This is a genomic window from Armatimonadota bacterium (genome assembly GCA_039679645.1).
GTDB lineage: Bacteria > Armatimonadota > UBA5829 > UBA5829 > UBA5829 > UBA5829.
On record JBDKUO010000039.1, the window covers coordinates 1 to 57,671 of the forward strand.

Annotated in this window: 52 protein-coding genes and 3 tRNA genes (1 of these 55 running past the window's edge); 30 read left to right on the plus strand and 25 right to left on the minus strand. The window is 51.3% G+C overall.

The annotated features are described in order from the left end of the window. Nucleotides 1–315: 315 nt before the first annotated feature. The 3 genes from ABFD83_07895 to hemW are packed head-to-tail and all read left to right on the plus strand — an operon-like array spanning nucleotide 316 to nucleotide 2,657. Nucleotides 316–549, plus strand: coding sequence for a glutaredoxin domain-containing protein (locus ABFD83_07895; protein MEN6356989.1), 234 nt, complete (start codon nucleotides 316–318; stop codon nucleotides 547–549). Nucleotides 550–558: 9 nt separating this feature from the next. Beyond that, a complete protein-coding gene (locus ABFD83_07900; GenBank protein ID MEN6356990.1) occupies nucleotides 559–1,500 on the plus strand; it encodes an FAD-dependent oxidoreductase in 942 nt (313 codons plus the stop codon). Beyond that, a complete protein-coding gene (gene hemW, locus ABFD83_07905; protein MEN6356991.1) occupies nucleotides 1,500–2,657 on the plus strand; it encodes a radical SAM family heme chaperone HemW in 1,158 nt (385 codons plus the stop codon). Before ABFD83_07900 ends, hemW begins: the two co-directional genes overlap by 1 nt. 88 nt (nucleotides 2,658–2,745) lie before the next feature. Here the strand turns inward: hemW and ABFD83_07910 are convergent, their stop codons facing one another. Next, the gene (locus ABFD83_07910; GenBank protein MEN6356992.1) at nucleotides 2,746–3,291 is read right to left on the minus strand and encodes a TlpA disulfide reductase family protein; all 546 of its coding nucleotides are present in this window, start codon (nucleotides 3,289–3,291) and stop codon (nucleotides 2,746–2,748) included. Between the two features lie 97 nt (nucleotides 3,292–3,388). Here ABFD83_07910 and ABFD83_07915 point away from each other — a divergent pair, with 97 nt between their 5' ends. After that, a complete protein-coding gene (locus ABFD83_07915) occupies nucleotides 3,389–4,582 on the plus strand; it encodes a WD40 repeat domain-containing protein (GenBank protein ID MEN6356993.1) in 1,194 nt (397 codons plus the stop codon). Between the two features lie 64 nt (nucleotides 4,583–4,646). Here ABFD83_07915 and ABFD83_07920 read toward each other — a convergent pair whose 3' ends face one another. The 4 genes from ABFD83_07920 to ABFD83_07935 all read right to left on the minus strand — a co-directional run bounded on the left by ABFD83_07920 (nucleotide 4,647) and on the right by ABFD83_07935 (nucleotide 8,268). Then, nucleotides 4,647–4,937: a response regulator transcription factor gene (locus ABFD83_07920; GenBank protein ID MEN6356994.1), complete on the minus strand. Its 291-nt coding sequence runs from the start codon at nucleotides 4,935–4,937 to the stop codon at nucleotides 4,647–4,649. Nucleotides 4,938–5,144: 207 nt separating this feature from the next. Next, nucleotides 5,145–5,435: a hypothetical protein gene (locus tag ABFD83_07925; GenBank protein ID MEN6356995.1), complete on the minus strand. Its 291-nt coding sequence runs from the start codon at nucleotides 5,433–5,435 to the stop codon at nucleotides 5,145–5,147. Between the two features lie 70 nt (nucleotides 5,436–5,505). Next, nucleotides 5,506–7,242 (minus strand): hypothetical protein, encoded by a 1,737-nt coding sequence (locus ABFD83_07930; GenBank protein MEN6356996.1) that lies wholly within the window; start codon nucleotides 7,240–7,242, stop codon nucleotides 5,506–5,508. A gap of 27 nt (nucleotides 7,243–7,269) precedes the next feature. Beyond that, nucleotides 7,270–8,268, minus strand: a complete 999-nt coding sequence (locus ABFD83_07935; protein MEN6356997.1) for an NEW3 domain-containing protein — start codon at nucleotides 8,266–8,268, stop codon at nucleotides 7,270–7,272. A 226-nt stretch (nucleotides 8,269–8,494) separates the two neighbouring features. Between ABFD83_07935 and ABFD83_07940 the strand changes: the two genes are divergently transcribed. The 11 genes from ABFD83_07940 (at nucleotide 8,495) to lon (ending at nucleotide 18,749) form a co-directional block, all read left to right on the plus strand. Then, complete coding sequence (locus ABFD83_07940) at nucleotides 8,495–8,767, plus strand: hypothetical protein (GenBank protein MEN6356998.1); 273 nt, start codon at nucleotides 8,495–8,497, stop codon at nucleotides 8,765–8,767. Further along, a complete protein-coding gene (sigH, locus tag ABFD83_07945; protein MEN6356999.1) occupies nucleotides 8,754–9,452 on the plus strand; it encodes an RNA polymerase sporulation sigma factor SigH in 699 nt (232 codons plus the stop codon). The genes ABFD83_07940 and sigH overlap by 14 nt, the downstream gene beginning before the upstream one ends. A 260-nt stretch (nucleotides 9,453–9,712) precedes the next feature. After that, the gene (locus tag ABFD83_07950; GenBank protein ID MEN6357000.1) at nucleotides 9,713–10,870 is read left to right on the plus strand and encodes an MFS transporter; all 1,158 of its coding nucleotides are present in this window, start codon (nucleotides 9,713–9,715) and stop codon (nucleotides 10,868–10,870) included. After that, nucleotides 10,867–12,126 carry an NAD(P)/FAD-dependent oxidoreductase gene (locus ABFD83_07955; GenBank protein ID MEN6357001.1) on the plus strand — a complete coding sequence of 420 codons (1,260 nt, stop codon included), beginning with the start codon at nucleotides 10,867–10,869 and terminating at the stop codon, nucleotides 12,124–12,126. The genes ABFD83_07950 and ABFD83_07955 overlap by 4 nt, the downstream gene beginning before the upstream one ends. Nucleotides 12,127–12,520: 394 nt before the next feature. After that, nucleotides 12,521–12,596 (plus strand) — tRNA-Lys (locus ABFD83_07960). Nucleotides 12,597–12,601: 5 nt separating this feature from the next. Next, nucleotides 12,602–12,685: transfer RNA gene (locus tag ABFD83_07965), tRNA-Leu, on the plus strand. Between the two features lie 30 nt (nucleotides 12,686–12,715). Further along, nucleotides 12,716–12,790: transfer RNA gene (locus ABFD83_07970), tRNA-Gly, on the plus strand. A gap of 110 nt (nucleotides 12,791–12,900) precedes the next feature. Further along, nucleotides 12,901–14,220 (plus strand): trigger factor, encoded by a 1,320-nt coding sequence (gene tig / locus ABFD83_07975; GenBank protein ID MEN6357002.1) that lies wholly within the window; start codon nucleotides 12,901–12,903, stop codon nucleotides 14,218–14,220. Between the two features lie 18 nt (nucleotides 14,221–14,238). Continuing rightward, complete coding sequence (locus ABFD83_07980; protein MEN6357003.1) at nucleotides 14,239–14,823, plus strand: ATP-dependent Clp protease proteolytic subunit; 585 nt, start codon at nucleotides 14,239–14,241, stop codon at nucleotides 14,821–14,823. Nucleotides 14,824–15,073: 250 nt separating this feature from the next. Continuing rightward, nucleotides 15,074–16,339: an ATP-dependent Clp protease ATP-binding subunit ClpX gene (gene clpX / locus ABFD83_07985; GenBank protein ID MEN6357004.1), complete on the plus strand. Its 1,266-nt coding sequence runs from the start codon at nucleotides 15,074–15,076 to the stop codon at nucleotides 16,337–16,339. Between the two features lies 1 nt (nucleotide 16,340). Next, on the plus strand, nucleotides 16,341–18,749 hold the full coding sequence (gene lon, locus ABFD83_07990) for an endopeptidase La (GenBank protein ID MEN6357005.1): 2,409 nt from the start codon (nucleotides 16,341–16,343) through the stop codon (nucleotides 18,747–18,749). Nucleotides 18,750–18,881: 132 nt separating this feature from the next. Here the strand turns inward: lon and ABFD83_07995 are convergent, their stop codons facing one another. From ABFD83_07995 to ABFD83_08015, 5 genes are all read right to left on the minus strand, one after another. Further along, nucleotides 18,882–19,646, minus strand: coding sequence for a DUF305 domain-containing protein (locus ABFD83_07995; GenBank protein MEN6357006.1), 765 nt, complete (start codon nucleotides 19,644–19,646; stop codon nucleotides 18,882–18,884). 192 nt (nucleotides 19,647–19,838) lie between these two features. After that, entirely contained in the window at nucleotides 19,839–20,510 is a 672-nt protein-coding gene (locus tag ABFD83_08000; protein ID MEN6357007.1) for a hypothetical protein, read from the minus strand. A 13-nt stretch (nucleotides 20,511–20,523) separates the two neighbouring features. Next, complete coding sequence (locus ABFD83_08005) at nucleotides 20,524–23,709, minus strand: FecR domain-containing protein (protein MEN6357008.1); 3,186 nt, start codon at nucleotides 23,707–23,709, stop codon at nucleotides 20,524–20,526. Beyond that, nucleotides 23,696–24,292, minus strand: coding sequence for an RNA polymerase sigma factor (locus tag ABFD83_08010; GenBank protein ID MEN6357009.1), 597 nt, complete (start codon nucleotides 24,290–24,292; stop codon nucleotides 23,696–23,698). Before ABFD83_08010 ends, ABFD83_08005 begins: the two co-directional genes overlap by 14 nt. Nucleotides 24,293–24,434: 142 nt before the next feature. Next, nucleotides 24,435–25,136 carry a hypothetical protein gene (locus tag ABFD83_08015; GenBank protein ID MEN6357010.1) on the minus strand — a complete coding sequence of 234 codons (702 nt, stop codon included), beginning with the start codon at nucleotides 25,134–25,136 and terminating at the stop codon, nucleotides 24,435–24,437. A 163-nt stretch (nucleotides 25,137–25,299) separates the two neighbouring features. Here ABFD83_08015 and ABFD83_08020 point away from each other — a divergent pair, with 163 nt between their 5' ends. The 4 genes from ABFD83_08020 to ABFD83_08035 all read left to right on the plus strand — a co-directional run bounded on the left by ABFD83_08020 (nucleotide 25,300) and on the right by ABFD83_08035 (nucleotide 29,111). Next, nucleotides 25,300–25,539 (plus strand): hypothetical protein, encoded by a 240-nt coding sequence (locus tag ABFD83_08020; GenBank protein MEN6357011.1) that lies wholly within the window; start codon nucleotides 25,300–25,302, stop codon nucleotides 25,537–25,539. Continuing rightward, nucleotides 25,529–26,284 (plus strand): hypothetical protein, encoded by a 756-nt coding sequence (locus ABFD83_08025; GenBank protein MEN6357012.1) that lies wholly within the window; start codon nucleotides 25,529–25,531, stop codon nucleotides 26,282–26,284. The genes ABFD83_08020 and ABFD83_08025 overlap by 11 nt, the downstream gene beginning before the upstream one ends. 159 nt (nucleotides 26,285–26,443) lie before the next feature. Continuing rightward, complete coding sequence (locus ABFD83_08030; protein MEN6357013.1) at nucleotides 26,444–26,677, plus strand: BON domain-containing protein; 234 nt, start codon at nucleotides 26,444–26,446, stop codon at nucleotides 26,675–26,677. Beyond that, nucleotides 26,670–29,111 (plus strand): glycosyl transferase family 36, encoded by a 2,442-nt coding sequence (locus tag ABFD83_08035; GenBank protein MEN6357014.1) that lies wholly within the window; start codon nucleotides 26,670–26,672, stop codon nucleotides 29,109–29,111. Before ABFD83_08030 ends, ABFD83_08035 begins: the two co-directional genes overlap by 8 nt. Here ABFD83_08035 and ABFD83_08040 read toward each other — a convergent pair whose 3' ends face one another. From ABFD83_08040 to rpsB, 12 genes are all read right to left on the minus strand, one after another. Then, the gene (locus ABFD83_08040) at nucleotides 29,112–29,777 is read right to left on the minus strand and encodes an MgtC/SapB family protein (protein ID MEN6357015.1); all 666 of its coding nucleotides are present in this window, start codon (nucleotides 29,775–29,777) and stop codon (nucleotides 29,112–29,114) included. A 38-nt stretch (nucleotides 29,778–29,815) separates the two neighbouring features. After that, nucleotides 29,816–30,160, minus strand: a complete 345-nt coding sequence (locus ABFD83_08045; GenBank protein ID MEN6357016.1) for a hypothetical protein — start codon at nucleotides 30,158–30,160, stop codon at nucleotides 29,816–29,818. A gap of 50 nt (nucleotides 30,161–30,210) precedes the next feature. Continuing rightward, nucleotides 30,211–31,956 carry a proline--tRNA ligase gene (locus tag ABFD83_08050; protein MEN6357017.1) on the minus strand — a complete coding sequence of 582 codons (1,746 nt, stop codon included), beginning with the start codon at nucleotides 31,954–31,956 and terminating at the stop codon, nucleotides 30,211–30,213. Nucleotides 31,957–32,110: 154 nt separating this feature from the next. Beyond that, complete coding sequence (locus ABFD83_08055; GenBank protein ID MEN6357018.1) at nucleotides 32,111–32,563, minus strand: N-acetyltransferase; 453 nt, start codon at nucleotides 32,561–32,563, stop codon at nucleotides 32,111–32,113. A 1-nt stretch (nucleotide 32,564) separates the two neighbouring features. After that, nucleotides 32,565–33,623 (minus strand): flavodoxin-dependent (E)-4-hydroxy-3-methylbut-2-enyl-diphosphate synthase, encoded by a 1,059-nt coding sequence (gene ispG / locus ABFD83_08060; GenBank protein ID MEN6357019.1) that lies wholly within the window; start codon nucleotides 33,621–33,623, stop codon nucleotides 32,565–32,567. A gap of 15 nt (nucleotides 33,624–33,638) precedes the next feature. Next, on the minus strand, nucleotides 33,639–34,937 hold the full coding sequence (rseP, locus tag ABFD83_08065) for an RIP metalloprotease RseP (GenBank protein MEN6357020.1): 1,299 nt from the start codon (nucleotides 34,935–34,937) through the stop codon (nucleotides 33,639–33,641). Between the two features lie 153 nt (nucleotides 34,938–35,090). After that, nucleotides 35,091–36,260, minus strand: coding sequence for a 1-deoxy-D-xylulose-5-phosphate reductoisomerase (locus ABFD83_08070; GenBank protein ID MEN6357021.1), 1,170 nt, complete (start codon nucleotides 36,258–36,260; stop codon nucleotides 35,091–35,093). Nucleotides 36,261–36,384: 124 nt separating this feature from the next. Beyond that, complete coding sequence (locus ABFD83_08075; protein MEN6357022.1) at nucleotides 36,385–37,137, minus strand: isoprenyl transferase; 753 nt, start codon at nucleotides 37,135–37,137, stop codon at nucleotides 36,385–36,387. Nucleotides 37,138–37,249: 112 nt separating this feature from the next. Further along, complete coding sequence (gene frr / locus ABFD83_08080; GenBank protein MEN6357023.1) at nucleotides 37,250–37,807, minus strand: ribosome recycling factor; 558 nt, start codon at nucleotides 37,805–37,807, stop codon at nucleotides 37,250–37,252. Next, complete coding sequence (gene pyrH, locus ABFD83_08085; GenBank protein MEN6357024.1) at nucleotides 37,804–38,550, minus strand: UMP kinase; 747 nt, start codon at nucleotides 38,548–38,550, stop codon at nucleotides 37,804–37,806. Before pyrH ends, frr begins: the two co-directional genes overlap by 4 nt. Continuing rightward, a complete protein-coding gene (gene tsf / locus ABFD83_08090) occupies nucleotides 38,543–39,412 on the minus strand; it encodes a translation elongation factor Ts (GenBank protein ID MEN6357025.1) in 870 nt (289 codons plus the stop codon). Before tsf ends, pyrH begins: the two co-directional genes overlap by 8 nt. A 52-nt stretch (nucleotides 39,413–39,464) precedes the next feature. Then, on the minus strand, nucleotides 39,465–40,316 hold the full coding sequence (gene rpsB, locus ABFD83_08095; protein MEN6357026.1) for a 30S ribosomal protein S2: 852 nt from the start codon (nucleotides 40,314–40,316) through the stop codon (nucleotides 39,465–39,467). 522 nt (nucleotides 40,317–40,838) lie between these two features. On the opposite strand from rpsB, the gene ABFD83_08100 reads away from it, so the two are divergent. The 11 genes from ABFD83_08100 (at nucleotide 40,839) to ABFD83_08150 (ending at nucleotide 54,156) form a co-directional block, all read left to right on the plus strand. Next, a complete protein-coding gene (locus ABFD83_08100; protein MEN6357027.1) occupies nucleotides 40,839–43,301 on the plus strand; it encodes a sodium-translocating pyrophosphatase in 2,463 nt (820 codons plus the stop codon). Between the two features lie 274 nt (nucleotides 43,302–43,575). Then, on the plus strand, nucleotides 43,576–44,358 hold the full coding sequence (locus tag ABFD83_08105; GenBank protein ID MEN6357028.1) for a rhomboid family intramembrane serine protease: 783 nt from the start codon (nucleotides 43,576–43,578) through the stop codon (nucleotides 44,356–44,358). Between the two features lie 91 nt (nucleotides 44,359–44,449). Further along, nucleotides 44,450–46,264 (plus strand): DUF5693 family protein, encoded by a 1,815-nt coding sequence (locus tag ABFD83_08110; GenBank protein MEN6357029.1) that lies wholly within the window; start codon nucleotides 44,450–44,452, stop codon nucleotides 46,262–46,264. Nucleotides 46,265–46,266: 2 nt separating this feature from the next. Next, nucleotides 46,267–47,346, plus strand: a complete 1,080-nt coding sequence (csaB, locus tag ABFD83_08115; GenBank protein ID MEN6357030.1) for a polysaccharide pyruvyl transferase CsaB — start codon at nucleotides 46,267–46,269, stop codon at nucleotides 47,344–47,346. Nucleotides 47,347–47,574: 228 nt separating this feature from the next. Beyond that, the gene (locus tag ABFD83_08120; protein ID MEN6357031.1) at nucleotides 47,575–48,426 is read left to right on the plus strand and encodes a hypothetical protein; all 852 of its coding nucleotides are present in this window, start codon (nucleotides 47,575–47,577) and stop codon (nucleotides 48,424–48,426) included. Nucleotides 48,427–48,479: 53 nt separating this feature from the next. Continuing rightward, nucleotides 48,480–49,055 (plus strand): LPS export ABC transporter periplasmic protein LptC, encoded by a 576-nt coding sequence (gene lptC / locus ABFD83_08125; GenBank protein ID MEN6357032.1) that lies wholly within the window; start codon nucleotides 48,480–48,482, stop codon nucleotides 49,053–49,055. Between the two features lies 1 nt (nucleotide 49,056). Further along, nucleotides 49,057–49,794, plus strand: a complete 738-nt coding sequence (locus ABFD83_08130; GenBank protein ID MEN6357033.1) for an LptA/OstA family protein — start codon at nucleotides 49,057–49,059, stop codon at nucleotides 49,792–49,794. 83 nt (nucleotides 49,795–49,877) lie between these two features. Then, nucleotides 49,878–50,348 (plus strand): BON domain-containing protein, encoded by a 471-nt coding sequence (locus tag ABFD83_08135; GenBank protein ID MEN6357034.1) that lies wholly within the window; start codon nucleotides 49,878–49,880, stop codon nucleotides 50,346–50,348. Nucleotides 50,349–50,383: 35 nt separating this feature from the next. Then, nucleotides 50,384–50,983, plus strand: a complete 600-nt coding sequence (locus tag ABFD83_08140) for a MarC family protein (protein ID MEN6357035.1) — start codon at nucleotides 50,384–50,386, stop codon at nucleotides 50,981–50,983. Between the two features lie 115 nt (nucleotides 50,984–51,098). Beyond that, a complete protein-coding gene (locus ABFD83_08145) occupies nucleotides 51,099–53,084 on the plus strand; it encodes an ATP-binding protein (protein MEN6357036.1) in 1,986 nt (661 codons plus the stop codon). Further along, complete coding sequence (locus ABFD83_08150) at nucleotides 53,074–54,156, plus strand: dipeptide epimerase (protein MEN6357037.1); 1,083 nt, start codon at nucleotides 53,074–53,076, stop codon at nucleotides 54,154–54,156. Before ABFD83_08145 ends, ABFD83_08150 begins: the two co-directional genes overlap by 11 nt. 53 nt (nucleotides 54,157–54,209) lie before the next feature. Here the strand turns inward: ABFD83_08150 and ABFD83_08155 are convergent, their stop codons facing one another. The 3 genes from ABFD83_08155 to ABFD83_08165 form a co-directional block, all read right to left on the minus strand. Beyond that, entirely contained in the window at nucleotides 54,210–56,009 is a 1,800-nt protein-coding gene (locus tag ABFD83_08155; GenBank protein ID MEN6357038.1) for a family 20 glycosylhydrolase, read from the minus strand. 69 nt (nucleotides 56,010–56,078) lie between these two features. Continuing rightward, nucleotides 56,079–56,831: a DNA repair protein RecO gene (recO, locus tag ABFD83_08160; GenBank protein MEN6357039.1), complete on the minus strand. Its 753-nt coding sequence runs from the start codon at nucleotides 56,829–56,831 to the stop codon at nucleotides 56,079–56,081. Nucleotides 56,832–56,834: 3 nt separating this feature from the next. After that, a protein-coding gene (locus ABFD83_08165; GenBank protein MEN6357040.1) for a glycosyl hydrolase crosses the window boundary here: on the minus strand, nucleotides 56,835–57,671 show its final stretch. It continues 2,043 nt past the right edge of the window; 837 of the gene's 2,880 nt are visible here — the last part of the coding sequence; the start codon falls outside the window, past its right edge — the gene reads right to left on this strand; the stop codon is at nucleotides 56,835–56,837.

A 57,671-nucleotide genomic window follows, 5' to 3' on the forward strand; every position in this document is an offset into this window, starting at 1 on the left:
GTCATTGGTTGCCTGTTTTAGCAGCATTGATAGATTTATACACTTGTGTTGTCGCCGAATCGGGGAACTTGGAATGTGTTTCAATAATTCTTCGTATCTTAGCGAAGCATTCTGAGACAGCTTCCGATTGTGCCGAAGCATCCTTGAAAAAAGACCAACCTCCGGGGCATTCGCCCGCGAAGTATAAAGACTGTTTCCCGGAGAACTGAACTCTTTCCATCGTAACAATCTCAATAAAGCTCTTCCATAAATCGGTTATAAAACATCAAACTCGGGTATACGATGATTGTAAGCAAAACATAGCGGAGGTTAATTATGAAGAACATCGCAGTATATTCAACGCCCACATGCCCGTATTGCAGGCTTGCAAAGGATTACTTAAGTGAAAAGGGTATAGAGTTTACGGACTACAATGTCGCAACCGATCTTGAAGCGCGAAATGTGATGGTCCAGAAGTCCGGGCAGCTTGGCGTGCCTGTGATAGAAATAGACGGCCAGGTGGTAATAGGCTTCAATAAGCAAAAGATCGAGGAACTGATCGGCTCATAGAGACGCGGAATGGACAAGACTCACTATGACCTGATAATCCTGGGAGCCGGCCCCGCCGGTATGACCGCAGGTGTATATGCTGCGCGCAAGCAGTTGGATACGCTGATAATTACAGAGAATATCGGCGGCCAGGCTATGTGGAGTTCGTGCGTCGAGAACTATCTGGGCTATATATATATCCCCGGTACCGAACTGGTGCAAAAATTTGAGGAGCACTTAAAGCAGTTCGATGTCCGGCTCGAATACACCAGAGCATCCAGGATATCCCTCATCGAAGGCGGGTTCAAAGTAGATACGGCTGACGAGCGCACATTCTTCGGACGCGCAGTAATTGTGACTACAGGCAAATCGCCGCGCCTTCTGAATGTGCCTGGCGAGAAGGAGTTTACCGGCAGAGGACTGACATACTGCGCCACATGCGACGGCCCTCTGTTTTCTGGTAAAGTCGTTGCGATTGTCGGAGGAGGAAATTCGGGCCTCGACGCCGCAGTTCAGCTCATGAAGATATGTCCGAAAGTCTATATCATCGAGTCTACAGACAAGCTCAGAGCCGATGAAGTCATGATCGATCAGGTGGAGCAGGCGGACAACGTCGAAATTCTGCTCGAAACATCGGTCAAAGAAATTTTGGGCGAGACATTTGTAAGCAGTATAATAGTAGAAGACCACGGCACGATCAAGAAGCTGGCATTGGATGGTGTTTTTGTTGAGGTCGGCCTCACACCGAACACGGATTTTATAAAGGGTCTGGTCGAGCTTAATAAGTATGGTGAAATACCCGTGGACTGCGCAGGCCACACAGGCATTCCCGGCCTATATGCGGGCGGGGATGTAACCATAGTGCCGGAAAAGCAGATAATAATAGCTGCCGGTGACGGCGCTAAGGCGGCGCTCGGAGCATATTCATACATTGTCAGGCAGCCAAACATTACCGACTGGGCGAAAAAATAATGCATCTTAATAATGCGGCTCCTGTGAGAGCCGCGTACGTACACATACCGTTTTGCCTCTCCAAATGCCATTATTGCGACTTTAACTCATACCCGGGGATGGAATCGCACTTTGATGAATACGTTCACGCTCTGATCTCTGAGATTGAGCGGTCACAAGACACACCTGATAAGCTCGACAGCGTATATATCGGCGGCGGCACTCCGACAGTCCTTTCTGCCAGCCAACTCGGCGATATTCTCTCTGCAATATCGCACAGAATAGGCATTTCTGAGAATGCTGAAATCACTATTGAGGCGAACCCCGGCACTGTCGATGAGTGCAAGTTGGCACAACTTCGCGAGCAAAACTTTAACAGATTGAGCATCGGCGTTCAGTCCTTTGATGACGATTACCTGGCAATGCTTGGACGAGCGCACGACTCAAAGCAGGCAGTGGATGCATACTACTGTGCGCGAAGAGCCGGGTTCGACAATATAAGCATAGACCTAATTTTCGCTATGCCCGGCCAGAGGCTCAATCACTGGGAAAACACGCTCTATGCGGCTCTCGGGCTGGAACCGGAGCACATTTCGCTTTACGAGCTGACAATAGAGGAAGGGACCAAGTTCGGCGAACTTTGCGCCCAGGATGAGATTACTCTGCCGGAAGAAGACGAACAGATCGCTATGTATGAGCTGGCAATCGCAAAGACTCGCGAGGCCGGCTTTGAGCATTACGAAGTATCCAACTTTGCGCGTTCTGAGTATAGGTGCCGCCACAATCAGGTCTATTGGCGAAACGAGCCTTACTATGGCTTGGGGGCAGGGGCGACAAGTTATGTGTTCGGTGATCGCGCAGTCCGCATTAAGGACCCGGAAGATTATGCTGCAGCAATTGAATCGGGAGGAGATGCAATCACATTTTCGGAGCATTTGACAGGCAGGGCATATCTTGCAGAGACACTCATCCTCAGCCTGCGCATGATCGATGGTGTAGACCTGGACGAGTTAAGTAAAAAGACAAACTCAGATATAATCAAAGAGTTTGCCCGAGAAATAGAGTCTCTTCAATCGAAAGAGCTTGTAGAGCTTTCTGACAGCCGCCTGAGGGTCACACACAAAGGTCTGCTGCTGCTCAACGATATCTCAGCGGAACTGGTCAACTCAACAACCTAGCCCGAACTATTCGTGATGAGATCAAAGTGACCGTACACTGTCATTCCGAGCGGAGCCGGGGAATCTTCTTTGTGATAATGCTAAGAAACTACTTCTCGTCGAGAAGGGTCTTTATTTCACCTTCAATCTTGGCTATTTCCTTTTTCTGATCGCTCTCATCACGCATTGGGAAACTGACATGGACATATCGAATGATGCCCTTCTTATCGATTATGCAGGTCATCGGAAGATCGCCGATTTTATAGCTGCTGCCGGTCTTGCTGCCGCCATAATCCAGAGCGATTGTGTAGTTGATAGATAAACTCTTTGCCAGATCGTCAACCTTGCTCTTTTCCTGGTCTAGCGCGACACCTAGTATGGTGACATTATTATTCGACTGATATTTACTCTGTAAGTCGATCAGGTAAGGTATCTCGGCCTTGCACAATGGGGACCATGTCGCCCAGATGTTCATCACCACAACCGAGGGCTGATCCTTGAAACAGTCCGAGAGAGTAAAAGTCCTGCCGTCAAGCGTGGGCAGTGTGAAATCGGGTGCCTGTATGCCTGTGCTTATTTGCGCATTTGCTGCGCAGGCTGCCAGAGATGTCCATATAAGCGCGATAACCGCATATAAGTAACGTCTGTTTGTCATGGGTTATTTCCTTTCAATTACATTGACATGTATATCAGACGAGTGCTATGCTTTGAACGTTGCCAATCGACTGTATTTTTGGGAAAATAATAGCAGGATGACCGGAGGAAAGGCAAATAAAACCTACGCTGCGCTAATGTTGATGGCGGCTATTTTACTGGTTTGCTGTGCCGTCCCAGGTATAATTCGCACTGCGGACAGGCATCATTCCACTGCTGTTGTCGGGGCTGCTGCAGGCCACACCAGGGTAAATATGGCCTGGCAGACCTCTACCAATAAATTAACAGACCTCACTTTTTCTTCCAATGGCCAATATCTTGCCGCCGTTGATTGCAAGAGCGCTGTATGCGTCTACAATATCGCCGGTAAGAAACAATACATATCTGCCGTGCCTGGAATAGACAGAGTTGTTATTTGCCCGGACGGCAGTTATTCCATGGCATTCTCCCATCTCGATCGTGACAACACGACATGCACTTTTCTGGATAATAAAGGGAAAATTTGCTGGGATTTGCGTGTCAATGGCGCTGTCTGGTCTGCGGACTCATGCAGCATTGACGGCGGTGCGCGATTTGTGATCGGCACGGGCACAAAACGCGTTTATGTCGTCGATATAGGCGCGCACCGCAAGTATTACAAGTGGTGGACCGCTCCCGGCGCAGTTGTTTCTCTGTATGTGGAGCCGGACGGCGAGGATATAATATTTGGAACATGGCAGGACTCATCTGTTGAGCGAAGGAGCGTTGACGGTCGGCGCGCCTGGCATCAGGATGCCGATCTTGCAACACTGCCGAATGTGGAAAAACTCGGCGTATCCGGCAGGCTTGCAGTGCGTTATCTTCCAAACAATCGCTGTGCGGACGGCTCATATGAGATTATCGGAGTGGGCGGACGTGAGATCGCGCGCGGAAGTATCGACGCGTCAGAAAAGACAAGAGTGCTGTTTGATCCGACAGGCAAGTATGTTTGCATCAACTATACCGAGGTGATCGAGCATAAGGGCAAGTCTATGATTGAGAAACGTACGGTGCTTCAAGACGCATCCGGCACGCGACTGTGGGAGAAGGGCTCTGCGTTCTTCCAGACTGATCCGATTCTGGTGACCTCAAAGGGGGAAGTCCTGCTCAGAGACGCAAATAATGCTGTGTTTATCACGGGTGGCTCCGGCACTCTGAAGCAGGTTATGAAACTGCAGGCAAAGCCGCTGCGCTGTGCTTATTCAAAAGACGGTTCGCTGTGTGCCCTGAGTTGTTCGGACGGCAGTCTACATTTGCTGAAATTATCCCGGTAATAGCACAACGGCCGCACCATAAAGATGCGACCGCCGCGCCTACGAGACTGGGCTAGGTACCCGGCTAGTTCCCCGACAGGGTGGCTTCCAGAGGGATGAGTCCCAATCTGGTCGCTCTGCGGAAAGCCTGCACTCTGTTGGATACCTGGAGCTTGTCATATATGTTGGCTAAGTGGAAATCCACTGTCCGCTTGCTCACATACAAAGCGTCGGCAACGTCCTTGCTGGATCTGCCTTCGATAACGAGAGATAAAACCTCAAGTTCTCGCTTTGTAAGCCGAACTGAGCGGTCCTGGTGGACGTCCGGAATTCCGACAGCCGCCATATATTTCTCCTTTCCCTGCTCGCCGCTCATAAATATCATTCCATCTTGAAGCCGATCTTGAGAGGAACTTTCTGAAAAAAGTGGAGAGTGGAAAGTGGAGGGTAGAGAGTCTAAATGGTGCAGAGTCATTTCCACGGGATATTATGGGAAAGCCTATCGCCACCAGCCAAATATAAAATAATAAATCTCAAATACTAAATCAAAATGCCCGGGAGCTTATGGCTCCCGGGCATTTTGTTAAACGGCATTCGCGTGTTCCTGCAGCAACTCCTGGATGTGCGCCTTCATATTTTGGTCTTCTTCTTCAGTCAACTCCGGTTTTGCTATCTCAAAGACCTCGCCGGTATCGGGGTTTCTGAAGATAAGTGTTGTGCCGATATCTTTGTTATCAAAAGCTCCCATCAATTGGAGCATGCCTGCCTGCAACATAGTCTGACAAATCACATATAGGAATATTCGCTTTATTTCTTCCGGCTGACCCTGGAATTCCTCCAAAACCGCGCGCGCCTCGATGTCCATCTCGTTCATCGTAACGGCCTCCTGCACAAACAACGTGCAATTCGCGCGTTCCACGGTATCAGTTTACCCATATCGGTGATTATACAGCCGATTCGAACATTTCTCTTGCAGCGGGTTCGAGCACGCTAAAATCCGAGGGGTCATCGGCGTCTACTATCATTCGCCAGATGCCGGCTTCAGTCCTGGATCCGCGCAGGAAGACAAATGCGCGCCGGTCAGGGCCGGAAAGCATCACACGCCAGGCTCCGCTTTCGTCTCCCGTGCGTTCTTTGACCCTTTCGGTGCCCTCGAAGTTCTGGAATTCGTAACTCTGGAACCTGTGCTGAAGCTCCGGCCAGAGCTTGCGGGTGAAGTATTTCTCGATGCTGTTTTTGAGCGCACCATGCTCGATAGGCGGGCAGGTGAGTCTGAGCATTACATTGGAGTTTGTAGGCACTGAATTGACCAATTCCTGCAGGCTCAGAGTCTGTGACGGATCGAGATGCGTTCCATTTGCCATGGAGGATATTCTGACCCATTCCTGAGCGACCTCCGGCTGCGATTCAGCCAGAGCTGCGGAGAGAGCCGCCTGAAGGCCGTCGCGGCAGGTGCTTGTCTCAAAGATTGTGCCGCCGTTGGCTCCTTCGACTCCAACCGGAACGTCGTAGCCGTCCATTCTGAGCTTGTGCATCTTGGTGACCACATTGATCTCACCAGTCTCTACATTAAAGACTTTTGCGCCGAAAGCTGCAGCAACTCTTTCGCATGCAAGCGAAGTCGCGTCGCTCATTACCACGGCAAGTTTGCCTTTCTCACCGCCATTGAGCTTGCGTCGGGCTAGGGCCAGCGCGACATTAAACGCCGCCACGCGCTGAGGCGCAATGATAGCCGATTCATCGTGGCCGGGCAGCACGAGATTGCCTCGATCGGCGTCATAGTCGAATGCCACACCAAAGTGCGCCCGCTCTCTGGCAGCAGCCCTTGCCACTCGCATAAGCATATGTCTGCCGCTTGCGGGGTCGATCCCGTCAGTGTCGATTCCATGCTCTGGATAGCCTAGCTCGGCATTGATCTCAATTACGCGCACACCGAAGTGCTCCAGGACTCTTGCGTCAATGCCGCATCCTGCGCCTCCGTTCGGATCGAGCAGGGCAGGGCCGAGTGTAAGCGGCTTTAGGCAGTGAGGAGCAATACCCCAGTCGCGGCCTATTATGTCCAGGTACGCTCTCTCGGCCTGGATTCGCGAAGACTCATTATCAGGCCATGAAAGCGCCGATTCAAGAACGGCAGGACTTATGCCGTTTATGTGCTGCGTAATCTCGCCATCCGCTGATTCGACGACTTTCGCGACATTGGCAATAACTTCAGCCATCATGAAAGCTGAGAGCAGTGCTCCAGGTGGAGCCGTGTGAGACTTTTTTGCCTTAGAGCATCCCGTGAGGAATTTGAAGCCGTTGTGCATGATCGGGTTGTGGCTGGCAGTGACGATCACGCCGCCGTCCGCATTAAGCGCTCTGACGGCTGTCTCGGCCAGAGGCGTGGTAATGATTCCTAGATCGACAATCTTCGGAGAACACCTCAATGAGTCAGCGCCTGCAAGAAATCCTCTGACAAGAGCTTTACCCAATGCCTCACCGGTCGGCCTCGGGTCACGGCCTAGCAGCAAAACGGGTTTCGGTCCCGGCACACAAGCTCTGACATAGCAATAGCCGTATGCCCAAGCCAGCGCCTTATGCTCATCCGAGATGTCGGGGCCGCTGCCGAATACGGTGCGTACTCCCGAAAATGACTGCACAAGGCCGCTGTCGCCGAGAGCTTTTGAGAGTAGATCGATCAAGCGTACACCTCTTACAATGCTTTCTTTCTACTTTATGGTTGAATCCAAAGAGTTGATCAGCTTGACCTTAGCTGTGTATTTGTCCTGAGTAACGGTCACATTTGCGGCGATTCGGATACCGGAGGCGACTTGAGCATCCTTTGACGGCGCAATCAGCTTAATGGCCGCCTGATATGTCTTTCCGGCTCCCAGGTTCTCGAATTTGGGAGACTTTGCATCAGTCTTCCAACCTTTGGGCACTGCATATGTGATCGTTCCGCTTATTGGCAGATTGCAGTCGTTGACGACCTTTACTACAATCTGTCGTTTGCTCTCCACATAGTTTGTCGTTAAGGTTACGGGGGTCATAGCCACAACTGCTGAGTTGCGCAGATCGGGATCCTTGATCACTTCATACATTCTGGCTCTGGCCTTTTGCAGATACCAGCAGGAGTTTGAGATGGCCTTGACGGTTCCTTCCGCATCCAGCCTGGTTCGCCATGGCATTTTTTTGAGCATGTGCCCGGACGGGTTTATGATAATGTCGAGTGACCTGTATGATTCATCGCTCCTGATCCCCGACTTCACCCAGTCATTGGCCTGCCGCAGCGTCCACACGACCCTCATCGGCTCTGATCCGCTGATCTTGGACAAGCGGTCAACTTCGGGCTTGATCTTGTCTTTAAGCGCATTGAGACAACGCATCAAGTCAGGATGCACAACCCTGCCGGGTATGCTGAACACGACTCCATCAGCGAACTGCTTTGCGCTCCGTTGACCAAAGTAGCTGCCGCAGACATATATATCATATTTTTCTTTGAGACCAGGGGTCTTGAGCATGAAATCCTGAGGATCAAGAATATTGCTGTTCACAAGCAGGCCGATCTGGCTGTCTTCGATGCGCAGTGGTTTTATGCTCAGGTCATTAGTGTCGCTGATCGCGGTTTTCTGCGCGATGTTGACGGTTATGGCAGCAGGCCATGCATTTGATACAGCCATTGCTCCCATATATATTGCTGCGATTGCAAACAGATATAAACGCTTCAATTCAAGTACCCTCCGAATATCTATTGCCATATAGAGCATCAGTTTCATTATAACAATATGCCCTGAAGAAACCAAAATGCACAGCCGCCAAACAGTTTTACGTCCGCTTTTTGCGTCTCGTTCCGCTGATACAGGCTTCCACAGCGTAAAACTATCAGTTTTTTCGGCATGTTGAGCTTGTAATCCTTGCCAACTGTGCTCATATTGTTATATAATCCTTGCTGATATGAGTATCGAGCGCGAGCAGGCCGAGACAGGGTTGATCTCAGCATCGACTGCTGATAAACTCAGCGGAGTGCTGAATGTTGCCGTGGACCTTTTGGAAGATATCCAAAAGGTGGTGGCCGGTGGTCGCCCCAAGGCCGTGAGGATCCGTTTCGGTGACAAAACAATAGCCGAATTGCCGATTGCACTTACGGCCGCTGCTGCTCTGACGGCCGGGTTGGCTGCCGTAATGCTGACTAAACTGGCCATAGACGTTGTGAATGATGAAGAATAATTATAGGGGTGAAGGCGTGCAGGACCAGTTCCAAGAAGAGCGAAGTCTCTCACAGTCGCGCTATGCCGTCCTGTCGGATCAGGATATCGTCTCCATCGCACAGCATGGCGACGAAAGAGCCTCTGAGTTTTTGCTCTACAAATATCGAAGCCTCGTAAGGACGAAAGTAAGATCATACTTCCTTATGGGAGCTGAGAAAGAAGACCTGCTGCAGATCGGAATGATCGGCTTGTGGCAGGCAATAGTCGATTACCGCCCCGAGAAGGATATTTCGTTCCTCTCATTTGCACGCATATGCATCGAGCGGCACGTCATCACGGCTATCAAGACAGCCACGCGCCGCAAACAGACTCCACTGAATACTTCCGTATCGCTCGAATATCCGTCTGAAGACAGCGACAGCGAATGGAACCTGGCCGACATCCTCATATCCGACGATACTATCGATCCTGAGGAACTTGTCCTAAAGCGCGAGGACAACTATCAACTGCAGGACATGCTCAGGCGTCTGCTTTCCGATTTCGAGTGGCAGGTGCTTTCGGGCTATCAGGTCGGCAAATCGTATCGTGAGATCGCCTGTGAGCTTCGCTGCAAGACCAAGTCGGTCGATAATGCATTGGCCCGCATCAAGCGGAAGATATCCTGTGCGCCTCACACTTGGCCCGGCATCACAGACAACAATTAATTTAGTATTTAGTAATTCATATTTTATATTTGATTGGTTATATAAACCGTTTGCGTTTTTTGAACCTGACGCTGCAAGAAACTGACATCTTATATGGTTTATAATGTGCGCCTCCGGAAAACGGGGGCGTTTGGCTTTTTATATTTTTCGTATTGAGAGCCGATTGCAAAAAAACAAATCAATAGGCAGTTGACTGAGCGACAACCGGTCCGGGCTCTTAGCTCTCTACTCTCCGCTCTCAGCTATCTACGGAGCGCAGCTTGCAAGTTATTAAGAAAATCAATTCGCTGAGCCGTGATCTCAAGCTCCTTTGGACTGCGATACTTGTGCTGAATTTCGGGTTCGGCATCTACAGCGCAGTGTTCTATAACTTCGCCACCGAATCTATCAGGATCAGGCCGGAGCAGCTTGGCTATGTGGAAGCCGTCAGAGAGCTGCCGGGTTTTCTGTGCGTGGGGGTCGCCGCACTGGCAGCGCAGATAGCCGAGCCGCTGCTTGGTTCGATGGCACTCTTTCTTATGGCAATAGGCATGGGCGCATATGCAGTCGTCCATGGAATCCCTACACTGCTTGTCTTCTCATTCATATGGAGCGTCGGTTTCCACTCCTGGATGCCCCTGCAGTCTTCACTTGTCCTGAACCTTGCGCGTGCAAATATCAAGGGCAAACGCCTGGGCCAGACACTCTGCGTATCGAGCATGGGAGCACTGGCGGGCATGCTCGCCGTGCGGATTGTAGGGCATGGGTTCACCTATCCGCAGTGGTTTGTGTTCGGGAGCTGCTGGATACTGGTCGCGGCGTTTGTTATGCTGCCTATCAGGCGAGACATCTGCCACCCGGACAAGCCGAAACTTGTCTTCAAGTCGCGCTATAAGCTCTATTACGGATTAACGTTTCTCGAGGGCTGCCGCAAACAGGTATTCATGACCTTTGCAGTTTACGCCCTTACAAAGGTCTATCATACGCATCTTAAGACAATCGCTCTGCTGATGATCATCAATAGTGTCGTAAATATTCTGGGCGGCCCAATTGTGGGCAAGCTTATCGACCGCATAGGCGAGCGTTATATTCTGATGACCAGCTACAGCGCGCTGATACTCGTCTTTTTGGGGTATGCCCTGATCCACCATGAGCACGTATTGTTTATTCTGTATTGCCTGGACAATTTTTTCTATCTGTCAACCACGTGCTTGACGACCTATCTGCAAAAGATAGCCGACCCGGCAGACCTCACTCCCGCTCTGTCAATGGGTGTGACATTTAACCATGCCGCGGCGGTGCTGGTGCCTCTTATAGGCGGCTTTTTGTGGGCAAAACTTGGATACCCTGTAACATTCTTCGGAGGCACTGTCGTTGTGGCGATTTCGCTGATACTTGCATCGAGGGTGCGGGCTATGCCCAGGGCTAAAACTCAATGAAGACTCCACGAGTGATAGTGATAGGCGGCGGCGCCGCCGGTATGATAGCGGCGGGCAGAGCGGCTGAGTGCGGCGCATCGGTCGTGCTGCTGGAAAAAGGCTCAAAACTTGCACGAAAGGTACGCATCAGCGGCAAGGGTAGGGCGAATATCACCAACACAGCCGACCTCAACGAGTTCATAGAAGCATTTTCACCTAACGGCAGGTTCCTATATGGCGCTTTCTCACGCTACTTCAGAGATGATCTGCTCGACTTTCTCCACAAGATGGGTGTCGAGACAAAGGAGGAGCGCGGCGGACGAGTCTTTCCCGTATCCGACAGTGCTTCGGACGTGGTAGAAGCCTTTGAAAAGTGGATCAGCGAGCTTGGCGTGCGCATCAAATATAACGCGACCGCTAAGTCTATCGACGTAGAGGACGGCCATGTGACAGGCGTCAAACTCTACGGCGGACGGATGGACGCTGACGCGGTGATAATAGCGACAGGCGGCGCGTCATACCCCAAAACCGGCTCGACTGGCGACGGATATCACATGTCCCGCGATCTCGGCCATACGATAATCACGCCCAGACCGGCTCTTTCAGCTCTGATCACAAAAGAAGACTGGATCAAAGACCTGCAGGGTCTGTCTCTGCGCAATGTCGAGGCGGCTCTACTTATGGAGATCAAAGGTCAGGATCAGCCAAAGAAGATAGCTTCAGAGTTCGGCGAGATGCTCTTTACCGGCAACGGCGTATCCGGCCCGATTATACTCACACTCAGCAGGCATGTCGCATCGCTTCTCGGCAAAGGCCGCCTTATTATCTCAATCGATCTAAAACCGGCGCTATCAAGCGAGCAACTGCACCAGAGGCTCATCAGAGACTTCAAGCAGACCAGACACCTGAAAAATTATCTGCACGAACTGCTTCCCCGGCTGCTTGTCGATGTCTTTGTATATATCAGCGGTCTCGATGGCGATAAGCCCGTCAACAGCATTACAGCGCAGGAGCGTGCGCGGATTGTCGATCTGCTTAAAGACCTCAGGACCGAAGTGGTGCGCATGGGTCCGCTGGATGAGGCGATTGTGACATCCGGAGGAGTCTGCATAAAAGAGATCGATCCGAAAACAATGATGTCGAAGCTGGTTTCGGGATTGTTCTTCGCAGGGGAAGTTATGGATATAGACGCCCAAACCGGCGGCTACAATCTCCAGGCCGCGTTCTCAACAGGATACGTAGCCGGCGAGTCTGCCGCTGATTACGTCGGGATGTGAGCGTGAGTCATAAAGTCAAAAAGTCATAAAGTCATAAAGTTGGAAAGTCAAAAAGTTCTGATGGTCCGGGATTTGAATCCCTGACCAATGTATTTGGGATTTTAATCCCATTCTCTGCCATCTTTAATATTTGATGGGTAAGGATCTCCGAATCCGGCTATTGACGATCTTTACTACCGTTCCGTGTATCTTTTTGCCCACCCCATCCAACCCCCCGGCCCCTAACTCTTAACTCTTAACTCTTAACTCTTAACCCCCGGCACCCATCACCAATTTTTGTTATTGACAGAGAAAGCCAGCCGCTGATATAATATCTTTGCTTGATGACGCAGGGGCAATACTTGACGGTCTTGAGCAGGGTTGGTATAATTATTCCGGCTTAAACAAGTCGCGTGGACGATTAGCTCAGTTGGTAGAGCAGTGGACTCTTAATCCATTGGTCCAGGGTTCGAGTCCCTGATCGTCCACCACTCACGGGCGAGTGGTGGAATGGCAGACACGCTAGATTTAGGATCTAGTGCCGCAAGGCGTAGGAGTTCAACTCTCCTCTCGCCCACCACAGCCGGTAAATAGGTAAATGAAATAGCGTGCGGGGGTGGTTCAGTGGTAGAACGCCACCTTGCCAAGGTGGATGTCGCGGGTTCGAGTCCCGTCCCCCGCTCCAAATTCAACAAAATGGGTATAGGATAGCGGACACTAAGCACGCATGCGCGGCGAGTGCCTAACGTCCTGTATCCTTTTTTTGTGTGCAAATCCAGATTGGAGAAGAACAACATGTTGGTGAAGCAGGAGCAGATCAGCCCTTGTGAGGTGGAACTGCATATCCAGGTTGATGCCGAGAAAGTTGACGCAGCCATTGACGAGACCTATGCAAAACTGGGCAAGTCGACCAATATTCCCGGTTTCCGAAAGGGCAAGGCTCCCAGGGTCGTTCTGGAGCATGTGCTTGATCAGGAAGCAGTCAAGGAAAGAGCGGCAGACATACTCCTCAAGGGCGCTTATATGGAAGCTCTGGAAGAGAGCAAGCTAGACCCGTATGCCCCTGCCGATGTCGATATCGTAAAATTCGAGCTTGGCGAGCCGCTTGAGTTCAAAGCACTCGTGCCGCTTGAGCCGAAGGTCGAGTTGGGCGATTACAAGGGTATAGAGGCTGAGCGCAATGTCAAGGCAGTGACCGACGATGGTGTCGAGGGGAATATCAAGGACATCCTTGAAAGGAATACTCAGTTCCCTGATGTGTATGACCGTGAAGCGCGAGTCGGTGATGTCGTTCGTGTCGAGATGAAGGACGACAGCGAACCGGACGCCGAGATGAAGTCTAATGTATTCGATATCGGTGATGCTCTGCCGGAGTTCAATGAGGGTCTTGCCGGTATGAACCCGGACGAAGAAAAAATCATCAGCGTCACCTATCCTGAAGATTTCCAGGCCGAGGACCTGCGCGGCAAGACAATTGCCTGGAAAGTCAAGATGTGCGAGATTCATGAGAAGGTAGTGCCCGAACTTACGGACGAGTGGGTCAAAGAAAACTTTGCTCCCGAGCCAAAAGAGGGCGAGGAACCTGTCGCCGAGCCTATCGACACCGTAGAAAAACTGCGTGCGAAAGTAAAATCCATAATGGAAGAGTCTGAGGCGCATGCGGCGGACGATGAAGTACGGAATAAGGTAGTGGACAAGGTGATCGAAAACGCGAAAGCCGACTTCCCCGGCGTATTGGTCAATGAGGGCGTCGAGAAGCGTATGGAAGACCTTGCCGAGCAGCTTAAAAAGCGCAAACTTACAATAGACGACTTTCTAAAATACAGGGATATCAAGATCGAAGACCTGCGCGCCGAGTATCAAGAGTCGGCGAAGAAAGAGCTCAAGAGCAGCCTGGTTTTGGGCGAGATAGTCACAAAGGAAGATATCAAGGTCGAAGATGCCGATGTTGAGGAAGCGCTGCAGGCAATGGCGAGCGAGAACAGGGTCCCGGTCGAGACGATCAAGGCTTATGTCGACAGGACAAAAAGCATGCCCGACGTCAGAAATCGAATTCTGACGAAAAAAGTTATAGATTTTCTGGTTGATGCTTCCAATATTAAAAACGTAGGGTAGTTGAAAGGAGTTCAGCTAATGGCGCTGGTACCGATGGTTGTGGAACAGAGTGCGCGAGGTGAGCGTGCTTACGATATTTATTCCAGGCTTTTGAAGGATAGGATTATCTTCATAGGAACCCCGATTGACGATGATATCGCTAACCTTGTGATGGCTCAAATGCTTTTCCTCCAAAAAGAGGATCCGGATCGAGATATAGAACTTTATATCAACAGCCCTGGCGGCTCAGTTATCGCGGGACTGGCGATATATGATACAATGCAGATAATAAAGCCCGACGTCGCGACCATGTGCGTGGGGCATGCCATGAGTATGGCCGCTGTGCTGCTGGCCGGCGGCGCTAAGGGCAAGCGACTTGCTCTGCCGAACTCAAGGATTATGATCCATCAGGGCAGCGCCGGTTTCCACGGCACGCCTTCGGATATCGATATTGTGGCAAAAGAAGTTCTTCGCTACAAATCACTGCTGGTCGATCTACTGTCCAAACACTCCGGCCAGCCTCGCGAGAAGGTCGAAAAAGATATTGATCGAGACTTCTACATGTCACCTGAAGAGGCTGAGGAATATGGCATAGTCGACAAAGTCCTCACAGCCACAGAATAATTTTAGATTTAGTATCTTGTATTGATTATTTAATTATTGCCTTTGATCGGGCTGGATATCCGATCCAGCCCGAAAAAACTTTGCGATCTATAATCGTGGATTCTCAGCGCAATCTGAATAATGTGCAAGTGATAAGCGTTTCATTTTTGGTGAGCGAATTACAAGATTATAGGCGTCCCAAATTTTGTCATTCTGAACTCACAACTCATAACTCATTAACCCACACCGTTTTTTGTAGGGGGACACGAATTTGGCCAGGATCGGTTATGATCGCACCGGCGAGAGGTGCGCGCTCTGCGGCAAGAGCCGCGACCAAGTAAAGAAGCTTCTCGTAGGTGTCTACGGCGGGATATGTATCGAGTGTGTCGAGCTTTGCAACGATATAATAAAAGGCGAATCCGCACAGAGCGATGATTTTTCCGCAATAGGTGCCGTGCCCAAGCCCAAGGAAATTTATCGAATACTCAGCCAGTATGTAGTCGGTCAGGAAAAGGCTAAAAGGTCGCTTTCTGTGGCGGTTTACAACCACTTCAAGCGCATCAATGCCAACATGTCCGATGTCGAACTGCAAAAGTCCAACATTATGCTCATCGGTCCGACCGGCTCGGGCAAGACACTTCTGGCACAGACTCTGGCCAAGATTCTCAACGTGCCGTTTGCCATAGCCGATGCAACATCGCTTACGGAGGCCGGTTATGTCGGCGAGGACGTCGAGAACATTCTGCTCAAACTCCTCCAGGCTGCCGATACGGGCGGAAGCGTTCAGGACACAGTCAAGAACGCCCAGCGGGGCATTATCTACATCGACGAGATCGACAAGATCGCACGCAAATCGGATAATCCTTCGATCACGCGCGATGTCTCCGGCGAAGGCGTGCAGCAGGCTCTGCTTAAAATTCTTGAGGGAACGGTCGCGGCTGTTCCGCCTCAGGGCGGCAGGAAGCACCCTCAGCAGGAATATGTCCACATCGACACCACAAACGTTCTCTTCATATGCGGCGGCGCTTTTGACGGCCTCGAAGATATAATCGGACGTAGAATATCCGATAATTCCATGGGCTTCCGCGCCGAGGTCAAGAGCAAGATCAAGAAAAACCCGGGCGAGATGTTCAAGCATGTGCTGCCCGAAGACCTCCTGAAGTTCGGGCTGATACCTGAGTTCGTCGGCAGGCTCCCTGTCGTATCTACTCTGGACTCGCTCGATGAAGAAGCTCTGGTCAAGATACTGACTCAACCCAAGAACGCGCTTGTCAAGCAGTATAAGAAGTTCTTCGAATACGATGGCGTCGATCTTGTAGTAACCGATGACGCTCTTACAGCGATTGCAAAAGAGTCGATGAAGCGTGGAATGGGTGCCAGAGCGCTTCGCTCCATCATCGAAGAAGTCATGCTTAATATCATGTATGAGCTGCCTTCATGCCAGGATGTTAAGAAGTGCATCATTACAGAAGATACTATCGTCAACAAGAAGGAACCCACGCTCGTCACTCTGAGCGAGGTTAAGCAAGCGTCGTAGTATGGCTTATTTGGATCATGACAGTCAGGATGATATTTCACAAGCGCTGAGCGGTCTGCAAATGCCTCGCAAGCTGCCGAGAATCCTGCCGGTGCTTCCGGTCAGGGACAGCGTCTACTTCCCGCATATGCTTTTCCCGCTCTTTCTGGGCAGAGAAAAGTCTATACGAGCGCTCGATCATGCGCTTGAAAAGAACCGGTATCTGCTTCTTGTCGCACAGAAAGAAGTCTCCGTCGAGGACCCGACACCTGACGACGTCTACTGGGTCGGAACTGTTGTCGAGGTTATGCAGGTCCTGCGCGTGCCGGACGGCACAGTCCGCGTAACCCTCGAGGGCATCGAAAGGGCGCAGATCACAAAGTTTGTCCACACCGATCCGTTCTTCAAGGCCAGAGTCCGCATCTTGAGCAGCCGTGAAGTCACAGGGTCTAATGTGGAAGCCCTGATGCGCAGCGTCGTATCGACATTCGATCAGATCGTTCAGAACCAGGGCGGCTATAACGGTCACCCGATTCCCCCTGAACTGATGATGAATGTGGCTGGTATAGAAGAGCCGGGCAAGCTTGTCGATACGATTATTCCTCATCTGCCCATCAAGACAGAGATCAAGCAAGACGTGCTGGAGACGGTCGACGTGATCGGACGGCTGGAAAAGCTCAACACACTGCTGCAAAAAGAGATGGAGGTGCTGGATATCCAGCGCAATATCCGCAGTCGTGTTGAAAAAGAAATGGGTGAAATGCAGCGTGAGTATATACTCCGCGAGCAGTTGAAGGCGATCCAGCAGGAGCTTGGCGACCGCGACGGACACACGAGCGAGGGCGATGATTATAAGGCAAGGATAGCCGAAGCCAAAATGCCCGAGGATGTCGAGTCCAAGGCGATGAAAGAGCTTGATCGGCTCGACAAGATGCCGTTTGCGTCGCCCGAGGGGGCCGTTATTCGCAATTATCTCGATTGGCTGATTGCGCTGCCCTGGGCTGCGTGGACAGAAGAGTCGCTGGATATAGCAGAGGCTGAGACAGTCCTGGACTCAGATCATTTCGGGCTGGACAAAGTCAAAGAACGCGTGCTCGAATTTCTGGCTGTCCGCAAGCTGGCAAAAGATATCAAGGGACCGATCCTGTGCTTTGTGGGACCTCCCGGTGTCGGCAAGACCAGCATCGGCAAGTCAATCGCAAAGTCCATGGGGCGCAAGTTTTACAGGCTCTCACTCGGCGGTGTGCGTGACGAGGCTGAAATTCGCGGGCACCGGCGCACGTATGTCGGCGCGCTCCCCGGCAGGATCATACAGGGGATCAAACAGGTAGGGGCTCGAAATCCCGTCTTCATGCTCGACGAGATAGACAAGATCGGCGCTGATTTCAGGGGAGACCCGTCATCGGCTCTGCTGGAGGCTCTGGACCCTGAGCAGAACGATTCTTTCAGTGATCACTATCTTGAAGTGCCGTTCAATCTGCGGGATGTGATGTTTATCACCACCGCGAATGTGCTAGAAACGATTCCGCCGGCTCTGCGGGACAGAATGGAGATTATCAGGTTCTCCGGCTATATCGAGGACGAGAAGCTGGAGATTGCAAAGCGTTTCATTCTTCCCAAACAGATAAAAGAAAACGGGCTAACGAGTGATCTGCTTTCCATTCAAGACTCGGCAATGCGGCACATAATTCGTGACTACACGCGTGAAGCCGGAGTGCGCAACATGGAGCGCGCGGTCGGCACTGTCTGCCGCAAAGTCGCAAAGGAAGTCGCAACCGGAAAGAAGACAAAGACCACCGTCCGCGAGAAGGATGTCAAGACCTATCTGGGACCGCAGAAGTATCACTTTGGCCGGGCCGAGGAGAAGGATGAAGTGGCCGTCGTTACGGGTCTTGCATATACCGAGTTCGGCGGAGACGTAATCTCAATTGAGACGGTGCTCATGAAGTCGGATAAGGGCAATCTTATCTTGACGGGTCAGTTGGGCGATGTCATGAAGGAATCGGCTCAGGCCGCGCTGACATATGTCCGCTCTCGGGCGCGAATCCTGGGTATCGATGAGGAGTTCAGTTCGCGCACTGATATACATATTCATGTTCCTGAGGGAGCTGTGCCCAAGGACGGGCCTTCCGCAGGTGTCACTATCGCTACGGCAATAGCGTCTGCGCTCACAAAGCGCCCAGTACGCAAAGACGTGGCAATGACCGGCGAGATTACTCTGCGGGGACGTGTCTTGCCCATAGGCGGGGTCAAAGAAAAAGTTCTCGCGGCTCACAGAGCAGGTATTCGGACTGTAATCCTGCCAAAGGAGAACGAGAACGATATTGAGGACATTCCATCGAATGTTCGGGACGAGATGACCTTCCATCTGGTCGATCATGCCGATGAAGTGTTGAACTTGGCTTTGATCCAGGTAACGGCTCAACCTTAGCTTTTTCTCGGGAGGGCGAAACTCTCGCTGAGCTAAGGCATGCAAAATGCAGACATGCTCAAGAGACTGCTTTCAAACTAATGCCCCACCGATATCCGGCGGGGCATTAGTTTTACGCTGTCTTAACCCGAGTTATGGGCATGTAGGACAAGGCGTAGGACAAGGCGTAGGACATGTCGTCGGGCAAGGGGCAGGGCAGGTTGCTGCCGGACAGCTTGGTCCAGCCCCCACAGATGACGGACATACCGGACAGACCTCGCCATACCTCGACAGCCAGTTTTGGAGAGCGACGATTTCCTTCGATGTCGAGTTCACAACAATCCTTGCCTGATCACGAAGTCCCGGCACGGTCGCCTTGGATAGCGCAAGCTGTGCCGCATCCCTGTTTTGTTCCAGTAAGCCGATCATTGTCTTGACATATGGAACGTTATAGTCGCCGCCGCAGCACTGCTTCAGACTGTCCATTACACCCTGAATCCTGTTATAATCCGCGTTCAGTGTGCACATTCCCGCTTTTTGTGCCCAGTAAGAGAGCTTTTGGCTCTGCTTAGTTTGCTCATAACGAATCTTGCCTGACAAGTCTCTTATGCCTTTGTCTGTAGACAACTGTATTCCCTGAGTGGCAAGCGCAGCGATATCACTGTGCTGTTGATACATCAGTCTCATAAATGCCTGGTCGAAATCGCATCCACACAGATCTGCCAGGTCTGCACACGGCCCAGCGCCGATATTGGCCGGCTCGGCAGGGCATGTCGGACATGTTGTCGTCGGACATGGTGCCGGGCAAGTACTAGGGCATGGCGCAGGGCACGCCGGTTCACACCCACATTCTGCGAATGCTATTGTTGGAACGGCTGCAAACATCAACGCCAGCAACGTGACGCCTAGATATTTCATTTTCTAATGCCTCCTGTCGTTTTCAATATGCCCCGGTATCTTTGTTCCCTCTCACGCCAATCAACAAACGGTCTGATATTGTGCAATTGAAACATAGATCGGTTACCAAGTATGCATACAACTTTGTGCAGGCAGCAAAAAGCCCGGCGAACAAAACTCGCCGGGCCGATAAATGCGATCTAATAGAATTTTCTACTCTGTACTAGTTACTCTTCCTTCTTTATCTATCCAGCCATTCTTGCATATCTGGTCTGTTTTCTGAGATCTAACGGTTCCATACACTTTGAATCTGCCGCTTGGTTTGAGCTGTAGCATCTTTACTGCTCCCGGCCCGACATATTCGAAGCGCAGGTCAGAGCCGAACGCTCCCCATGATCCCTTCATACTTCCGTCCGTTCTGAAAAGCAGTCTTGCAGGTTCGCCATCCTCGGTTTCCCAATCGGTTACAGGCTGCTTAGCTTCAAATTGAGCGACTGCCTGGCAGAACTTGAGGTTTTCTTTAGCGCGCTGCACTTCACTCTCAGGCAGGCTGCCCCAGTCAAGAGTTTTTGTTGATGCGATATGACGCGCGATGTCGCCTTCACTTATGGGAAGGCTGAATGCTTCATCCGTTTTTACCTTTCCCACAGGCAATATTTTCGCCTTGCCCTGGACGTTGTATTTCTTTGTGGCCGGATCATAACTGACTGTCAACGGACCTGTCCCGACATTTTCGAAGTAATAAGGCAGGCCGAAATCTATCCTACACCAAGCTCCGGGTTCTCCATCCGTCATCAGGTCCTTTGCGGTGCCTGCAGTCGGGCAAGCAGCCAATAATACGATTCCAGCAGCAAATAACATCAACTTCCGGTTCAAATGCAACATACTTATTTCCTCCTCAGTTTTTTTGTGTCGATATTACATTTCCATCCTTGTCAATCCAGCCATCCGTGCAGACCTGGCCGGTTTGCTGAACTTTTACAGTGCCGGTCACGTTGAATCTGCCGCTGGGCTTGAGTTGATAGAGATATATCTTTTCCGATCCGATCAACTCAAATCGCAGGTCAGATCCGATTGCGCCGCATGATCCTCTCGGAGAACCGCAGTATAGAAGCCTTGCTGGTTCACCATCCATAGTCTTGAAGATATTGCCTTTGCCATCAAGCTCAGTAACCGGCAGACCTGCCTCAAACTTGGCGACTGCCCGGCAGAAATCTAAGTCAGCAAATGATTGTTCAGTATCGTCGGATGACAAGTTGCCCCAGTCCAGTCTGCCTGCCGAATCGATATCTTGTGCGATGTCACCTTCATTGTCTGCAATCTTGAGGCTCTCATTTGTGTAGATCCTGCCTGTCGGCAGAAGTTTTGCCTCTCCCTGCACCTCATATGTGTTGCCGATCATATGATGGATGATCGTCAAGCCGCCAGTTCCTACATTCTCGAGCCAGTAGGGAAGACCGTTAGCAACCTTGCACACTGCGCCAGGCTTAGCGTCAGTAATCAAATGAGGATTAACAATCTGATGGTCATATTCGCTCCATGTAATTGTGTTGTCTGTATGAAGCGGGCAACTGACAATTACTTGGCCGACCTCAGGCTCCTTACCATCAGCAGGAATGTTGTAGACATATGCTTCGGCGGCTTGATCAACTGTCCCTGGACATGTTCCGAGCATCATTACATGCTTTTTGTCGCTGCTTGAAAGCCAGTCGGACTGCCAGCACAAATTCGACGCCCATTCAAGTCCTGTGGAAAGATTTGGCGGAAACTGATGATACTTTGCCGCTGCGTTTACTAATGCATCACCAAGATAGCAGATACGTTTGGTACAGCAATCGAAAAGGGCTTCACTGTCTGGTCGCCATGTTTTTTTATCTGCAGCTTCGGAGTATTTCAAAACATCATCCGTACACAGCCCGGATAAAGGATAATCCCATACCAGCTTTGAAAAGATGTTCGCCGCGCGACCGTAGCTGCGGTCTTCAGCATCTAGATTGCCTTCGAACGCATAAATGTTTCCCATCGCATATTGGAAGATAGCTTCATTAATTGCTGAGCAAGCCGCATCAGACTGGGCATTATCTTTGTTCGTAAGCTGATTTGCCGTGCAGGCTTGGCTGAATGTTTTCTTTACTCCCGATCCGTCCGAGCCGACTAAAACTGTGTTAGCCGTGCCTGTTCGATAATTTTGATCTGTTACGAAGATCAGATTACCGGTCGAATCCCACGATGCTTTTGAGATATTATCTTGCTGAGAACAATACACCTCTCTGGCTCCAGTGCCATCGGAGTTCACGACGCATACCTTGTTGTCTCCTGTAATATATAGTATGCGAGAGCCGTCTGGCGACCAGCGTGGTCTTGTTGCCCATACGTTTTCAGGTGACAACCTTACTGCATCGGCTCTTCTGGTCAAGTCCAGAGCAAATATTCCACCGCTCATCGGCACACCTGCATACCATGAGCCTCCTTTCTGAAAGTCACTGGAGAATGCTATTTTTTTGCCGTTCGGTGAGAAACAGGCACCTGCTCCATTGATACCAATATCTTGTGTTTGTCCGGTTTGCGTGTCGATGATAACCAGGTTGTGCTCGTTTGTATAGCCTTGACCGGATGAAATCGCAATATGTCTGCTGTCAGGAGCCCAGGCTGGTGCAGTCTTGATATTTCCGCTGAGTAATTTAGTGACCTCCAGCGTCTTTCTGTCATACAGCCACAACCCGCTCCCCGCGTCTTTGTAGCTGTCGGCATTCGGATAGTAAGTTCCGCTGAAAGCCACCAGTGTCGGGTCTGGAGCGAAAGCAGAATAAAATGGCCGATAAGATTCGGGCAGATCGAATTGAATGCTCTTTCCCGTTGCAGCGTCCAAAAGCAAAACTCTGTCTTTTATGATTGGATGCCCGTTGCCGGTATTTGCTGACCGGTTCTTGATATCTGGTGTGGTCCATAGTGCGCTGATCAGACTGATACTCAGCCATCGCTCGCCCGGCAGCCATGGTCCTATTTCGGTAGCCCATCCAATGAAACTTGCTATACGGTGTCTGTTGGTGCCATCAGATTTTACAGTCCATATTTCGGTGATAAGTCCTTTTTCACGATTTACTGTATATGCGATATCCCCAAAGTCGGACTGATAATCGCCCCGGCCATGATACCAGGAGGTCTCTTTGTAGGTGTTGACAGCCTTGCCCGGCTTTGGCGCCAGGTATGCCATCAGCAATGATTGACTCCCTGCATTTACCAATGCGTCGCCATGCCTGTTGGACAGTCTTACTTTGCCCTCCACAACAGTCACAGCCACTGCGTCATCTCGCACCACATTCGTATCTACCACAGTGCCCAGCAGCACTACACGACCGGCGGGTGTGTCTATCCGCGCGATCTCCTTGTCATGGTTGGCGCAATATAACCTGCCGCGGACAATCTTCGCAACCTTGGCGGATGTAAAGAGAAGCTCTGTGTTGGAATCGAGGTTGATCTCACTGCCCTTTAGCGTGACGAGAGTGGCGCGGCCACCTTTCCCGGTCCTGATTGCAGTTCCTACCGCGATTCTTTCGCCTTTCGCGATAAATATTCCCTGCCCATTTGTAACGTTCCCTATAACATTTGTAAGAGCCACAACCGGCGGGCCATAGCAAACCGGCTTATGAGCCGTTTTTACAGTATCTTCCGCATATGGTTTCTTTCCCGGCAAATTAATATTGTCCGTCGTCCCGGCTGTATGATGCATGCAATTTCCGGTGTTTGGGTGTCCTGCCGATGCAACAGCGTTCTTCCGAATGTGTGCGGCAGGTCTCTTTGTGTTATTTGTGCTGAGCGCAATCTGCTTATGCACCGGGGCCGTCGGTATATCCTTTGGCCCCGAATACATAAGCCTGCCCGCCACCAGAATAGTTGCAATCAAAGCCGCACATGCCCCAAGGCTGAATGTCCAGCGGATTATCGGGCTGCGACGCCGCGCGGCCACTATATCACGCGTCCTTTTCTGCAGTTCGCGTCGATAGCTCTCTCGCATTTTTATATCCTCGTAGTGCTCATTGAGTAGTTCTACAGGATCGTTTGGAGGAAGTTTATTGCTGCTCATGATTGTCACCTCCAGGATCATCGGCCATTAGTTTACCAAATGCCGTTCTAAACGCCGTGCGCGCCCTTACAAGGAGCGATTCAACTGCCTTTGTCGTGCTCCCAGTCCTTTGTGCCAGTTCGTCTGTAGTGTAGCCCTCTACATATTTCGATATAAGAGCATCGGCCTGTCTTTTCGGCAAATCAGCGAGGGCACGGTTGACCGCATACTTAAGATCGGGCAATGCGGTTTCCGATATACAGAACTCCTCAGTCAAAGGCTCTTCGATATGACGAGCGCGACAAAAGTGGGCCAGACGATTGCGAGCAATGCCATGCAACCATGCGTCGAGGTCGCCGCGTTTGGGGTCGTACTTGCCGATGCTTTTCGCGGCAGTCAGCATTATATCCGAGCATAAATCCTCAGCGTCGGCATGGTTTGCGTTTAGATGATGATATGCAAAACGATATGCCCACGGCGCATAGCGATCAAAGAAATCATCCCAGGCGCCGGTGTCTCCTGCGGCAATTTTACGCGAAAGAATTTCATCTTCATTCATCATCTCCGCGCTTGCGGCAATATCCGGCCGTCTGTCCAGTGTCACCTCAATCTCCAATAGGCACCTCGGTTTACGATCGTTCATATATTAGTTGCCGATGAGAGATTGAAATCCTTCGGTGGGTGTGCAAAAAAGCGCCCCGGAAAATATCCGAGGCGCTATGAGCTGTCCGATATGTCGCAGGCCACTACGGGCACGGCTTGGGACATGGTGTCGGACAGGGCGTTGGACATGTAGTTGGACACGTTGTCGACGGGCATACCTTATCCCCAATCCACTTGACCAACGAATTGATTTCTTTTTGAGTTGCAGTCAGCGAGCAGGACGCCGCATCACGGAGCTGTTTTGTCGGTGACTGTGCTACAGCCAGTTGGTCCGCGTCACGCTGCTGTGAGAGCAGCATCGACAGTGTCCTTGCATATTCTGTGTTGAAATTGCAGTCATCACACTTTGGCAGTGTGTTTACAATTGCCTGCACTTTCGCATAGTCGATCGGCAGCGGACAGATATTACAGGTTCTTGCCCAAGCAGACAATTTTTCGTTCATTGATGTCTGTTCGTCACGAACTCTGTTCGACAGGTCTCTAAGGTTCTTGTCCGTCGTCTGCTCTATGCCTTGAGTCGTAAACGCAGCGATGGTGGTATGCAGTTGATACATGTTTTGCATATATGCTTTGTCAAAATCAGCGCTGCAGAGATTCTGCAGATTCGACGCTGGCCCGGCGCCCAGAGCTGCAGATACGGCCTGCGATGCCGCCGGGCATCCCGATATACACGGTGGACATGCCGGTTTGCATTCCTGGGTAGCCGGCGGACATGTTTGCGCGGACACTGCCGCTGCTGCGAGAACAATGGCGAGAGTGAACATAATTATGTGCACGTGTCGCATACTATACCTCCCTAAGTCAGTAGTTTGCGTAAACCATAATTACCCGTCACGTATAAACAACAAACAGTCAATTAACGTGCAGGCGCTCACTATCTCTGTGAGATTGACAGCTTGAACCATAAGCTCATATAATTGCCGTGGCAGTAGGTCACTGGAGGCTATTTTGGGTCCGGTTAAAAATGAATCAAAATCACAGCGTCGCACAAGGAAGATTGCATTATGTGTATGGACTCTTGCCGTAGCGCTGTGGGCAGTCTTTGCTATAAATGACAGCGGGACCGAACCTAAACTGCCGGTTGCGGATGCCTCTGTCAGAAGTATCGTAATAGAACATCTGGCTTACGAGTCGCATAACCCATTGTTCGGCGAGACCAATATCAGCGTGAGCAAAGATGATAAGTAAGCTCAAAATACCGCTGATTGCGGCTGCTGTGCTCGCGCTCGGCATCATAATCTATCCGTATCCACCGCGCGTAAACGGTAATGCGTTGCTTCACAAGGTCCTTCTTGCCCAGCGCAGCGTAGAATATACGGCTGTGCAGGAGCATACGAGCGTAATGCTCGGCAGCAATATCCGCTCCACTATACATGTTAAAAACGATTGCCGGACAGCCTCGACGGACGCCAAACTGGAGTCACAAATATTCCGCAACTATATTCCTCTTGTCGAAGGGCAGTATCGCATCGCCGGGCGAGATGCATGGGTGCTTCGATTAAAGCCAAAGCTCAAGCACATGCCGTGGAAGCAGATCTGGGTCGACAAAACAAAATTTGTTGTGCTTGCGTCACGTGATTGGACAGCCTACAATGTCATCAAACGCTCCATGAAGACCATATCTATTTCATTTGACAGCGAACCCATGCGCGAAACAAATGCCGAGAGAACAAATCATATCGCAAAGTGCGATATACCCAGGCCGTCATATATGCTGCATGGTTTCGTGCCGACAAGCGCTGACAAAGGCACTCTGGTCTACTCCGATGGCCTCTACACAATCACCATAACCACATCTGACAAGTCCGCCTGCAGGAAGAATAAAGCACTCGACTGGGGGCAGGGGACAATCTACTCCACTGGGCGCTACACTGTCGTCGCCGACCTTCCCGCAGATATGATCGAGCGTATTGCACGTTCGATCACCCCATAGTCACGCTGTTTCACGCCCCTCGCCTTGGGGAAAAACTATCCTAAAGTCAAAATGTTATAGAGTCAAAAAGTTCTACAAATAGCAGGTTTGTGCGCCGAATTATTACCGGCTTTTTGACTTTCATACTTTCAAACTTTTTGACTGGGATGGGGGTGCGGCGTGACACTTCAAGATGAAGTACTTGCTGGGCTTGTCAACAATGCGATAAACCAGGACAAACGTCTGGCCGGTCAGGCGATAGCGGTGCGAGTGGCAAACGGCGATGTATTCCTCAAGGGCATAGTCGATACCGAGGAAGATAAGAACCTTGCTCACCTGGTCGCAGGCGGTGTCGCAGGCACCCGGCAGGTCATTGTAGAAGAACTACGGGTAAAAGAGGCGCCGAATGAGTGACGGACACTTCTCCGAGGACGGCAGGGAATACATAATTACTCGCCCCGATACGCCGCGCCCATGGGCAAACTATCTTACCAACGGCCGTTATTGCGCCATATGTTCGCAGACAGGCGGCGGGCATTCGTTCTTTGAGACCTCCGGCTATAACCGCGTGACCCGCGAGTTCCCGCAGACCGTTGTCCTGCAGGACAGACCCGGCAGATATGTCTATTTGAGGGATGCCGAGACGGGAGAGTATTGGACCGCAAACTGGCAGCCGGTTTGTGACGACACCTCGAACTTCGAAGCGCGCCATGGCATAGGATATACGCAAATCGTCCGATCGAGCCATGGCGTCGAGAGCAGCATTACATACTACGTGCCCCCGCGCGATGATATCGAGGTATGGATGGTGTCCATCAAGAATATCTCGGACAAGAAACGCGAAATCCAGGCATTTCCATACGTCAAATGGGACCTGGCAAACTATATATTCAATGCTACTGAATCCAATTTCTCAATACTGTTCAATGAAGCAAGCGTCGAAGACAGCACGATCTTTGTCAGCATCCGCTACTGGAACATAACCTCGGGCTCGACTGCCAATCCGAATGCAAGGTGGGATAAATGGGCATTTATGACATCCAGCGCGCTCGTGGAGGCGCATGACTGCTTTGAAGAAGAGTTTATGGGAATGTATCACAACTACTCGAACCCTCGTGCAATAGAGGAGGGGCAGCTTCGCAACAGTCAGGGTCTTGGCCGGGATATAATGGCCTCGCTGCAGCACAGGTTTGTCCTTGAGCCCGGCGAGGAGGCGAAGTTCAATGTTCTGGTGGGCGTGGTCTTTCACAAGGAAGCCGCCTGGAGCCTTCGTGACAGGTATAATGAGTGGGATGAAGCCGAGCGTGGTCTTGCCGAAGTAAACCGCTACTGGGAGGGCTATCTTGGCCGGACAAACGCCGAAACCCCCAGCCGCGAGTTCAATCTGTCGTTCAACATCTGGAATAAGTATCAGGCCTGGGTGACATCGCGGTGGACCAGGATGGACTCGTATTATGTCGGCGGCGGTTCGATCATCGGATTCCGAGACAGTTGGCAGGACATGCTTGCTATTCTTCCAAATGATCTTGCCTGGGCCAGAGAGCGCGTAATTTATATGCTCGAACACCAGTTTCCTGACGGCAGCACTCTGCACAACTGGGACCCTCTCACCAACATCGGTGTAAAGACGGGCCACTCCGACGACCCGATGTGGCTGGTGCTCGGTGTGATGGAGTATCTGAAAGAGTCGGGCGACCTGATGTTTCTTGACGAGGCCGTCAAATACTACGACAGCGGCTCAGAGACCGTCCGCATGCATGTGCTCAGAGCAATTGACTATACTCTGGACCATATGAGCGAGCGCGGCATTCCTCTAATTATGGCAGCCGATTGGAACGACGGCCTGGACTATGTCGGCAGGCAGGGACGCGGCGAGAGCGCCATGGTGGCGGCGCATCTAGCTTGGATGCTCCGTGAAGTGGCTGCGCTGATGTGGTTTGTAGGCAGCGATGCGCAGGCTCAGAAATATGTGGAAGAAAGAGACAAGCTTATAAGAAATATCAACCTGCATCTGTGGGACGGTGAATGGTATATCAGAGGCACGCGTGATGACGGCGAGGCGTTCGGTTCGTCGCGAAATATCGAGGGCCGCATATATATAAACGCGCAGTCCTGGATGATTATTGGAACTGCAGCGCCTAAAAACCGCGCTCTGCGCTGTATGAACTCAGTATGCAAGCACCTGAACACTCCATACGGCCCGGCATTGTTCCTGCCCGCCTATCGTCAGCCCGACCCGAAACTTGGAATTATAACGCGCTTTGCTCCAGGCACAAAAGAAAACGGCACTGTCTTTTGCCATCCCGTTGCGTGGGCAATAATGGCGGAGTGTATTCTCGGCAGGGGCGATCAGGCTTATGAGTATTGGAAAGAAGTCTCGTTCGTCCACCGCGGCGAGCAGGATGAAAACACATATAAGGTCGATCCGTATGTGTATTGCGAATATATCCATGGTCCCGATTCAAAATACTACGGCCAGGGTGAGTTCAGTTGGATGACCGGCGCCGCTGCGTGGATGTGGAAAGTCGCTCTCGACTGGATACTTGGCGTTCGTGCGGAGATAAGGGGTCTGATGATCGATCCGTGCATACCATCTGAATGGGATTCGTATAGAGTTGTCCGGCGGTTCAGACGGGCGACATATGAAGTGACTGTCGAAAACCCCGAGCATGTATCGCACGGCGTGAAGGAGATATACGTCGACGGCATGAGCCACGATTCTTATCTTCTGCCGATATTTCCCGGCGGCGAAACGCATCAGATACGTGTTGTTATGGGGGAACCCACAGTTCAGATTGAGATGACGGCTGAGATAATATCCGAAGAGATCAGTGTATCGACTGAATGATCAGTCCCATCTGTAGTTGACTATATTTTTGACATTTGCAAGGTCACTGTCAAATGCTATCTCATCAAATGCTGCCGGAGCGCGAAGCTTGAACGCGATCATGAACCCGCCACCATCCGTGTCATCCTCGCGGTTGAGCATTCGCACGCGTATGCCATGCTTTGAGAGGATCGAGAGTATATCGCTGATATCCTCCTGCGCATGCGATGTAAGAATTGTCAGCGTCCGCTCATCCTTGTGTGACGTCAATAGCTTTTCAAGGGGAGCTATCAGGCTCAGCACAACGAATGCCAGCAAACTCGCAATAGCCGCAAGATACAGCATGTCGCCGCCGATCCCGGCAGCGACACCGATTGCAGCGACTGTCCATATGCTGGCCGCGGTCGTAAGCCCCCTGATAACGCTTCCCTGATGGATAATAGTCCCCGCTCCCAGGAAACCGACGCCGGTCACAATCTGCGCAGTAACCCTTGCCGGATCATACATCTTTCCCGCAATCTGATATGATGCCAGGGTGAAGAGCGTGGAACCGAAGCAGACCAGTATATGCGTGCGCAGTCCAGCCGGACGTCCATGGGTTTCGCGCTCCATTCCTATCATTGCTCCCAGCAGCAATGATATTATGAGCCTGAAAGTCATATCCCAAAGTGTCAGATTGTGCATCATGACCTCAAATCGCGGGTGTATGCCAAATCTACGGGAACTTAATATGGGGGCTTTGCCCCCAATCCCCCACCAAAGGCTTTGCCTCTGGACTCCACCAGGAAACCAGGTTTTTTGTATGCTGCGGGAATGACATTACTATCTTGCTCATCAAATAACACAAGCGTAAGTTCCCGCAGCATGTAAACTAATCGAGTTGTATTGGTTGCATCCCAAACTAAAGCGAAATAAGTCTGTGTCATTCCCGCGAAAGCGGAAATCCAGACACCGAAGCTCTCATCTGAACGCAGGTTCCTGGATTCCCAGTCAAGCTGGGAATGACATGCACTTGAGTTGCTTCGGCAGCAATTTTTATGCTGCGGGAACGACGTTACGATCTTGCTCATCACATACCACAAGCGTAAGTTCCCGCAGTACGTTAACTAATCGAGTAATCTTATCCCTTCACCGCAGCCGACTGCGCTTTCTCTTCCAGTTCCTGGTAGAGCGTGCTGCGCAGTTCCAATACACGCGCGGTGGCCTCGTCAAGAGAGACCTCTTCCTTATTTTTGGTCGATCTCAGGCTGATCTCTACCTTGCCTTCAGATGCCAGCCGGCCTGCCACAACATGAATCGGCGCGCCCATCAGATCGGCGTCCTTAAACTTTACACCGGGCCGCTCATCGCGTTCATCCAGCAACACGTCCACGCCGCTTTCCTGAAGCTCCTCATACAAACGTGTGGCTGCATTGCACTGGGCTTCGTCATCCGCATTAAGCAGGATCACAGCCACCTCAAAAGGCGCAACGCTTATCGGCCAGATGATGCCGTCCTTGTCGTTGTGAGTTTCGGGAATTGCGGCCAGCATTCGACTGACCCCCATCCCGTAGCAGCCCATGATAAACGGCTTCTCTTTGCCGTCGTCATCCAGGAACTTTGCGCCCATCGTCTCTGAGTAGCGAGTCCCGAGCTTGAAAATATGCCCGACCTCCATGCCGCGCTCAGTCTTGAGAGTGCCATTGCACTTTGGACACGGATCACCCTTGGATGCTACCCGAATATCGGCGAACTGTGTCACCACGAAATCTCTTCCAAGGTTGGCATTGACGTAATGCGCGTCAGTCTTATTTCCGCCCACCACGAAGTTTGCCATACCTTCGACCTCAAGGTCTGCAATTATCTTTACATCTTTAAGCCCGACAGGCCCCGCGAACCCGACTTCAGCGCCGGTGAGCTTTATAATAGTCTCAGGATCGGCCATCTCAACGGACTTCACTCCCAGAGCGTTTCGCAGCTTGGGCTCGTTTATCTCCCTGTCGCCGCGCACAAGAGCCGCTATAACTTCACCGTCTGCCTTGTATATGAGAGTCTTGACCAGCTTTTTGGGCGATTTCTTCAGAAATGAAGTCACCTGTTCTATCGTGCGAGTGTTTGGCGTATCGACCAGTTCGAGAGCCAACAGCTCCTCATCCGATTTCTTAATTGACCGCTCACCTATCTCACACTTCTCGGCATTCGCGCCATATCCGCAGGACTCGCAGATCAAAAGTGTATCTTCACCGGCGTCGCAGATAACCGTGTACTCCTGGCTGTCCTTGCCGCCGATTGCCCCCGAGTCGGCTTCGACCACCGCCGCGTCAAGTCCGCAGCGCGCGATGATTCTTGAGAACGCGACATACATCTTGTCATATGCGCGGTCCAGGTCGTCCCAACTGCGGTCGAAACTGTATGAGTCGAGCATTATAAACTCGCGCCCGCGCACAACTCCGCCGCGCGGCCTCGGTTCGTCTCTGCCCTTGGTCTGTATCTGATAGAGATTGAGCGGCAGTTCACGATAGCTGCGCACATCCCGCCGCACTATATCCGTTATCACTTCCTCGTGCGTGAAACCCATCGAGTAATCGCGAGCGTTTCTGTCCTTGAACCGGAACAGCACGTCCAGGTCCCATCTGCCGCCCTCCTGATAGAGTTCAGCCGGGACCATTGTGGGCATAAGCAGTTCCTGCGCGCCCTGTTCGTCCATCTCCTCGCGCACGATCTTCTCGATCTTCTTGATAACCTTATATCCCAGCGGCAGATAGTCGTATATCCCCGCCGCCACATTGCGTATAAACCCGCCGCGCAGCAGCAGCCTGTGGCTTGCCATCTGCGCCTCGGCGGGAACCTCTCTTAAAGTTGGAAAGAATAAATTAGATGCTCGCATATTATCCTCTGTTATGTGTTTATGGGTTATGAGTTATGGGTTGCTGTGATTGACACGTAACTCTAAACTCATAACTCACAACTCCGTTGATGGGTGACGATCTCCGAATCGTCACCTCGATGCCGGACGGGGTCTCCGAACCCCGAAACCTTATTCAGAATTCGATTGCCACCGCTTCTTCGCCGCAGTCCGGAAACTTTGGGCAGTTAATGCAGTCCGACCATATCTTTTGCGGCAGTGTGCCCTTATCTACTCGTGAAAATCCCATCTTCTCAAAAAAACCCGGCACGTATGTCAGCGCAAAAACCTTCGGTACGCCCATCTGCCGCGCATCGTCCAGACATTCCTGAACAAGCAACCTGCCATAGCCCTTGCTTTGGACATCCGGCTCAACCGCAAGTGAACGGACTTCGGCAAGGTCTCCCCATGTGATATGCAGCGCGCAGCAGCCAAGTATACGTTCGTCGGCGGATTCAATAACCACAAAATCGCGTATGTTTTCGTAGATCGCATTGAGCGAGCGTGGCAGCATCTCGCTCCTGTCTGCGAACTGATTGATCAGCCTCTGCAGTTCGGCTACATCTGAGACCTTTGCTCTTCTAATCAATTTAGAGTTTCTCCACTTCTTTGATAAGCTCATCAACGAGCTTGTCTTCCGGCACGCTCCGAAGCATTTCGCCTTTTGCAAAGAGCACGCCCGAACCTCTGCCGCCCGCAATCCCAACATCGGCCAATGATGCTTCACCAGGACCGTTTACAATGCATCCCATAACCGCGACAGTTATCGGCTTAGACGGTGGATTAGCCTCCAGCCGCTGCCTAACTTTGTCCGCGATATCAGATAAATCTATTGCGCAGCGCCCGCATGTAGGGCACGATACAATAGTAAACGGCTTTCTCCTTAGTCCAAGGCTGTTCAAGATTTCAATCCCAACCTTGACTTCCTCCACCGGGTCGCCGGTTAGAGACACACGGATCGTATCCCCGATTCCTTCGGCAAGCAGCGTCCCGATTCCTACCGAGCTTCTTATCGTGCCTTCCCAGGCCAGCCCTGCCTCAGTGACGCCCAGGTGGAGCGGGTAATCACATCTCTTGCTTGCCAGTTCGTATGCGCGGATCATCATCGGAACATCGAACGCTTTGAGCGAGAGCACAATATCTTCAAACCCGAGCTTTTCAAGAACCTGCACTTCGTCAAGTCCGCTCTCAACCAAGGCTTCGGGCGTAGGTACTCCGTAGCGCTTGCGGTCTATCGATCCCGCATTCACGCCTATCCTTATGGGGACTCCGTGTTCCTTTGCGGCTTTTGCGACGGCTTCTACGCGGTCTGTCGAACCGATATTGCCCGGGTTGATCCGCAGCTTGTCGACACCTGCATCCAAACTTGCAAGCGCAAGTTTATAGTCAAAATGAATGTCGGCGACCAGTGGAATGGAGATAGATTGCTTGATCTTGCCCAGAGCCGCCGCCGCCTCGCTGTTTGGCACCGCAGCCCGAATAATATCGCATCCGGCTGCCTCAAGGCGCTTGATCTGAGCCACAGTGGCTTCTACATCTGCTGTCGGCGTGTTGGCCATGGACTGGATCGATACAGGCGCGCCGCCGCCTATCTCTACGCCGCCGACCTTAACCTTTCGCGTCAGCCTTCTCAGCTCTTTACTCTCCACTCTCAACTCTCCACTCTACTGCGGCACCAGACCCTGGGATATCTTGGACAGGTCCGACCAGATTACAGTCACGAATATCGCTGCGATAATAAATAAGCCGATCATGGTCACTGTCTGCATCTGCTCACGCGTGAGGCGTTTTCTGCGCACTGCTTCAACCGCAAGTATCGCCAGATGACCGCCATCAACTACAGGGATGGGGACCAGGTTTATGACGGCAAGGCTCATACTCAGCATGCCCAGCAATTGTACCAGCGAATATGGACCGCGTGCCACAGATGACTGTGTTATCTTGGCGATAAGCACGGGACCACCGATATTCTCAGCTATTTTTTTGCTGGTAAGAGACTGAACGATCTCCACAACAATATCCTTTGTGAGGATAAGGCCATTGGTTGCAGATTCTATAAAGCCCGCCTTTTTAAGCGTCTGTTCGGGCACAAACCCTAGTAGGCCTATCGCCATAAACTTTTCCGATTTACTGATCGGCTTTGCAGTCAGCGTAATGGTCTTGCCATTTCTGTCTATCTCAAGCCTTGCTTGTTTGGTGCCGAGATGCTTTACAGTATTTGCAAAACCAGCGCCGTCTCTGATCTTATTGCCATTTACAGAGATGATCTTGTCATCCTCTTGAATACCTGCTTTTTGCGCAGCCGACTTGTCCGCGACTGCATCTACGGTGCCCTGCTTGCCCTCAGGAAATGACCACATTGCATTGAGATAGATTATCGTCCATCGCGGGGCAGCAGATTTTGTAAAGGTTTTTCCGTTGCGCATAACGGTCAGAGTCAACTTCTTGCCGGGGTTATCGTGGATGAGCTTGGTCATATCCTTGCCGCCCTTAACGGGTTTCTGATCGATGGCGAGTATTCGGTCTCCCGTGCGGATGCCGATTTTGGCAGCCACTGATTGAGGATTAACCATAGCGACCTTGTTTTCTGTGTTGCCGGTCGGGAATCCCCAGAATACGCCCATAGTCACAAACACGATTACTGCAAGCACGAAGCTGGCGAACGGCCCTGCGAAGATCACCAGCGCACGCTTCCATATAGCCTGCGCTTGAAAACCATCCGCTATATCTTCCTCACCCGGTTCCATACCGGCAAGCTTCACAAACCCGCCCAATGGAAATGGATGAATCGTATATTCCGTGGCGCCGCGCTTAATAAGCGTAATCAGCTTCGGACCAAAGCCGAATGCGAACTCATCTACGCGAATTCCGACAAGCCGGGCAACAGTGAAGTGACCCAGCTCATGAAACATCACCAATATTGCAAATAAGAAAACCAGCGCTATAGCCGTTTGAATTATCAAATCAGACTCCCCAGAAAGATTTAGTAATTAGTATATTATATTGATTATTGCTTTTGCGCGTTCAATATGCGATGCTGACTAACCTTTTCGGAATCACTCGCAAACCTGAGTTAATATTGACGCCGACGAACAGCTTTCGAATCATCTGTATATTTAAGTTCCCGCAGTCTCTGTTACTTTGCGTCTTGTCTCTGAATCTACCTCGTATATCTCTTCAAGTGATGGCGACGGCTTGGATGTATGACTCTCCATTGCTTGCCGAACGATTTTTGCTATATCTAAAAAGCCGATCCTGCCTTTAAGGAACAGATCGACAGCCACCTCATCAGCAGCATTCATCACGACAGCCAGCGTGCCTCCGACTTTAGCTGCTTCCATCGCAAGCGCAAGGCACTCAAACTTGTCCATATCTACTTTGCCGAAGCTCAATGTCCCGGCTTCCAGGATGTCCAGCCTCGGCAGCTTTGAGTCGACCCGCTGCGGGTAGAGCAGGGCATACTGGATCGGCAGCCTCATATCAGGCAACCCCAACTGCGCGATAATAGATCCATCACAGTATCGCACCATCGAGTGTACTATGCTGGTCGGGTGGATCACGACCTGAATCCTGTCGGCTTCAACACCGAAGAGCCACTTCGCCTCGATTATCTCCAAACCCTTGTTCATCAGCGTGGCTGAATCGACCGTCACCTTCTTGCCCATCTTCCATGTAGGGTGGGCGAGAGCCTGCTCGGCGCTCACGTCAGCCAACTCGGACTTAGGCTTATCTCTAAAAGCCCCGCCCGAAGCAGTCAGATATATTTTCTCGATGCTTTTACGGTCCTCGCCATTAAGGCACTGGAAAATAGCCGAGTGCTCACTGTCTATAGGCAGCAGAGCCACACCCCTACGAGATACAGCTTCCATCACCAGATGGCCGGCTGCCACCAGCACCTCTTTGCTCGCCAGAGCCACATCCTTGCCCGCTTCGATTGCTTTAAGGGTAGGGGATAGCCCCGGCGTCCCGGCTACGGATATAACTATTCTATCAGTTTCCGGTTCCACGGCAAGCTCATCAAAGCCGCCGGGACCCGAGCAGACCTTGATATCAGTTTCACTGAGAATAGATTCGACCCTGCTTTTTGCGTCACCATTACCGATGCAGACCATCTTAGGCATAAACTCGAGAGCCTGCGAGATGAGCAGGTCGGCATTATTTTGCGCGCCGAGGCCTGTGACACGGACCCTTCCAGGACCCAGCCGCCTCACTACATCCAGCACCTGCGTTCCAATAGAGCCTGTCGAACCCAATATCGATATACGCACTGGTCGCGTATTGATCATTCATTATCTCCAAAAAATTTATGCGATCCGTAATCATGAGATTCTTTTTCGGTCGCGATCAGATATCGCGCCCGATCATTAAAATGGTTGCGTTACGCTCATAGCTGCTCTCCACTTTCCACTCTCAGCCCTCCACTCTCTCCTCGACCACTTTACCGAATTTGCGCGTGCGGCTCTGGAAACTCTTTATGGCGTCATAGAGATCGTCTTTCGAGAAGTCAGGCCAGAGTGTATCAGTGACATAAAGCTCGGAGTATGCAGTCTCCCACAGTAGGAAATTACTGACACGCATCTCGCCAGCCGTTCGTATCATGAGATCGGGGTCAGGCAGTTCGGGGTGATACATGAGGCTCGTAAGGAGTTTCTCATTTATATCATCTGCCGCAATCTTGCCCTCGGAGACCATTGCTGCAGCTTCTTTTGCAGCATCAATAATCTCGTTGCGTCCACCATAATTGACGGCAATGTTCAGGATGATGCGCTCGTTATTTTTTGTCTCTTCAAAATCCTCGTTGAACTGGTCCTGTAGTTCCTGTGGGAGTTCATGGAAACGCCCACTTGCTATTATTCGGACGCCTTCCTTTTTCATGTAGTTCAGCTCGGCCTTAGCGGCATATCTGATCAGCTTCATAAGCCCGCTGACTTCATCGGCAGGCCGCTTCCAGTTCTCGGAAGAAAACGCATATGCCGTAATGGCCTTTACACCGAAATCAGCCGCATTTATAACGAAGTTTTTTAACGACTTATAGCCCCGCCGGTGGCCTTCAAGGCGAGGCAGACCCCTGCGTCTTGCCCATCTGCCGTTTCCATCCATGATCACGGCTATGTGCTGGGGGATTCTCTCCGGGTCCAAGTCTGTATAAGTTTTGCGGCTCAATTTATCCTCCGCAATGTTAGTCATAAAAGAAAAAACGCGAAAGGCTTTATTTCGTGCTTTCGCCCTTTCGCGTTTTTGTTATAAAAATTCCTGCTGTCTGTTCGATTTAGGGCTAGACTTCCTTCAACTCAGCCTCTTTTGACGCCGTGTGCTTATCGACATCAACGATATATTTGTCGGTGAGTTTCTGAATCTTTTCCTGCTCACGCTTCATATCGTCCTCTGATATCTCAGCTTTCTTTTCCTGAGCCTTAAGACGCTCGTTTGCATCCCGGCGAATGTTGCGGATCGCAATCTTGTGGTCCTCAGACTTTTTGTGAAGCTGCTTGATCAGATCGTTGCGTCTTTCTTCAGTCAGATACGGGATGTTGAGACGAATTACCTGCCCGTCGCTCTGCGGCGTAATTCCGATATCAGAGCTTTGGATCGCCTTGGATATTGCGTCAAGACTATTGCGGTCCCACGGCGATATGAGCAGTTGTCTCGGCTCGGGAACGCTTATCCCTGCCAACTGGTTGATCGGCGTGGGCGTTCCGTAATAGTCCACTTTGATCCCATCCAGTAGCATCGGATTGGCCCTGCCGGTCCTCAAAGTGGCAAAGTCATGATCGGCGGCCTCAACCGCCTTTTGCATGCGCCTCTCGGCTTCCTGAATTACTTCTGCAGTCAAGAGTCCGTCCTCCCCCTTATGAGTGTGCCGATTGTCTCACCACGCGCGGCTTTTGCGATGTTGCCGGGCTTGGTTATATCAAATACGACTATGGGCAAGTTGTTCTCCATGCACAGAGTGAATGCAGTCAAATCCATAATGCCGAGGTTTCGGCTGATAGCTTCCATATAGCCGACCTCATCGAATTTGACCGCGTCTTTGTCCTTATGCGGATCGCTTGTATAAACACCGTCGACGTTTGTCGCTTTAAGCACGGCGTCAGCCTTGATCTCGAGTGCTCGCAGTGATGCGGCGGTGTCGGTCGTAAAGAACGGATTGCCGGTGCCTGCCGCGAGTATCACGACCCGGCCCTTTTCAAGGTGCCTTATTGCGCGCCTGCGTATGAAAGGTTCAGCTACTTCGGCCATCGTGATAGCTGTCTGAACACGAGTGTGCACGCCTATTTTTTCAAGGGCATCCTGCAGAGCAAGTGAATTGATGACTGTTCCGAGCATACCCATATAGTCGGCGGTAGCGCGGTCCATTCCCTTGTTTGATGCCGATCCGCCGCGGATAATATTTCCCGCGCCTATCACGACCGCTATCTCGACTCCGGACTCGCGTGCTTCCTTTATGCCTTCAGCAATGGTTTCAATAGTGTCGGGGCAAAGTCCCAGCTTTTGGGGGCCGGCAAATGCCTGCCCCGACAGCTTAAGTAGAACTCGAGTCCATTTTCGATCTTTACTCGATTTAGAGTCAGTCACCGGAAGTCTCTCCAACGCGATATCGTGCGAACCCGGCGATTTTTATATCTTCGCCCGTCGTCTTGGCGGCGGCCTTCACCAGGTCCTCGATAGTCTGATCTTCGTCTTTAATGAAAGGCTGTTCCAGAAGGCATACGCGGGAATAGAACTCTTTCATCCGTCCATCGACGATCCTTTCGACGATGTTTTCAGGCTTACCTTCTTTGATCGCCCACTGTCTGTGAACGTCGCGCTCCTTCTCAATTGCGTCGGCTGAGATATCCTCGCGCTTCATGTAATCGGGGTTTGCCCAGGCTATGTGCATCGCAACATCCTTGGCGAGGTTTAGAGCTGTATCGGAGACTGCGGCGCCTTTAAGCTCAACAAGCACGCCGATCTGATCGCCCATATGCACATAAGAGCCGATCACACCGTCGGTTGCAAGTCGCACGAGCCTGGTCACAGCCAGTTTTTCACCGATCTTGCCCATCAGTTCATTGACCAGGTCCTTAACGGGCCTGCCGTCCTTGAATGGTTTTTCCAATAGCGCATTGAGGTCGGCTATATCGGCGGACTCTGCCGTGAATTTGGCCAGTCCTTTCGCCAGATCAACAAACTCAGGCGTCTTGGCGACAAATGTTGTCTCGCAGTTCATTTCGACCATAGCGCCGGTCTTATTATCACATGCAACGAAGCATCCTATCAAACCTTCTGATGCGCTCTTGGTTTCTCGCTTGGCAGCGACTGCGATGCCCTTCTCCCGAAGCAGCGTGACCGCTTTCTCATAATCGCCGTTTGTTTCAGTGAGCGCTTTCTTGCAGTCCATCATGCCCGCGCCGGTCTGTTCTCTCAGTTTCTTAACCATATCGGCGGTAATTGCCATGTTACACTCTCCAAATATTATGTGATGCTCCGCCGTGCGACGGAGCAGATAATTACTCTTCTTTAGCGGCTTCTGTCGATGCTTCTACTTCGGCTGCCGGCCCTTCGGCATCAATGAAGACTTTCTCTTCACCTTCGCTTGCGGCTTCTTCCTTTTCCGCGCCCTCTTCGGCTTCTGCTCCGGCTTCAGGCGCTGCTTCCTCGACTGCTTCGGCTTCTTCCTCAATCGGCTTTACTTCAACTATCGCTTCAGCCAGCTTGCTTGAAATAAGCTTGATGGCGCGAATAGCGTCGTCATTGCCGGGGATCACATAGTCGACTTCATCGGGGTCGCAGTTGGTATCGACAATCGCCACAACCGGGATATCGAGCTTGCGAGCCTCAAGAAGAGCAATCCGTTCTTTCTTCAGGTCGACAATATATATAGCGCCCGGGAGTTTGGGCATATCTTTGATTCCGCCGAGGAACCTCTCTAGTTTGTCTCTCTGCTCGCGGAGCTTGGCGGCTTCCTTCTTGGTAAGCTGCTCAAAGATTCCATCGGCTTCCATCTTCTCGAGTTCTCTGAGTCTTGCGATACGGGTCTGGATCGTGCGATAGTTGGTGAGCATTCCACCCAGCCATCTCTGATTTACATAATACATCCCGCACTGCTTTGCGGCAGACTCCACCGCTTCCTGCGCCTGCTTCTTTGTTCCGACGAAGAGTATCGTTTTGCCTTCCGCGGCAACGTCCTGGATAAACTTTCGTGCGTCTTCAAAGAGCTTGAGGGTTTGGTGAAGATCGATAATGTAGATTCCATTGCGTCCCCCGTAGATGTATCTCTTCATCTTAGGGTTCCATCGGTGAGTGCGGTGTCCGAAGTGAACACCGGCCTCCAGCAGTTCCTTCATTGTAATTGCCGGCAAGTTTGTGTCCTCCTGTAAGGTTAATTTCTTCCCGTTTCGTCATTCCAGGGCGCAATTCCGCATTCGCAGGAACACCCACGCCCATAGTCGGAAACGGTGTGTTTTGCCAAACTCAGAAATCATACCATAAATGGATGATTATCGTCAATAAAAATGAGCCGGATCAAACCGGATCGCCGGGTGCATCCCAAAGTAATGGTAATTTCAACATTATGCTGTGCGGAACGACGGTTATTACTTTCAATGGGATTATCACATACCTGAGTTCCCGCAGCTACAGCGCGCATTTACTGCGGGAATTGATGTTTATCCAAATTTATAGCGCTAGCGAACAGAATACCTTGAATGTGGGATGCACTTCGGATCGCCGGCTTTCTTGACACGGCCTCAGCCTTGCCTTATAATTTTGAGGGATACAAGATTGTATTCCATTTCAAAAGTCGCCGCGAGTCTCGCAGCAGTTGAGTGAGAAGCGGCATTTTGTTTGTCTAATAAGTACTTTTCAAAGGGGGAAGTCAAAACATGCACTGCGAGTCTAAGACTCATAGCAGGCTTGGCAGGATGCTTATCGGGCTGGTCTCGATGGTTCTGCTGGGCATCGTGCTGCCGTCAGCGGCGTTCGCAAGTGAAGCAATTACGCTTCCGAAATTCGAGGCGCTGCCGATTATGTGGCCCTCAGTTATCGCAGTATTCATCTGCGCGATTATCGGCCTGCTGTTCGGTTTAGGGTGGTATAGAGCCATAAACCGGGAAGATCCGGGTTCAAAAGGTATGGTGGGAGTCGCTGAGGCCGTTCAGGAAGGCGCTCTCGCTTATCTGAAGAAGCAGATATCGACAATGATCTGGTTTGTTGTCGTTATTGCTATTGGTCTTGCATTCCTTTATAAAAACATTCCTGGATTCCAGGGAACAGACCGGGTATTTCACGCAATTCCAATTTATATTGGTGTCAGCCTTGCATTTATCCTTGGTGTAACCGCATCTTATCTTGCTGGTTTCATCGGAATGATGATGGCTGTGCGTGCAAATGTCCGTGTTGCAAATGCCGCTCTCAAGAGTTTCAAGAAAGCTCTCTATGTTGCATTTAGAGCGGGCGGCGTGTCCGGTATGGCGACTGTCGGACTTGGCCTTCTGGGCGCATGTCTTGTATTCTTCCTTTTCGGCAATGAATCAATGAAAGTTCTTGTCGGTTTCGGTTTTGGTGGATGTCTGGCCGCCCTCTTTATGAGGATCGGTGGTGGTATCTATACCAAGGCTGCTGATGTAGGCGCAGACCTGGTTGGCAAGGTCGAGCAGAGCATCCCTGAGGATGACCCCAGAAACGCTGCTACCATCGCAGACAACGTCGGTGACAACGTCGGTGACTGTGCCGGTATGGCTGCAGATATTTTTGAGAGCTATGAAGTAACTCTGGTTGCCGCTATTATCCTTGGTGCTGCCGCATCTACAACACTCGGTTTGGGTGCTGCCGGTCTTGCACTGGTTGTCTATCCTCTGCTCATCAGAGCTATCGGTGTTGTTACTTCGATCATTGGTATTTACTCGGTCAAGGGTAAAGACGATATGAATATGAACCCGATGAAGCCGATCAATGCTGGTTTTATGGTGGCTTCATTGCTTTCCATCGCCGGGTTCTTTGGCCTTTCTTACTATGTCTTTGGTGTTGAAGTCAAGAACACTGGTTTTGAGTGGTGGAGATTTGCATGTGCAAACCTCAGCGGTATTATCCTTGCTCTGATTATAGACAAGCTGACTGAGCACTTCACTGAAATTGATGGCAAGCCGGTTACAGAATGCGCCAAGGCTGCAAAAACCGGTCCTGCAACTATCATTCTTTCCGGTTTTGCTTCCGGTCTTGAGTCCAGTGTATGGAGCGTTGTAGCGATTTGTCTTGCGATCCTTGCCAGCGTCCTTCTTTTCAAGGGTGACCCGGCGATGTCCGCATACGGAATTGCTCTTTCCGGTCTCGGTTTGCTTACGACCACTGGATTCATGCTTGCTATGGATACCTATGGCCCGATCTCCGATAACGCCAACGGCATCTTCGAGATGTCCGGCGCTCTTAAGGACGAGGGTGAGGATTCCAATGCTGAAAAGATCGTTGCAAAGCTCGACGCGGTTGGCAACACCACTAAGGCTCTGACCAAGGGACTTGCCATTGCGACTGCTGTTATCGCAGCAACGGCTCTTTACAGATCATTTATGGCTGACGCGGGTCTGCTGAATATTGGTATTCGTATCGATATTACAAACGTCTTCATCGGCCTGCTTATCGGCGGCGCTGTGCCTTTCCTGTTCTGTTCATTCGCAATCAACGCGGTTACCCGCGCGGCGTTTGACCTGGTGCAGGAAGTCCGCAGACAATTCCGCGAGATCGTCGGTATTATGGACTATGATCCTCGATCCGGCTCAGACAAGGGCAAGCCTGACTATCAGAAGTGCGTCGCTATCTCTACTTCTGCTGCTCAGAAAGAGCTTATGAGCCCTGCGGTTCTGGCTGTGAGCGCTCCGATTCTGGTCGGCTTTGGCCTCGGCTTCGGCAAAATGAATGGCGCAGCGGCTCTCGGCGGATTCCTTGCCGGAACAATCGTCTCCGGCCAGTTGATGGCTGTTCTTCTTTCCAACGCGGGTGGTCTTTGGGACAACGCTAAGAAGAAGATCGAAGACGGCTTGTTCGGCGGCAAGGGTACTCCTGAGCACAAGGCTGCTGTAGTCGGCGACACTGTAGGCGATCCGTTCAAGGATACAGCCGGTCCGGCCTTAAACCCGATGATCAAGGTTATGAACCTGGTCGCGGTCCTGATGGCTCCGATTGTTATCCAGCCTATGTCAATTGTCGTGCGCGCGACGGTTACGATTATCGCGCTGCTCGCTCTTGTTGGTGCGACGCTCTGGAGCAAGCGCGGTGGAATCAACGTAGATACGGCTGGTCCGTCAAACCCTAGTTCAACACCTGAGGACGAGCGAGAGGCTGTTACAGTCTAAGCTGTTATCGGGTGAATATACGCTGAGGCGGGAGATATTTTTCCCGCCTCTTTTATTGTACGGTTTGTTGATGAATGCAAGGTTGTAGGTCGAAGCAATCGCCCGGAAAATCGGTTTATTCATTAATGTTAGTCACAATTGCTTCGCCTTCAGAACAGCCCTGCATATCTACTCTTATGATGCATCCCTTTACAATGAAATTGCTTCCACACCCACGCGGATTGTGGTACAATTAACGCTGGTTTTCAGTAGTACCATATAGAAAGGCCGACACTTGATCCCACTTGCCGATGACAACCCGACTCGAACCAGGCCATACGTGGTTTATGTCCTCATATTGCTTAATATACTGGTGTATGTATATGATCAACTGGGAGCAATAGGCCAGTTCGGCAGGCTATACGACTGGTCATTGATCCCGAGCTTTTTGCTCTCCGGCGCGCCTGTCACCAGGGAAATTCCCGTTCTGGCCGATGGGGCGCAGAAGCTGCTGGAGATAACATACACCGGTCTTCACCCGCGCTGGCTCACGATCTTCAGTTCTATGTTTATGCACGGCAGTCTTGTCCATATAGGCGGCAACATGCTATATCTGTGGATATTCGGCAACAACATCGAAGACAGCCTGGGTCATGCCAAGTTTCTTTTCTTTTATTTAGCCTGTGGAGCTATTGCGGCAGTGGCGCATGTAATGCTGAGCATACACTCTACCGTGCCTACTGTTGGAGCAAGCGGAGCTATAGCAGGTGTATTGGGAGCTTATCTCATACTCTATCCCAGGCAGGACATACGAACACTTGTCTTTCTGGGTTTCTTCTGGACATTTATTGATGTGCCTGCCTTGTTTGTGCTCGGAGTATGGTTTGCGACTCAGCTTTTCGGTCTGGCTGGAAGCGGCGGAATGGCCAACGGAGGGGTAGCTTACGGTGCGCATGTGGGCGGCTTTATTGCAGGAGTTGCAATGATAATTATGTTCGGCGGGCGCAGGCTAAGAAGCCAGAGGCGCTATTATAGGCGTCAATCTACCTATGATTATACTTCGCGCAGATGGGAATAGGGTGCTGGATGTGAAAAGACAGGTTATTGCAGTATTGTTGCTAATCGTTGGGCTTGCAGGGTCTTGTTTTGTTGCTGGAAGCAGGGCTCGCTTGGAATCGAGGAATAAGGCGGTTGAGCTTGTCCTTGATTACGAAGAGATTCAGGAACTGGCAGCCGCCTCAGGCATATCTACAAAGGATGCTGCGCTTAAATTCAAGCAGGCAGGCGCAACAAGCGTGGCTATCAGTGAGCAGACCATGGCCGATGCCATCGATGCGAAGTCGGTTGTTCCATACAGTGAGCGGCATTTTGCCGTTGCGGGACCTGAAGCGGGACGGATTATCTCGCATCTCAAAATGGCGCTGCCTCTGCTCGCTGATCGCATAATATGCACACCTGTCAAGGACGGCTCCGGTAAGTCGTTTACATACCTTACATTGGATGCCTCCATCCCGATGGATTATATAATGCAAATCCCCATAGGCTTGGATGAGGATGCATTGAAGACAGTGCGTGATACCGGTCTGATTCCTGTGGCCAGGCTTGTGAACTATATAGGCGCGAGCCCTGATGCGGTAAATGCCATTCTTGCGGATGTCAGGCACGGTGATATAAAGACCGTGATATTTTCCGGCGACCAGGTCCTTGGGTTTAAGGGAGCCGTCAAGGATACTGCTAAGGCGTTTCGGCGAAACCACCTGTATTTTGGACGAGTCGAGTTCTCCAAGCAAAAGGGCGAAGAAAGCCTCGCCGTTAATCTGCCTGCCAACCTGATTACAGTTCACAGCATCACTCAAAATGAGATGCCGACTATGGACGAACCGAGCATTGTCGAGAGGTTCCAGAAGGCAGTCCGCGAACGCGGCGTACGTATGGTATACGTGCGCATGTACGATACTTCTTCAAGTGACCTCGTTGCAGACAATACGAAATATGTAGGCGCGATTGCCCGCGGTATCCGGCGCGGCGGATATACTTTCAAGGCTGCGCATCCGGTGGATGAACTCGTGATTCCAAGACCCGTGCGCATGATCGTAGGAATCGGTGTTGCAGCCGGGGCTATGCTTCTGATACTGGCGCTGGTCGATCTTTCGGCGACGGCTGCTGCAATCTGGTTTATCATACTAATCGCAGGCTGTGCCGGTCTGGCCGGAGTCGGAGCTATGGGTCAGAAAGCTGTGGCTCTGCTATCGGCGTTGGTCTTTCCGGTCCTTGCGGCTATAAATGTTACCAAAGGATCGCCGGACTCACCAAAGACCATGCCAATGCCCTATTGCAGAATACTGGGGCGCTTTGCGGGCGCGGTTATGACAGTCGCCGCGGGCGGTATGCTTATAGTCGGGCTGCTCAGTCAAAGAGAATTTATGCTCCGGATCAATCAGTTTGCCGGTGTCAAGTTCGCGCATCTGCTGCCGGTGCTCATACTTGCGCTGCTTTACGGTTCGCAAGTAGCTTGGGTCAAAGCCACATGGAGCGCTCAAAAGGAAAAGTTTATCCGCACACTTAAGGAAGTGTCGGCAAACCCGATGCTGATCTGGCAGGTCGGGCTTATGGCTGTGCTGCTGGTCGTTGTGGGCATTATGGTCGCCAGGTCCGGTAATGACGCTGGGGTAGGGGTGAGTCCCCTTGAGCTTAAATTAAGAGCCATTCTGGATAAGGTCCTCTACGTCCGCCCTCGCACCAAGGAGTTCCTGATCGGCTATCCTGCGCTGATCCTGGGCATAGCCTTTGCGCTCAAGGGCCACCGGTCCTGGGCCGCTCCGCTGATTGTGATAGGCTCCATAGGGCTTGTATCTGCTCTCAACACGTTCTGCCACATCCACACTCCTATTGCTTTGAGTCTGATCAGAGTGCTTAACGGTGCGGTCGTCGGCGGGCTGATCGGTTTTATTCTGTGCCGGCTGTTTCGCGAACAGGCTGCGTGAAGATGTCAAAGAGGATTGTAATCTCAGGTTATTACGGGTTCGGCAATACGGGTGATGAGGCCGTGCTTGCCGGTATGCTTGCCGCGTTTCGTCAGCTTGGGCTGGACCTTGCGATCACCGTGCTTTCGGCTGATCCGGATCGCACGATTGCTGAGCATCCTGGAGTCTTGTCTGTGCATAGATACGGCATACCGGCGGTTATAAAGGCTATGAGAAGAGCCGACCTGGTTATCAGCGGCGGAGGAAGCCTGCTTCAGGATGCCACCAGCGCCAGGTCTGCGCAATATTATCTGTTCATTCTCAGGCTTGCACAGTTTCTGCGCCGCCCGACAATAGTCTATGCGCAGGGCATCGGCCCGCTGGAAAGGCCCGGTATTCGTCGAAGCGCCGCACGCATTCTCAACAAGACAAAGCTCATTACCGTGCGCGACAAAGATTCAAGAACGCTTTTGGAGTCCATGGGTGTAAGTGTCCCGCCGATCCATGTGACATGCGACCCTTCTTTTCTTATCGAGCCGGATATCGAGGCCGCCGGCGACCTGCTGGACAGACACGGCTTGCAGGGTAGAGATCTCATCGGCATATCCCTGAGGTCATGGATGAGTAATAGCTGGCTTGCCGCCGCTGTTGACGGCATATCCGCCGCCTGTGAGGAGCTTGGCATTACGCCGGTAGTGATCCCGATGCAGGAATCCGAGGACCGGGAAGTGAGCATGAAAATATCAAAGGGTGTGATGCTTGAATGTGGAGGAAATGCGCGGATAATCAAGGGAATAATTGCGCAATGCGGCCTGCTGGTAGGAATGAGACTGCATTCTTTGATATTTGCGACCGATGTCGGTGTCGCGTGTGTTCCAATCGCATATGATCCCAAAATAAGCGCCTTCGCGGCCTCCATCGGCAGAGAGCCTGCTATGGACGTGACTACGCCCGATTCCGGCAAACTAAAGAATGCCGTCATTCAAGCTTGGACAGATCGTGAGACGCTCAGTGCCGGTGCAGGAGAGCATGCTCGTCGTCTGCGCGCGAAAGCGGTGGAGTCGGGGGAGATGGTCGCCGAATTTCTAAGGAACATTAGCTGAAAAAAAGCGGTCAAAGACATAAGCGCAATAGAGGTCAAGTATCAATCCCGCCTACTTGCCTACGTGGGTATAGTCGAGTATAATTTACGAGGTTTATAACGTATCGCTTGAAATGATAATTGAGAGGTTGCGTCCTCACCCCAACCCTTTCCCCCGGGAGGGGAGCAGGTTCGGTTGAAGATTTTTACCTCTTGCTTCCAACTTCTGTTTTTCGAGGAGAAGTCATTAATGAGAAGGTACTTCATATTGGTCTTAGCTGCCGGGCTTGTCATGGCCATGGCAGGCTGCGGTGGAGGCGGCGGAAGCTCCACAGCCGGCAATACCACATTGGGAGACGGCATTATTACCGGCAAAGTGGTAAGTACGCAGTCGGGCTCGCCCGGTGTGGCAAATGTTGTCGTCAAACTAGGTGCAACCACTATAAAGACGACGACTGACTCAAGCGGCAACTTCAAACTGAATATCGGTTCTGCCTCGGCGGGTGTTCCGGCGTATGTTCAGATTGATCCAAGTGGCGCCGGCACAGGTTTTTCAAAGAGTTATCCAGTGGCTTATAGAAGCCAGGTCTTCTTTGCAAACAATATCAACGTTCCTGCGGCCGTACGCAACGGCGAAACCACCGATCTTGGGACTTTCACAATAAGTGTAAGCGGAGATGAAATGCCGCCGATTCCGTATACCAGCATGCACACGATCCTTACCGGGAGAATAGTCAGCTCCTCTACTGCAACGGGTATATCCGGGGTCAAGGTCAGCTTCGGCACCCCGGCGTATACGGCGTACACGGGAGCCAAGGGTTACTTTGAGATTGACCTGGGGCTTGATGCGGCAGTCAATACGTTATTGCCCGGAGATCATATTTTTGCTATTGATACAAGCGAAGCAGGATCCGATTATCCGAGCAGTCTGAAGGTATCATATAACGGCTCCACATCACTTGCGCAGAGTTCGATACCTGTGCCGAACAGCATATATAATAATACATCGACTGACTTCGGCGTTATTTCGGTGATCACCAGTTCAGGTTCCGGTGGTGGTAGTGGTGGCGATGATGACGATTTTCCTCCTCCTCCATTCTAAGGCTTTGTGAACACTCCTCCCTTCTGCATTTTGCGGGAGGGAGTTTTTTGATTATGGGACACAAACTGCACAAACAAATAGCCGCGGCAGCGGTGATAATACTTGTTCTGCTCGCATGGGCTCTGCGGCACTATGCGCCCTATTCCGGGAGAAGCAGTGTCAAGGCGGCTCCCGCGGTTGTCCTTGCCATGGAAGACGTGCGTCTTGTCGGTCTCGGCCATGACGGCAAACTGTGGAGCGCCAAAGCCGAGAGAGTTGAGATCGGCCAAAATCGCTCAATAGCAAAGCTCAGCAAGATCAGCGGCGGCAAGATTTACGACGGCTCAAAGGTTGTGCTCAACGCAAAGGCCGGAGAGGCTGTCTATGACACATACAGCAAGAACCTGGCTCTCAGCAGCGGCGTGGAGATACAAGGTGAGGACGGCCAGAAAGTCGCTGGAAACGGTCTTGTATGGAACTCTCAGACATCCTCGCTGCGTAGCATGGGAGGAGTGAGCTTTCAGACAAAGTGGGGCAATGCCTCCGTCGGCAGGCTCGTTGCAGATCTGAAAAGTAAAGAGTTGAAGATGTGGAACATAAGTATGAGAATCAGGCTCAGTGGTGCTGACGAACTTCAGGAGGCGCGATAGTATGCGTATTAAGGCGCTTGTGATTATTATTGCGGCAATTGTGGTTGCGGCAGTTGTATCGGTCGCTGCTCAGGATACAACGAAAGCTAAAACCGACGCAAAAAAGTCTGAGGATGTCCTCTACCGTGCCGACGCGAGTGTCGCCAAATGGGGAGATGCGAACACTGCCGTTTTGAGCGGCAATGTAAAGTTCGTCCATATCGATACCACGCTCACATCAGATAAAATTCTCTTTGACCACAAAGCCAACACCGCCGACTCTCCGGGGCCTGTCAAGATCACCGACCCCGAGTGCGACATCACCGGAAAGAAGGGCTCAGCCGACTTTAAGAAAAGGCTGGGTGTTGTCGAGGGCGATGTGATGATGCTCCTTAAGCCTAAATTGACACCTGAAGAGCAAAAGGCGCGGCAGGACAAGGACAGCCAGGACGTAAAAGCCAAACTCAAAGAGCCTACCACAATATCCTGTCCCAAACTCGAGTATCAGTATAAGAAAAAAATTGCCACGGCCACTGGCGGCGTCTCTTTTAAGCAGGAAAAGAGGGCCGCAAGCGCTGATAAGGCGATCTATGATATCAAGGCTGAGAAGGTCACACTCATCGGGCATGTTAAGGCTGTCGATGAGAATGGCCAGACGTTCGAGACACTGGACCAGGTCACTTTTTCGCTCAAGAAGGGTGACGAGAAGATGGAAGGAACCAACGTCAGCGGCTCGTTCAAGATCGATATGGAGGAGTGATAAGCCTCAGCCAAGTTTTGACGCGATGACCGAAGGGTAACCCTACTTTGGGATGCTGCATACGAAGAGGGGGACTTCACTCAATGGTCACACACAAAGACAGGCAAATCGAGGAACTTGTCACTGTTGCTCTTAGGAACGATTCGCGTATCGATCTGAGCGAGATCAGCGTGCGCGTTGATGACGGGGTTGTGTATTTGTCAGGCACGGTCGACAGCGCTGCGGAAAAAAGAGCCGCCTGTGAAGACTTGCAGGCTGCTACGGGCATAGGTCGGATTGTCGATCAACTTGCAATTCGTAATTATGTGGACCGCAGTGATGAAGAACTGCAAAACTCCGTCAGGCAGTTTCTCGTTCGTGACATTGATGTAGATGCGAACCCGATTGATGTCGAAGCAAGAGGCGGAGTCGTGACGCTGAAGGGCAGGGTGGCCTCGTACGCGCAGAAACTCGAGGCGGAATGCGTGGCGTGGTGGATACCCGGCGTCACGGATGTCATCAGTCACCTCGAAGTGGACGGCATTCTCGATCAGGTGGCTGAAGAAACGGATTAGACCGAGCGGCCTGATTCTACGCGAGCGTTACCTTTATGGATTTCCAAACATTTATAACCGAGCTGATGACTCTTGCGGTGGCTTTTATCATAGTGCTTGACCCGCTGGGAGCACTGCCTATCCTGGTGAGTCTGGATTCCTGTTTGGGCGCAAAGGAGAGACGCGGGCTTGTCTACAGAGCGATCATCGGCGCCACTATTTTACTTCTGGTGTTCATATTCACCGGCACACTGATGCTGTCGCTGTTTAATATAACGCTCGATGATATGCGTATCGGTGGCGGTCTGCTGCTGGTAATCATTGCTCTCAATCTTGTGGTTCATGGCAGAGTCAGTTCCGAACAGACGCAGGAATACCGCGCTGCGATTGTGCCGTTGATATCACCTCTTCTGATCGGTCCGGGTGCCATTACGGCTGCGGTCGTGCTTGCCACTATCCATGGCGTCTGGATAACTACCCTCGCTGCCCTCATTGCAATGTTTGTATGTCTGCTTATATTTATGGCAACAGGCATCATTCACCGTATAATAGGCGACTCCGGGACCGCGCTTGTCAGCCGTCTCATGGGTGTGCTTATAGTGACGATCGGCATAAGCTATATTCGTGTTGGTGTGCTTCACTTAATAAATAGATAGAATTAAGATATGCGATAACCGAGACTTCAGTGCGCGACAACTGTTGACATTGCCCGACAATATTGTTATAATTGTTAAAAAAGGCTGGAAGCCGCTCGGTGTGAGGGCATTATAGTTGGCAAGAACTCCAAATCAACAAAACTCTCCGGACAATCCCCTGTGCGATCCTGAAAACGTACGGATTACCGATCTTCTGCAGCAAGACAGCGCGATGGAAATCGTCAATGCCTTTCGTATGGACGGCAAGTCGGATGCCGGCATTTTTGTCCGGCAGGGCTCAGATATTTGCCTTCTGGACGACCTGTATGAACTGAAAGAATGGACGTGTCTGCCGTGCACTGTCTCGCTTGCCGGAAAGGTGCTTGAGACCGGCAAATCGCAGCAAAGCAGCGAAGAGGACGGCGTAATGGCCGTGGCTCACCCAATATGGCTGTGGTATCGCGGAAAATCCTACATGAAAGGATGTCTGGCAGCCTCCCCGCCACCAGATGTGACAAGGACTGAGATTAGATCATGCGGTTATATTTTAGGAAGTATAGCCGACACACTCTCGGAAAAGATATCCGCAACTTTTCTGTCCGAAGTTGTGAACCGAGACCGCCATGCGCTTGAAGAAAGACTCCGGCTTGTTGATAACACAATAACAAATGTGATAAACAACGTTTCGGCGGCATTTGTCCTTATAGATAGAGACATGAGGATCGCTTGGCACAACCGCATGCTCGGCAGAATGTGCGGAAAAGCAGATATTAGCGGCAAGGTATGCCACAAAGAGATTTGGAAAAGCGATCAGATATGTGCGGGCTGTATGGTTGAGCAAACATTTGAGACCGGCAAACCGCAGTCAGGTAATCTTCGCCTGGATTCAAGCTCAAGCGGCGCTCATCATTACAAGGTTGCGACCGCACCCGTAGTTGATGAGTATGATGAGGTTCGATATGTCCTTGAATTTGTTCAAGATATTACCGCGGCTAGGGAGACCGAGTCAGAACTCGCTCGCTACAAACGTCTTGTCAACAACTCCGATGATTTGATGTTGATATGCAGCGGCAAGTTCGAGATACTGGCGGCAAACCATAAGTTTTTAGAGAAAACCGGCTACACAGAGAGAGAGGTCATTGGAATGAATGCATTATGTATTCTTCCGCCGGATGAATTTGAGAGAGCCTATGGTGCCGATATGCTGCGAACGACTGGCATAGCAATGGAGAATGCGTGGGTTCTCAGAAAGGACGGTTCCGTAATTCCAGCTCAGATGTTTGCGACATATGACACTGAGGCTGATGTATATGAGGCTGTCTTCAGGGATATGTCGGAGCGCATTCACTTAGAAGAGGAAATAAATATCAGATCAAAAGAACTCCAGGAGCAAAACAAAAAAGTCTTGGCTGCAATTGAGGAGAAAAACCGTTTCTTCCGCAGTGTCTCACATGAACTGCGAACTCCTCTGACATCCATCATCGGCTTCGCCGAACTGTTGCTGGAAGATAATGAGGAGCCTCTGTCAGAACGTCAAAAGTCGCAGTTGAGCAGAGTTGTGGGCAACTCGCACAAGCTTCTTGCGATGGTCAATGAGCTTCTGGATATGAGCAGGCTCGATGCGGGACGAATGCGACTTGAATGCGCAAGCGTCAATCTCGAAGATATGCTGGGCCAGATTGTGAGCAATATGATGCCGCTTGCTCAGAACAAAAAATTGCGCGTCAGCGTCAATATCCCCGAAAAACTGCCCTCTATCATGACTGACGAGCAAAAACTGGGGCAGATTATAGTAAACCTGTTTTCTAATGCGATCAAGTTTACTCAAAGTGGAAGTGTTAAGATCAGCGCTGTGAGAGACGGCAAATGGGTTTTAATTTCCGTAGCTGATACTGGCGCGGGCATACCGGAAACCGAACTGGATGAAATATTCAGGGAGTTTAGCCGTGGAAGCAATTCAGAACCAAGAAATGTCGGCACCGGTCTGGGGCTGGCTATTGCGAAACGCCTTGCGGTGTTCCTCAGCGGCGAGATAAGTGTGGAAAGCAAACTAGGCCACGGATCGACTTTTACTCTCAAACTGCCGATTACACCGGACAAAGTGGTTGAGTGTGCGGTATAATCTGGTTATGCAATATATCGACTATATTCATGCGCGCTGTATTGACCTGCCTCTTCGCGAGGCATTTGAGACCTCTCAGAGGCGCGCCACATCATCACCGATTGTTCTTGTCGAGTTGATTTCGGGTGATGTTGTCGGCTACGGAGAAGCAACGCCTGTGCGCTATGTTACGGGCGAGGATATTACCAGTGTGCTCAACGATATCGATACCGCTTCACAAGCCCTGCGGGGTGCGCGCTTAAACGAGTTCAGGCTATCATCCAAGAAGCTCGCGCAGGTGCTTCCATACGGCAAATCGGCCAGAGCGGGGATCGAGATGGCCATCTTTGATGCGTTTTGCAAAAGCCTCAAAATCCCTTTGTATGCCTTTCTAGGCGGAGCGCCCCTGAGAATTGAGACCGACGTGACCATTCCCATCTGTCCGCCGGAGCATGCTCGTGACAAGGCAATAGAGCTTGCCGCGGTCGGCTTTAAGCAGTTCAAGGTCAAGGTCGGCAAAAACAAAGACGAGGATATTGCGCGTGTCGTCGCAATATCTGAGGGCTCGCCTGGGTGCAAGTTCATCATAGATGCCAACCAGGCTTTTAGCCCATCACAAGCGGTCGCATTTATTGATGAACTCCTAGAACGAAAACTTGGAATCAGGGCATATGAGCAGCCGGTTGATGCGGCCGATCTGGATGGGATGCGTTATGTCACTGAGAGATCGAATGTGCCCGTCTTCGCCGACGAATCCGTGCAGACTCCCAAAGATGTGATTGATATCATACACTATGGAGCCGCCAAGGGTATAAACGTCAAAATTCAGAAGTCAGGCATGGTGGGGGCGCTGGAGATAAAGTCAATATGCCGGGCGGCGGGCCTTGAGCTTATGTTCGGCTGTATGCTCGAATCGAAGATCGGCCAATCAGCCGCGTGCCATATAGGATGTGGAACAAACGCTTTCAGTGTTTTTGATCTCGATTCCGATATGCTGCTTGCCGATCAGCCTGTAAAGGGTGGGGCAATACGGCGCGGGTCTATCCTCAAAGTATCGGATAAGCCCGGACTCGGATGCGAGATTACGCAGTAGTGATAAATGCTGCCGGAGAAACTATTCGTTTTCCCGGCAGCATCTGATAATTATCACACCTTTATATTCTTTATGCTGTCTTCAAGACCGCCCGGCCTGTTGCGTAGGAGCCATACTTTTCGGTGCTCATCCTTAATCTGTGCACCCTCGGCATCAAATCCGCTCGGCTTGGGTCCGCCCAATCGCACCTTTCCGCCTTTTACGGACAAATGCATAATGTTAAACAGGAATGCTAGTTCCTGCCGCACGATATCAGCGTCCGATGAGGTCATCTTCTCACCGGAGAGGTTTTTCTCGATATCCTTGAGGAAGTCTTCCATCTCATCGAACTCTTCAGATTTGATATTCTTGAGCAACGGATCATTTTCCTTGTCTCTGAAGATTGCGATCCATGGGATAGCACAATTAAACGCGCGTTTTTTGAATATCAGATAGGCATTTCCGAGGTCGTAGAACGCCTTCCCGGACTTAAGGGTCATATCGCCGAATGCGTGAATCGAGAGGTTTTGGGCGATAGTTTTTTTCATATCCGGTTTTGAATTCCACGAAGCCATAGCGCCCGCCATGAATCCAAGATATTCGACTGAGTTCGGGTTCCAGTGGCCGTTGTCTCCCCAACTGGTGTTTAGCATACCTATGGCACCATTTGCGAGTCCATTCTTTGCGGCATTGGCTATGTTGCCTATGGCATTTTCGGTCCTTCCGGTGAGCGTGCTCCATGCTGAAGTTCCGGGGCAGACATAGAACGGTATACCGGACTCGGCGAATTTAGCTGAGTTTTCAGCGAATGGGTGTTTTGCTTCATATCCCCATTCGAGCGCAACGATATCTTTTGGCAGTTCGGGTATCAATTCGGGGTGGCGAATTATAATGTCTCCCCAGAATTGCATTGTGCGCCCGCGCTCAGTGACCAGTTTATATATTCCCATCAAGAAGTCTAAATAGACTCTGTCGGTCCCGCGTTCCTTGCAGAGTTTTTTGCTTCGTCCGAAGCCAAGATCGACAGTTTCATCGCATCCGACGTTGATACTGCAGCTTGTAAAGTGCGGCAGCAGTTCATCATATAGACCGGCTAAAAACGGCAGGCTCTTTTTGCTGGCGGGGCTGATACTGTAGGGTTCATCCATGTATCCCCAGTCTGTATTGCCGCCATGAGGCAGTTCGGCCATAGGTCGATATTTGTCATGTTTGAGCCATCTGCGAAGGTGACCGAAAGAGTTCTGGTTGGGAACGAGTTCAATGAACTTCTCGCGGCAGTAGGCATCGAGCTGAAGTATCTGCTCGCCGGTCATCGGGCTTGCATGCTCCCAGACGGTCGGGTGGGCGAGATATGCGAATGTGTGCTCAGTATAAAGCTGGAACTGATTGATTTTCCATTCCGCGAGCAGGTCTATAAGGTGATAGAGTGTCTCCATCGTAGGGACCTTGTCCCTGCTGATATCGAGCATGACGCCGCGTTCGGCAAGGTCCGGCCAGTCAGAGATAACCAGGCACGGCAGCTTTTTACCGGACTGCCGTGTTATCTGCTTGAGAGTGCATGCGCCGTAGAAAGCGCCTGCGGGTGTTGAGCTTGTGATCTCAATCACATCCGGTTTTATGACCAGCTTGTAGCCGTCAACAGGCATACCTGCGGCTACGTCTATAATAAAGCGCAGGCCGACAAGCTCTTTTGGAGCGAGCGGACTTGCGGAGATCTCCAGATCAAGCCCGGTCTGCTTTGCCGCAGGCATAAGGCACTGAGGTTCATCAGTGACAAGCTGTATGTATTTTTTACCTGTGGGATTGTTTTCTCCCTGTCGCATCGAGAACTTTTTAGGCACCGGCGCCAGGTACAGTGTCGAGTCTTGTGTCATCTTTTTCCTCGTATAATACGTAAAATTGCGATGCCGAATATGCGGCATGCTTACTGTTCGTTGTTCAGTTTACTCCATGTGCGCAATTGAGTCAATGAAATCCGGGCTCTTTAGATCATGTTCGAGTCGATACCGAATATGCCACCTTAGAACATTTGACAGGTCTCGCAGAGCACCCTTCGGAAACTTGAAATTCTTAAGCATCTGCGGCTCCGCGTTTTTGAGCGCCTGCACATATGAGACAATCGCGCCGGGGACCCATATCGCGTCGTTGGGCGGCACACCACAGCCTGCGCAGACTATTCCACCCAGCGCCGGGCTGAATGCTATCCGCTCGCGTTTGATCTTTTTGCCGCACCTCAGACATGCCTCAAAGTGAGGTTCGTAGCCCAGGATCGCAAGTGACTGCAGTTCGAAATACCGCGCCGTAATCTCCGGGTCAGCGCCGCTTTCGAGGACATACATCGCGCTCAGCAGGGTGTCGAAAAGATCGGGGTTGGGCTGTCTTTCGTCCACGAAACTATTCGTCAATTCCATCATGTAGACCGCGTAAGCGATTCCGGCCATCGACCTCTTCACATTCGGAAATGATTCCCTTATCTCCGCCTGTGAAAGCACGTCGAGGTCGCGCCCGGATGATAGAAACATCTTCGCATACGTAAAGGGCTCGCTGACACCTGCCAGTTTGCTGCCGGGCCGCCTTGCGCCCTTTGCCACAGCAGAGAGCTTGCCCTGCTCCCGAGCAAATATCGTCAGGATCCGGTCTTTTTCACCCAGGTCTATCCTTCGCAGGACTATCGCGCCGGCGGAGTATGTTCGCATATTCTATTCATACCCCGAGAGGTCCGGCATATGCTGCAGACCAAGAGCGCGCGGGTTCCCCTGTATCAGGTTCGCCATGTTGTTCCTGACCTCAATCTCCAGCGTGTTTGAGCCGATATGCGCAAACTTCGCGATATCTATCGTATACGGCTCCCAAAGCCTCTTGCCGACCAATTGGCCGTTGACCCGCACTGCCGCTGAATCTCGCACGTCATGCAGGTTCAATACCAGTGACGGATATTCTTTCGCGAGATCAAATGCCGCTTTATATGTGACAGTGCCCGAGTAGAACGGATAGTCCATTTCAATCCTGAACGGGTTCAATTCACCCGGCGGGTTGAGAACGATATCTTTTCCTGCGAGATGTACCTTGAAATTGCCGACGAGCCTCAAAGGCTCACTGAGTTTAGTCGGTGAGACAACTCTAAGATGATTCTCACCCTTGCGGAGAAGGCTTCCCACATCTGCGCAAATGTCCATGAAGTCTGTCAGGAATCTGTCATTGCCATCGTGGCAGCATTCGGCAAACTCAACATGCGAGTCGTTGACACACACCTCACAGTCTGCGAAGTCTTTATCCACAATCATCTCGATACCATCGGTCTTGCAGTTTATCTCGATCTTTGCTTCATACGTTCCGGCAAATTGTTCAAAGACAGGCGGCTCGGCAACCCAGTTCGCGGGTATATACCTCGGGTCGGTCCTCACATCTATATCCCTTGGCTCATTTTGTTGGGGCGCGATATCTGATCGCGCCCCTTGATAAACGAAATGATAGACAGAGGCCACGTTAAACGGTACCTCAACACGTAGATCCTTTATCTCCATGGGTGTCGGTTC

What these genes read in the sequence shown, in the direction of transcription:
- ABFD83_08000 (MEN6357007.1), bottom strand. Translation starts at nt 20,510, where the DNA reads ATGTTGCATTTGAACCGGAAGTTGATGTTATTTGCTGCTGGAATCGTA.
- ABFD83_08140 (MEN6357035.1), top strand. Translation starts at nt 50,384, where the DNA reads ATGGATTTCCAAACATTTATAACCGAGCTGATGACTCTTGCGGTGGCT.
- ABFD83_08050 (MEN6357017.1), bottom strand. Translation starts at nt 31,956, where the DNA reads ATGCGAGCATCTAATTTATTCTTTCCAACTTTAAGAGAGGTTCCCGCC.
- ABFD83_08070 (MEN6357021.1), bottom strand. Translation starts at nt 36,260, where the DNA reads ATGATCAATACGCGACCAGTGCGTATATCGATATTGGGTTCGACAGGC.
- csaB (MEN6357030.1), top strand. Translation starts at nt 46,267, where the DNA reads ATGTCAAAGAGGATTGTAATCTCAGGTTATTACGGGTTCGGCAATACG.
- ABFD83_07900 (MEN6356990.1), top strand. Translation starts at nt 559, where the DNA reads ATGGACAAGACTCACTATGACCTGATAATCCTGGGAGCCGGCCCCGCC.
- ABFD83_07995 (MEN6357006.1), bottom strand. Translation starts at nt 19,646, where the DNA reads ATGAAATATCTAGGCGTCACGTTGCTGGCGTTGATGTTTGCAGCCGTT.
- recO (MEN6357039.1), bottom strand. Translation starts at nt 56,831, where the DNA reads ATGCGAACATACTCCGCCGGCGCGATAGTCCTGCGAAGGATAGACCTG.
- ABFD83_07920 (MEN6356994.1), bottom strand. Translation starts at nt 4,937, where the DNA reads ATGAGCGGCGAGCAGGGAAAGGAGAAATATATGGCGGCTGTCGGAATT.
- ABFD83_07940 (MEN6356998.1), top strand. Translation starts at nt 8,495, where the DNA reads ATGAGTATCGAGCGCGAGCAGGCCGAGACAGGGTTGATCTCAGCATCG.
- hemW (MEN6356991.1), top strand. Translation starts at nt 1,500, where the DNA reads ATGCATCTTAATAATGCGGCTCCTGTGAGAGCCGCGTACGTACACATA.
- ABFD83_08005 (MEN6357008.1), bottom strand. Translation starts at nt 23,709, where the DNA reads ATGAGCAGCAATAAACTTCCTCCAAACGATCCTGTAGAACTACTCAAT.
- ABFD83_07895 (MEN6356989.1), top strand. Translation starts at nt 316, where the DNA reads ATGAAGAACATCGCAGTATATTCAACGCCCACATGCCCGTATTGCAGG.
- ABFD83_07980 (MEN6357003.1), top strand. Translation starts at nt 14,239, where the DNA reads ATGGCGCTGGTACCGATGGTTGTGGAACAGAGTGCGCGAGGTGAGCGT.
- sigH (MEN6356999.1), top strand. Translation starts at nt 8,754, where the DNA reads ATGATGAAGAATAATTATAGGGGTGAAGGCGTGCAGGACCAGTTCCAA.
- ABFD83_08035 (MEN6357014.1), top strand. Translation starts at nt 26,670, where the DNA reads ATGAGTGACGGACACTTCTCCGAGGACGGCAGGGAATACATAATTACT.
- ABFD83_07915 (MEN6356993.1), top strand. Translation starts at nt 3,389, where the DNA reads ATGACCGGAGGAAAGGCAAATAAAACCTACGCTGCGCTAATGTTGATG.
- ABFD83_08045 (MEN6357016.1), bottom strand. Translation starts at nt 30,160, where the DNA reads ATGAGCAAGATCGTAACGTCGTTCCCGCAGCATAAAAATTGCTGCCGA.
- ABFD83_08155 (MEN6357038.1), bottom strand. Translation starts at nt 56,009, where the DNA reads ATGACACAAGACTCGACACTGTACCTGGCGCCGGTGCCTAAAAAGTTC.
- lptC (MEN6357032.1), top strand. Translation starts at nt 48,480, where the DNA reads ATGGGACACAAACTGCACAAACAAATAGCCGCGGCAGCGGTGATAATA.
- lon (MEN6357005.1), top strand. Translation starts at nt 16,341, where the DNA reads ATGGCTTATTTGGATCATGACAGTCAGGATGATATTTCACAAGCGCTG.
- ABFD83_08015 (MEN6357010.1), bottom strand. Translation starts at nt 25,136, where the DNA reads ATGCGACACGTGCACATAATTATGTTCACTCTCGCCATTGTTCTCGCA.
- ABFD83_07955 (MEN6357001.1), top strand. Translation starts at nt 10,867, where the DNA reads ATGAAGACTCCACGAGTGATAGTGATAGGCGGCGGCGCCGCCGGTATG.
- tig (MEN6357002.1), top strand. Translation starts at nt 12,901, where the DNA reads ATGTTGGTGAAGCAGGAGCAGATCAGCCCTTGTGAGGTGGAACTGCAT.
- ABFD83_08135 (MEN6357034.1), top strand. Translation starts at nt 49,878, where the DNA reads ATGGTCACACACAAAGACAGGCAAATCGAGGAACTTGTCACTGTTGCT.
- ABFD83_08120 (MEN6357031.1), top strand. Translation starts at nt 47,575, where the DNA reads ATGAGAAGGTACTTCATATTGGTCTTAGCTGCCGGGCTTGTCATGGCC.
- ABFD83_08040 (MEN6357015.1), bottom strand. Translation starts at nt 29,777, where the DNA reads ATGATGCACAATCTGACACTTTGGGATATGACTTTCAGGCTCATAATA.
- ABFD83_08130 (MEN6357033.1), top strand. Translation starts at nt 49,057, where the DNA reads ATGCGTATTAAGGCGCTTGTGATTATTATTGCGGCAATTGTGGTTGCG.
- ABFD83_07910 (MEN6356992.1), bottom strand. Translation starts at nt 3,291, where the DNA reads ATGACAAACAGACGTTACTTATATGCGGTTATCGCGCTTATATGGACA.
- ABFD83_08100 (MEN6357027.1), top strand. Translation starts at nt 40,839, where the DNA reads ATGCACTGCGAGTCTAAGACTCATAGCAGGCTTGGCAGGATGCTTATC.
- ABFD83_08025 (MEN6357012.1), top strand. Translation starts at nt 25,529, where the DNA reads ATGATAAGTAAGCTCAAAATACCGCTGATTGCGGCTGCTGTGCTCGCG.
- ABFD83_07925 (MEN6356995.1), bottom strand. Translation starts at nt 5,435, where the DNA reads ATGAACGAGATGGACATCGAGGCGCGCGCGGTTTTGGAGGAATTCCAG.
- tsf (MEN6357025.1), bottom strand. Translation starts at nt 39,412, where the DNA reads ATGGCAATTACCGCCGATATGGTTAAGAAACTGAGAGAACAGACCGGC.